The 54,625-nt window shown below is 65.7% G+C and carries 54 protein-coding genes (1 of these 54 cut by a window edge); 22 read left to right on the forward strand and 32 right to left on the reverse strand.

The features are described 5' to 3' along the window. Positions 1-230: 230 nt before the first annotated feature. From FAS41_RS19765 to FAS41_RS19775, 3 genes are all read right to left on the reverse strand, one after another. Entirely contained in the window at positions 231-785 is a 555-nt protein-coding gene (locus FAS41_RS19765) for a cysteine hydrolase family protein (protein WP_138525144.1), read from the reverse strand. Positions 786-959: 174 nt separating this feature from the next. After that, entirely contained in the window at positions 960-3,104 is a 2,145-nt protein-coding gene (locus FAS41_RS19770) for a 3-hydroxyacyl-CoA dehydrogenase NAD-binding domain-containing protein (RefSeq protein WP_138525145.1), read from the reverse strand. Between the two features lie 17 nt (positions 3,105-3,121). Then, complete coding sequence (locus tag FAS41_RS19775) at positions 3,122-4,327, reverse strand: acetyl-CoA C-acetyltransferase (RefSeq protein WP_138525146.1); 1,206 nt, start codon at positions 4,325-4,327, stop codon at positions 3,122-3,124. Between the two features lie 689 nt (positions 4,328-5,016). On the opposite strand from FAS41_RS19775, the gene FAS41_RS19780 reads away from it, so the two are divergent. Further along, positions 5,017-5,820, forward strand: a complete 804-nt coding sequence (locus FAS41_RS19780) for a c-type cytochrome (protein WP_138525147.1) — start codon at positions 5,017-5,019, stop codon at positions 5,818-5,820. Between the two features lie 169 nt (positions 5,821-5,989). Here FAS41_RS19780 and FAS41_RS19785 read toward each other — a convergent pair whose 3' ends face one another. From FAS41_RS19785 to FAS41_RS19800, 4 genes are all read right to left on the reverse strand, one after another. Beyond that, positions 5,990-6,724 carry a proteasome-type protease gene (locus FAS41_RS19785; protein ID WP_138525148.1) on the reverse strand — a complete coding sequence of 245 codons (735 nt, stop codon included), beginning with the start codon at positions 6,722-6,724 and terminating at the stop codon, positions 5,990-5,992. 79 nt (positions 6,725-6,803) lie between these two features. Then, positions 6,804-7,613 (reverse strand): transglutaminase family protein, encoded by an 810-nt coding sequence (locus FAS41_RS19790; RefSeq protein ID WP_138525149.1) that lies wholly within the window; start codon positions 7,611-7,613, stop codon positions 6,804-6,806. After that, entirely contained in the window at positions 7,610-8,557 is a 948-nt protein-coding gene (locus FAS41_RS19795; RefSeq protein ID WP_138525150.1) for an alpha-E domain-containing protein, read from the reverse strand. Before FAS41_RS19795 ends, FAS41_RS19790 begins: the two co-directional genes overlap by 4 nt. A gap of 270 nt (positions 8,558-8,827) precedes the next feature. Further along, on the reverse strand, positions 8,828-10,237 hold the full coding sequence (locus FAS41_RS19800) for a circularly permuted type 2 ATP-grasp protein (protein ID WP_138525151.1): 1,410 nt from the start codon (positions 10,235-10,237) through the stop codon (positions 8,828-8,830). A gap of 351 nt (positions 10,238-10,588) precedes the next feature. Here FAS41_RS19800 and ydcS point away from each other — a divergent pair, with 351 nt between their 5' ends. The 5 genes from ydcS to FAS41_RS19825 all read left to right on the forward strand — a co-directional run bounded on the left by ydcS (position 10,589) and on the right by FAS41_RS19825 (position 16,335). Next, the gene (gene ydcS, locus FAS41_RS19805) at positions 10,589-11,761 is read left to right on the forward strand and encodes a putative ABC transporter substrate-binding protein YdcS (protein WP_138525152.1); all 1,173 of its coding nucleotides are present in this window, start codon (positions 10,589-10,591) and stop codon (positions 11,759-11,761) included. A gap of 265 nt (positions 11,762-12,026) precedes the next feature. After that, on the forward strand, positions 12,027-13,046 hold the full coding sequence (locus FAS41_RS19810) for an ABC transporter ATP-binding protein (protein WP_138525153.1): 1,020 nt from the start codon (positions 12,027-12,029) through the stop codon (positions 13,044-13,046). 47 nt (positions 13,047-13,093) lie between these two features. Further along, the gene (locus FAS41_RS19815; protein WP_246084904.1) at positions 13,094-13,945 is read left to right on the forward strand and encodes an ABC transporter permease; all 852 of its coding nucleotides are present in this window, start codon (positions 13,094-13,096) and stop codon (positions 13,943-13,945) included. Beyond that, positions 13,935-14,756 (forward strand): ABC transporter permease, encoded by an 822-nt coding sequence (locus FAS41_RS19820; protein ID WP_138525155.1) that lies wholly within the window; start codon positions 13,935-13,937, stop codon positions 14,754-14,756. The genes FAS41_RS19815 and FAS41_RS19820 overlap by 11 nt, the downstream gene beginning before the upstream one ends. Positions 14,757-14,910: 154 nt before the next feature. Continuing rightward, positions 14,911-16,335, forward strand: a complete 1,425-nt coding sequence (locus tag FAS41_RS19825; protein WP_138525156.1) for a gamma-aminobutyraldehyde dehydrogenase — start codon at positions 14,911-14,913, stop codon at positions 16,333-16,335. 142 nt (positions 16,336-16,477) lie between these two features. Here FAS41_RS19825 and FAS41_RS19830 read toward each other — a convergent pair whose 3' ends face one another. From FAS41_RS19830 to FAS41_RS19855, 6 genes are all read right to left on the reverse strand, one after another. Then, positions 16,478-17,182: a type 1 glutamine amidotransferase gene (locus FAS41_RS19830; RefSeq protein ID WP_138525157.1), complete on the reverse strand. Its 705-nt coding sequence runs from the start codon at positions 17,180-17,182 to the stop codon at positions 16,478-16,480. 202 nt (positions 17,183-17,384) lie between these two features. Then, the gene (locus FAS41_RS19835) at positions 17,385-17,723 is read right to left on the reverse strand and encodes a ribonuclease E inhibitor RraB (protein WP_045208619.1); all 339 of its coding nucleotides are present in this window, start codon (positions 17,721-17,723) and stop codon (positions 17,385-17,387) included. A gap of 280 nt (positions 17,724-18,003) precedes the next feature. Further along, complete coding sequence (locus FAS41_RS19840; protein ID WP_138525158.1) at positions 18,004-18,687, reverse strand: hypothetical protein; 684 nt, start codon at positions 18,685-18,687, stop codon at positions 18,004-18,006. Between the two features lie 155 nt (positions 18,688-18,842). Next, positions 18,843-19,601, reverse strand: a complete 759-nt coding sequence (locus FAS41_RS19845; RefSeq protein ID WP_138525159.1) for an SDR family oxidoreductase — start codon at positions 19,599-19,601, stop codon at positions 18,843-18,845. Beyond that, on the reverse strand, positions 19,598-20,560 hold the full coding sequence (locus FAS41_RS19850; RefSeq protein WP_138525160.1) for an alpha/beta hydrolase: 963 nt from the start codon (positions 20,558-20,560) through the stop codon (positions 19,598-19,600). Before FAS41_RS19850 ends, FAS41_RS19845 begins: the two co-directional genes overlap by 4 nt. Then, a complete protein-coding gene (locus FAS41_RS19855) occupies positions 20,544-22,019 on the reverse strand; it encodes a flavin-containing monooxygenase (protein ID WP_138525161.1) in 1,476 nt (491 codons plus the stop codon). Before FAS41_RS19855 ends, FAS41_RS19850 begins: the two co-directional genes overlap by 17 nt. 130 nt (positions 22,020-22,149) lie before the next feature. On the opposite strand from FAS41_RS19855, the gene FAS41_RS19860 reads away from it, so the two are divergent. Then, the gene (locus tag FAS41_RS19860) at positions 22,150-23,166 is read left to right on the forward strand and encodes an AraC family transcriptional regulator (protein WP_138525162.1); all 1,017 of its coding nucleotides are present in this window, start codon (positions 22,150-22,152) and stop codon (positions 23,164-23,166) included. A gap of 14 nt (positions 23,167-23,180) precedes the next feature. On the opposite strand, the gene FAS41_RS19865 is transcribed toward FAS41_RS19860, so the two are convergent. From FAS41_RS19865 to speE, 3 genes are all read right to left on the reverse strand, one after another. Then, positions 23,181-23,966 carry a sulfite exporter TauE/SafE family protein gene (locus tag FAS41_RS19865; protein ID WP_081520618.1) on the reverse strand — a complete coding sequence of 262 codons (786 nt, stop codon included), beginning with the start codon at positions 23,964-23,966 and terminating at the stop codon, positions 23,181-23,183. A 268-nt stretch (positions 23,967-24,234) separates the two neighbouring features. Next, positions 24,235-26,313: an LTA synthase family protein gene (locus FAS41_RS19870; protein WP_138525163.1), complete on the reverse strand. Its 2,079-nt coding sequence runs from the start codon at positions 26,311-26,313 to the stop codon at positions 24,235-24,237. Positions 26,314-26,636: 323 nt separating this feature from the next. Continuing rightward, positions 26,637-27,497 carry a polyamine aminopropyltransferase gene (gene speE / locus FAS41_RS19875; RefSeq protein WP_138525164.1) on the reverse strand — a complete coding sequence of 287 codons (861 nt, stop codon included), beginning with the start codon at positions 27,495-27,497 and terminating at the stop codon, positions 26,637-26,639. Between the two features lie 194 nt (positions 27,498-27,691). Between speE and FAS41_RS19880 the strand changes: the two genes are divergently transcribed. After that, positions 27,692-28,597, forward strand: coding sequence for a DNA-3-methyladenine glycosylase family protein (locus FAS41_RS19880; RefSeq protein ID WP_138525165.1), 906 nt, complete (start codon positions 27,692-27,694; stop codon positions 28,595-28,597). A gap of 2 nt (positions 28,598-28,599) precedes the next feature. Further along, positions 28,600-29,076, forward strand: coding sequence for a methylated-DNA--[protein]-cysteine S-methyltransferase (locus tag FAS41_RS19885; RefSeq protein WP_138525166.1), 477 nt, complete (start codon positions 28,600-28,602; stop codon positions 29,074-29,076). An 8-nt stretch (positions 29,077-29,084) separates the two neighbouring features. On the opposite strand, the gene FAS41_RS19890 is transcribed toward FAS41_RS19885, so the two are convergent. Beyond that, positions 29,085-29,618, reverse strand: a complete 534-nt coding sequence (locus FAS41_RS19890) for a methylated-DNA--[protein]-cysteine S-methyltransferase (protein WP_138525167.1) — start codon at positions 29,616-29,618, stop codon at positions 29,085-29,087. Between the two features lie 37 nt (positions 29,619-29,655). Then, a complete protein-coding gene (locus tag FAS41_RS19895; protein ID WP_138525168.1) occupies positions 29,656-29,847 on the reverse strand; it encodes a PLDc N-terminal domain-containing protein in 192 nt (63 codons plus the stop codon). Between the two features lie 68 nt (positions 29,848-29,915). Here FAS41_RS19895 and FAS41_RS19900 point away from each other — a divergent pair, with 68 nt between their 5' ends. Next, entirely contained in the window at positions 29,916-30,809 is an 894-nt protein-coding gene (locus tag FAS41_RS19900; RefSeq protein ID WP_138525169.1) for an endonuclease/exonuclease/phosphatase family protein, read from the forward strand. A gap of 4 nt (positions 30,810-30,813) precedes the next feature. On the opposite strand, the gene mtnC is transcribed toward FAS41_RS19900, so the two are convergent. The 5 genes from mtnC to aroC form a co-directional block, all read right to left on the reverse strand. Then, positions 30,814-31,497 carry an acireductone synthase gene (gene mtnC / locus FAS41_RS19905; RefSeq protein WP_138525170.1) on the reverse strand — a complete coding sequence of 228 codons (684 nt, stop codon included), beginning with the start codon at positions 31,495-31,497 and terminating at the stop codon, positions 30,814-30,816. 172 nt (positions 31,498-31,669) lie between these two features. Then, positions 31,670-32,215, reverse strand: coding sequence for a 1,2-dihydroxy-3-keto-5-methylthiopentene dioxygenase (locus FAS41_RS19910; protein ID WP_138525171.1), 546 nt, complete (start codon positions 32,213-32,215; stop codon positions 31,670-31,672). 47 nt (positions 32,216-32,262) lie between these two features. Continuing rightward, entirely contained in the window at positions 32,263-32,889 is a 627-nt protein-coding gene (locus FAS41_RS19915) for a methylthioribulose 1-phosphate dehydratase (protein WP_138525172.1), read from the reverse strand. Further along, the gene (locus FAS41_RS19920; RefSeq protein ID WP_138525173.1) at positions 32,873-34,033 is read right to left on the reverse strand and encodes an MFS transporter; all 1,161 of its coding nucleotides are present in this window, start codon (positions 34,031-34,033) and stop codon (positions 32,873-32,875) included. Before FAS41_RS19920 ends, FAS41_RS19915 begins: the two co-directional genes overlap by 17 nt. A gap of 55 nt (positions 34,034-34,088) precedes the next feature. Next, a complete protein-coding gene (gene aroC, locus FAS41_RS19925) occupies positions 34,089-35,180 on the reverse strand; it encodes a chorismate synthase (protein ID WP_138525174.1) in 1,092 nt (363 codons plus the stop codon). Positions 35,181-35,303: 123 nt separating this feature from the next. On the opposite strand from aroC, the gene FAS41_RS19930 reads away from it, so the two are divergent. Then, complete coding sequence (locus FAS41_RS19930; protein WP_138525175.1) at positions 35,304-36,344, forward strand: alpha/beta hydrolase; 1,041 nt, start codon at positions 35,304-35,306, stop codon at positions 36,342-36,344. Between the two features lie 49 nt (positions 36,345-36,393). Beyond that, on the forward strand, positions 36,394-37,173 hold the full coding sequence (locus FAS41_RS19935) for a hypothetical protein (protein ID WP_138525176.1): 780 nt from the start codon (positions 36,394-36,396) through the stop codon (positions 37,171-37,173). A 151-nt stretch (positions 37,174-37,324) separates the two neighbouring features. On the opposite strand, the gene prmB is transcribed toward FAS41_RS19935, so the two are convergent. Then, positions 37,325-38,239, reverse strand: coding sequence for a 50S ribosomal protein L3 N(5)-glutamine methyltransferase (gene prmB / locus FAS41_RS19940; RefSeq protein ID WP_138525177.1), 915 nt, complete (start codon positions 38,237-38,239; stop codon positions 37,325-37,327). Positions 38,240-38,420: 181 nt separating this feature from the next. On the opposite strand from prmB, the gene FAS41_RS19945 reads away from it, so the two are divergent. The 4 genes from FAS41_RS19945 to folE all read left to right on the forward strand — a co-directional run bounded on the left by FAS41_RS19945 (position 38,421) and on the right by folE (position 40,824). Next, positions 38,421-39,017 carry a cysteine hydrolase family protein gene (locus FAS41_RS19945; RefSeq protein ID WP_138525178.1) on the forward strand — a complete coding sequence of 199 codons (597 nt, stop codon included), beginning with the start codon at positions 38,421-38,423 and terminating at the stop codon, positions 39,015-39,017. Positions 39,018-39,190: 173 nt separating this feature from the next. Beyond that, positions 39,191-39,511 (forward strand): hypothetical protein, encoded by a 321-nt coding sequence (locus FAS41_RS19950; protein WP_138525179.1) that lies wholly within the window; start codon positions 39,191-39,193, stop codon positions 39,509-39,511. 78 nt (positions 39,512-39,589) lie between these two features. Next, positions 39,590-40,147 (forward strand): Smr/MutS family protein, encoded by a 558-nt coding sequence (locus FAS41_RS19955; RefSeq protein ID WP_138525180.1) that lies wholly within the window; start codon positions 39,590-39,592, stop codon positions 40,145-40,147. A 131-nt stretch (positions 40,148-40,278) separates the two neighbouring features. Then, positions 40,279-40,824 carry a GTP cyclohydrolase I FolE gene (folE, locus tag FAS41_RS19960; RefSeq protein WP_024765420.1) on the forward strand — a complete coding sequence of 182 codons (546 nt, stop codon included), beginning with the start codon at positions 40,279-40,281 and terminating at the stop codon, positions 40,822-40,824. A 64-nt stretch (positions 40,825-40,888) separates the two neighbouring features. Here the strand turns inward: folE and FAS41_RS19965 are convergent, their stop codons facing one another. From FAS41_RS19965 to FAS41_RS19980, 4 genes are all read right to left on the reverse strand, one after another. After that, on the reverse strand, positions 40,889-41,737 hold the full coding sequence (locus FAS41_RS19965; RefSeq protein ID WP_246084901.1) for a cache domain-containing protein: 849 nt from the start codon (positions 41,735-41,737) through the stop codon (positions 40,889-40,891). 97 nt (positions 41,738-41,834) lie between these two features. Continuing rightward, complete coding sequence (locus FAS41_RS19970; RefSeq protein ID WP_138525181.1) at positions 41,835-42,296, reverse strand: bacteriohemerythrin; 462 nt, start codon at positions 42,294-42,296, stop codon at positions 41,835-41,837. A gap of 368 nt (positions 42,297-42,664) precedes the next feature. Next, positions 42,665-43,267, reverse strand: a complete 603-nt coding sequence (locus FAS41_RS19975) for a glutathione S-transferase family protein (RefSeq protein ID WP_138525182.1) — start codon at positions 43,265-43,267, stop codon at positions 42,665-42,667. A gap of 10 nt (positions 43,268-43,277) precedes the next feature. Next, a complete protein-coding gene (locus FAS41_RS19980) occupies positions 43,278-44,435 on the reverse strand; it encodes an aminotransferase-like domain-containing protein (protein ID WP_138525183.1) in 1,158 nt (385 codons plus the stop codon). Between the two features lie 81 nt (positions 44,436-44,516). Between FAS41_RS19980 and FAS41_RS19985 the strand changes: the two genes are divergently transcribed. Beyond that, positions 44,517-44,960, forward strand: coding sequence for a MarR family transcriptional regulator (locus tag FAS41_RS19985; protein WP_138525184.1), 444 nt, complete (start codon positions 44,517-44,519; stop codon positions 44,958-44,960). On the opposite strand, the gene FAS41_RS19990 is transcribed toward FAS41_RS19985, so the two are convergent. Further along, positions 44,957-45,598, reverse strand: coding sequence for a hypothetical protein (locus tag FAS41_RS19990; RefSeq protein WP_138525185.1), 642 nt, complete (start codon positions 45,596-45,598; stop codon positions 44,957-44,959). The genes FAS41_RS19985 and FAS41_RS19990 overlap by 4 nt on opposite strands. Before the next feature lie 166 nt (positions 45,599-45,764). On the opposite strand from FAS41_RS19990, the gene FAS41_RS19995 reads away from it, so the two are divergent. Genes FAS41_RS19995 through FAS41_RS20005 form a run of 3 tightly spaced genes read left to right on the forward strand, consistent with a single transcriptional unit; the run spans position 45,765 to position 48,792 of the window. Continuing rightward, positions 45,765-46,367 (forward strand): LysE family translocator, encoded by a 603-nt coding sequence (locus FAS41_RS19995; RefSeq protein WP_138525186.1) that lies wholly within the window; start codon positions 45,765-45,767, stop codon positions 46,365-46,367. Positions 46,368-46,380: 13 nt separating this feature from the next. After that, positions 46,381-47,580 carry a benzoate/H(+) symporter BenE family transporter gene (locus FAS41_RS20000; protein ID WP_138525187.1) on the forward strand — a complete coding sequence of 400 codons (1,200 nt, stop codon included), beginning with the start codon at positions 46,381-46,383 and terminating at the stop codon, positions 47,578-47,580. 48 nt (positions 47,581-47,628) lie between these two features. Beyond that, the gene (locus FAS41_RS20005) at positions 47,629-48,792 is read left to right on the forward strand and encodes an AAA family ATPase (RefSeq protein WP_138525188.1); all 1,164 of its coding nucleotides are present in this window, start codon (positions 47,629-47,631) and stop codon (positions 48,790-48,792) included. Positions 48,793-48,837: 45 nt separating this feature from the next. Here FAS41_RS20005 and FAS41_RS20010 read toward each other — a convergent pair whose 3' ends face one another. Beyond that, on the reverse strand, positions 48,838-49,728 hold the full coding sequence (locus FAS41_RS20010) for a bile acid:sodium symporter family protein (protein WP_138525189.1): 891 nt from the start codon (positions 49,726-49,728) through the stop codon (positions 48,838-48,840). Positions 49,729-50,088: 360 nt separating this feature from the next. After that, positions 50,089-50,850 (reverse strand): SDR family oxidoreductase, encoded by a 762-nt coding sequence (locus FAS41_RS20015; protein ID WP_138525190.1) that lies wholly within the window; start codon positions 50,848-50,850, stop codon positions 50,089-50,091. 226 nt (positions 50,851-51,076) lie between these two features. On the opposite strand from FAS41_RS20015, the gene FAS41_RS20020 reads away from it, so the two are divergent. Continuing rightward, positions 51,077-52,081 (forward strand): NADP-dependent oxidoreductase, encoded by a 1,005-nt coding sequence (locus tag FAS41_RS20020; protein ID WP_081520648.1) that lies wholly within the window; start codon positions 51,077-51,079, stop codon positions 52,079-52,081. Between the two features lie 212 nt (positions 52,082-52,293). Then, on the forward strand, positions 52,294-54,033 hold the full coding sequence (locus FAS41_RS20025; protein ID WP_138525191.1) for a SulP family inorganic anion transporter: 1,740 nt from the start codon (positions 52,294-52,296) through the stop codon (positions 54,031-54,033). Here FAS41_RS20025 and FAS41_RS31485 read toward each other — a convergent pair. Then, positions 54,001-54,625, reverse strand: partial view of a methyl-accepting chemotaxis protein gene (locus tag FAS41_RS31485; RefSeq protein WP_425049181.1) — the 3' portion only. The gene runs 257 nt beyond the window's last position; only the last 625 of its 882 coding nucleotides appear in the window; its start codon lies beyond the right edge, outside the window; it ends in the stop codon at positions 54,001-54,003. The genes FAS41_RS20025 and FAS41_RS31485 overlap by 33 nt on opposite strands.

Below are 54,625 nucleotides of genomic sequence, written 5' to 3' on the forward strand. Positions count from 1 at the left end.
TCACATTCCCTTGACTATGCTTGAGCTCCGGCGGCCGATGCCGCTGGAACAGGGTCGGTAAGAATGGTTTTCCTGACACTGATGAAACGCGCGTGAAAATTACGCCCTATTTTTTCACCACACAAGATGCCGGAGCCGATTCTTGTGTAGGAATTTCAGGGGAAATACCGGAAAAACCGACTTCCTTCAATTGCACCGATGCACAGGAGTGACGGCCGGTTGGCAAGGATTCAGCCGATGGACAACCTTTGCAGCACCAAGTTCGTGTCCATGACCTGCGCGTACTCGCCCTGCAGGTTGGCCAGGGACATGGCGTGAACCTCTTCGGCGCTGCGTTGCACCCCATTGAAATCGCGCTTGTCGAAGGTGAAACAGGCGTCCGCCACCACCCGTGTAGCGAATCCCAGGTTCCCCGCTGTGCGCGCCGTGGCCTCCACCGAGTTGTTGGTGCTGACGCCGCAGATCACCACCATCTCGATGCCCCGCACGCGCAACCAACGCTCCAGGCCGCTGCTGATGAAAGCGTCCGGGACGTTCTTTTCCACCACGTGCTCGCTATCCAGCGGCGCCAGCTCCGGCTGGAACTCCGCACCTGGCTGACCCGGCCAGAACGGCGACCCCGGACTACGCGAGATATGGCGGATATGCACCAGCGGCCAGCCTTTCCGACGCCAGGCAGCCAGCAGTTCACCGATGCGACGTTCGGCCTGCGGGTTGTTGCGCGGCTCGGGGCTCGTGCGCATACCTTGCTGCTGGTCGATGATCAACAGGGCGGGAGGGGTCATCGAGGCGCTCCTTGCGAGTAGGAAGACGCCATCCTACGGCCTGAACAGGCAAGAAAAAACCGGCCACCACGGCCGGCTTTTCTGTAGGAGCGAGGAGGACGCCCAGTGCTTGCTCGCGAACCCAATCCCGCTGCGAGCCCGTTCGCGAGCAAGCTCGCTCCTATGAAGAGCCCGTCAGAAGCTCTCGTTGCGCGCAGCCTTCTCCAGCAGCAGCGCCGGCGGCAGGAAGCGCTCGCCGTACTGCTCGGCCAGGTACTGGGCGCGGGCGACGAAGTCCTTCAGCCCGTACTGGTTGATGAACTGCAGCGCGCCGCCGCTCCAGGCCGCAAAGCCGATGCCGAAGATCGAGCCGATGTTGGCGTCGGCAGTGGAGGTCAGTACGCCCTCCTCCACGCAACGTACTGTCTCGATAGCCTGCACGAAGAGGATGCGGTCACGCACATCCTCGGCGGAGATCTGCGCGTCAGCCTTCTCGAAGCGCTGCTTCAGCTCCGGCCACAGGTGCTTCTTGCCGTTGGCGGGATAGTCGTAGAAACCCGCGCCGGCGGCTTTGCCCGGACGCTTGTACTCATTGACCATCAGATCCACCACGGCGAAGGCCGGGTGCTTGGGCAATTGCTTGCCCTCGGCTTCCAGGTCCTTGCGAGTCTGCTCGCGAATGTGGGTCATCAGGCTCATGGACACTTCGTCGCTGATCGCCAGCGGACCCACCGGCATGCCGGCCTGGCGCGCCTGGTTCTCGATCATCGCCGCCGACACGCCCTCGCCGAGCATGGCCAGGCCTTCGTTGGTGAAGGTGCCGAACACGCGGGAGGTGAAGAAACCGCGGCTGTCGTGGACCACGATCGGGGTCTTCTTGATCTGCAAGACGTAGTCGAAGGCACGGGCCAGGGTGACGTCGTCGGTCTTCTCGCCACGAATGATTTCTACCAGCGGCATCTTGTCCACCGGGCTGAAGAAATGCAGGCCGATGAATTTCTGCGGCTGCACCACCGCTTCGGCCAGGCCGGTGATCGGCAGGGTCGAGGTATTGGAGGCGATCACCGCGTCCGGCAGCGCGGCGGATTCGGCGGCGGCGCTGACCTTGGCCTTCAGGCCGCGGTCCTCGAACACCGCTTCGATGATCAGGTCGCAACCTTCGAAGTCGGCGTCGCTGGCAGTCGGCTTGATCCGGGCGAGGAAGGCATCGCGCTTCTCGGCGCTCATCTGGCCCCGGCCGACCTTCTTGTCCAGCAGGCCGGCGGAATAGGCCTTGCCCTTCTCCGCCGCTTCGATGGACACGTCCTTGAGCACTACCTCGATACCGGCGGCGGCCGAGACGTAGGCGATGCCCGCGCCCATCATGCCGGCACCGACTACCCCGACCTTCTTCGTCTGCTGCGGCGGGATGCCTTGCGGGCGCGACTTGCCGGCGTTGATCTCGTTGAGCTGGAACCAGAAGGTGCCAATCATGTTCTTCGCCACCTGGCCGGTGGTCAGTTCGGTGAAGTAGCGCGCCTCGATCAGTTGGGCGGTATCGAAGTCCACCTGCGCGCCTTCGACGGCGGCGCACATGATCTTCTCCGGCGCCGGGAAGCAGCCCTTGGTCTTGTCGCGCAGCACCGACGGTGCGATGGCCAGCATCTGCGCCACGGCCGGGCTGGACGGCGTGCCGCCGGGGATCTTGTAGCCGGCGCTGTCCCACGGCTGCTTGGCGGCCGGGTTGGCAGCGATCCACTCGCGGGCCTTGCTCAGCAGTTCTTCGCGGCTGGAAGCCAGCTGGTGAATCAGGCCAGCCTTGAGCGCCTGATCCGGGCGTACTTTCTTGCCTTCGGCCAGGTACGGCAGGGCCTTCTCCAGACCGAGCAGGCGCACCATGCGCACCACGCCGCCGCCGCCGGGCAGCAGGCCCAGGGTGACTTCCGGCAGGCCGAGCTGGACGTGGCTTTCGTCCAGGGCGATGCGGTGGTGGCAGGCCAGGCAGATTTCCCAGCCACCGCCCAACGCCGCGCCATTGATGGCGGCGACCACCGGTTTGCCGAGGGTTTCCAGGCGACGCAGCTGACCTTTCAGGACCAGGATGCCTTCGTAGAAGGCCTGGGCGTCAGCCTTGGTCACCTTGATCAGTTCATTCAGATCGCCGCCGGCGAAGAAGGTCTTCTTCGCGGAAGTGATCACCACGCCGGCGATCGAGTCCTTCTCAGCTTCCAGGCGCGCGACGGTGGCGGCCATGGCCTCGCGATACACACCGTTCATGGTGTTGGCGCTCTGGCCGGGCATGTCCATGGTCAGGACGACGATGTTGTCCTGGCCTTTCTCATAGCGGATGGCGTCGGTCATTTTCTTGTTCTCCGGCCTCAAACCCTTTCGATAATCGTCGCGATACCCATGCCGCCACCCACGCAGAGGGTGGCCAGGCCGAAGCGCAGGTTGCGCCGCTCCAGCTCGTCCAGCAGGGTGCCGAGGATCATGCAGCCGGTGGCGCCCAGCGGGTGGCCCATGGCGATGGATCCACCGTTGACGTTGACCTTGCTCTCCGGCACGCCCATGTCCTTCATGAACTTCATCACCACCGAGGCGAAGGCTTCGTTCACCTCGTAGAGGTCGATGTCCTCGGCCTTCAAACCGGCCTTGGCCAGCGCCTTGCGGGTTGCCGGCGCGGGGCCGGTGAGCATGATGGTCGGGTCGGTACTGGTCACCGCCGTGGCGACGATGCGCCCGCGGGCCTTCAGGCCCAGCTCGCGGCCCTTGGCCTCGGAGCCGATGAGCATGGCGGTGGCGCCGTCGACGATGCCGGAGCTGTTGCCCGGCGTATGCACGTGCTCGATGCGTTCGACAAAGCTGTACTTGCGCAGCGCGCTGGCGTCGAAGCCCATCTGCCCCATCATCTCGAAGCTGGGCTTGAGCGCGCCGAGGCCTTCGAGGGTCGAGTCGGCGCGGATGAACTCGTCATGGTCGAGCAGGACGATGCCGTTCTGGTCGGTGACCGGCACCAGGGACTTAGCGAACAGCCCTTCGGCGCGGGCCTTGGCGGCCTTCTGCTGGGAGCGCAGGGCGAAGGCATCGACGTCAGCACGGCTGAAGCCTTCCAGGGTGGCGATCAGGTCGGCGCCGATGCCCTGGGGCACGAAGCTGGTGTGCAGGTTGGTTTCCGGGTCCAGCGCCCAGGCGCCGCCGTCGGAGCCCATGGGCACGCGGGACATGGATTCCACGCCACCGACCACCACCAGGTCCTCGAAGCCCGAGCGCACCTTCATGGCGCCCAGGTTGACCGCTTCCAGGCCCGAGGCGCAGAAACGGTTGATCTGTACGCCGGCAACCTGCTCATCCCAGTCGGCCACCAGCGCGGCAGTCTTGGCGATGTCCGAGCCCTGGTCGCCCACCGGAGTCACGCAGCCCAGGACGATGTCGTCGACCTGGGCCGTGTCGAGCTGGTTGCGCTGCTGCAGTGCGCGCAGGACTCCGGCCATCAGGTTGACCGGCTTGACGCTGTGCAGCGCGCCGTCCTTCTTGCCCTTGCCGCGGGGAGTACGCACCGCGTCGTAAATGAATGCTTCGGTCATGGCGTTCTCTCTTAGAGTTGTCGTCACGCAGGCGTGGCGTGTCGGCCTACCTTAGCGACGTATCGGCCGGGGGCAATGACCGCAGCGCTCAGCGCAATTGACCGCCACGCTCAGCCACCGACCGGCGGCGACTGGGGCGAAGGCTCTGGCAAGAGGCTATCGGAGCAGGCAGACGAACGGTCGAAAAGCTGAACAGAGCTGTCACGCCGCGGTCATATAGAGGGAATATGCCTGGAACTGCATCACTTGCTGCCAGATGGTCTAAGCCCGCGCGGCACTAGGCTTAGACTCCGATATGCAGTGAATGAAAAGCGTGCAGATGATGCGAAGAGTGCCGCTGCCGGGTTTGCCGGAGCGGTTCGAAAAACCAGAAGCCAAGGTGCAGGCTCCACTACCAACAGGCCGTGAGTGGGCAGTGCCAAGAACAAGAAAGGCGGAAGGACATCATGGACAAACAATCGAGAAAATGGCGTCAGGCAAGCCTGATCGTCTTCGCAACCACTGTCGTACTGATCATCCCCAATCTGAGTCGTCTGGTCGGCTAGGGCCAACACCCGGCTACCCCGCCGCTGCGTACCGCGTGCCGCCATCCGCGAGCCACGGTCAACGCAGCGCGGGAGCCACCTACCTCCTGTAGCCCCCACACCTCTGCTAATGTTCCGCGGCCCTTCTCCGCCACGGATGCGACCATGCGCCCACTGCTGCTGACGCTGCTCCTGCTCTGCCCGACCACTTTCGCCGCCACGCTCACCCTGGAATTGCCCGACGGCAAGCACGACTTCAGCACGGAACAACTGTTGGCCAACCCCAAGGCGCAGGACATCGACGTGCCCGCCGACGTCTCCTACAACCGCACCATGCGTTACCGCGCGGTGCCGCTGGCAGCGTTGCTGCAAAGCGTGAACCCCGGAGATCACCTGCAGGCCGTGGCGCTGGACGGCTTTGCCGCTGAACTGCCGGCTGCACCGCTACTGGAGGAAAAAGGCGCACGCGCCTGGCTGGCCATCGAGGAGCCCGATAAACCCTGGCCGAAGCTGGGCGAAGGCAAGCCGTCCGCCGGGCCGTTCTATCTGGTGTGGACCGACCCGAAGGCCGCCGGCGTCGGCCCGGAGCAATGGCCGTTCCAGGTCGCCATCATTCGCTACCTGAAGCCGCTGGCCGAGCGCTTCCCGGCTTTGCTGCCAGCGAAGAATGCACCTGAGTCGGCGCAGAAGGGGTTTGCCCAGTTCCAGAAGAACTGCCTGGCCTGCCATCGCCTGAATGGCGCCGGGGATTCGCAGTTCGGCCCGGACCTGAACCTGCCGCACAACCCCACCGAATACTTTGCCGCCGGCTATCTCAAACAGTACATCCGCGACCCACAGAGCCTGCGGCACTGGCCGGAGGCGCGGATGAAGGGCTTCCCGGCGGACGTGATCAGCGACCGGGAGCTGGATGAGATCCTGGCCTACCTGAAGCACATGGCGGGGCGGAAGGTGAAGGCCGGGAGCTGAAACCCGACGCTTACGTAGGACGCATAACGCGCCAGCGTTATCCGCCAACCGGGGACAGCGGGGGTTAGGATCGATGCGGTTCGCGAGCAAGCTCGCTCCTACGAAAAGCGAGTTCGGTGCGGCTCTGGTAGGAGCGAGCTTGCTCGCGAACCCGCCCAGCCGCGAAGCCTCAGTGCCAGTAATCCCCCGGCGGGGCTGGCAATTCGCCGAGCAACTGGCGTAACCCGGCGCCCCACTGCCCGCGAATGCCCTCGAAGTACGCATCGCCTTCCTGGATGCGATACCCCGCCGGCACTTCCAGGCTGCCCTCGCGGTAGACCAGCAGGTCCAGCGGCATGCCCACCGAGAGGTTGCTGCGGATGGTCGAATCGAAGCTGATCAGCGCGCAGCGCAGGGCCTGCTCCAGCGGCGTGGCGTAGCTCATGGCGCGGTCGATGATCGGCTTGCCGTACTTGCTCTCGCCGATCTGGAAGTAGGGCGTATCACGGCAGGACTCGATGAAGTTGCCCTGCGGGTAGACGTTGAACAGGCGCGGCACTTCCGTGCCGATCTGCCCACCGACAAGGAACGAGCTGCCCAGGTCGACACCCTGGTTCTGGCCGATGTTCTCGTCGTGATCGACTACCTCGCGCAGGGTCGAGCCTACCAGCCGGGCCGCCTCGAACAGGTTCTCGACATTCCCCAGGTTCGGTCCGTCGCCGCCCATGCGCTGGCGCAGCGTGCTGATCACCGATTGCGAGGTGGCCAGGTTGCCGGCGCTCTGCACCACGATCAGCCGCTCCCCCGGCGTGCCAAAGATATGCAGCTTGCGGAACACGGCGATGTTGTCGACGCCGGCATTGGTGCGCGAATCGGAAACGAAGACCAGGCCTTGGGCGAGGTTCATGGCAACGCAGTAGGTCATGACGATCTCATGGCAGGTTCACGGAGCGGGAAAGCTGGCACCGATCTTAAGCCGGTGCCAGGCCTTTCGCCACGCCTGCTCACTGTTGCATCTGCTGGGCCTGCTGCAGGTGCCCCGGCGCCACCGTCACGCGCGCATGCATCTGCTCGCCCCCGCCACCCCGTCGCATGCCGCGCACCGGGCAGGCGTCGAGGTAGTCCAGGCCGACGGCCAGCTTCAGGTGGCGCTCCGGGCGGTCAAGCACATTGGTCACGTCGAAGCTGTACCAGGCGTCGTCCAGCCAGGCCTCGGCCCAGGCGTGGCTGGCCAGGTGTTCCTCGGCGTCGGTGTAGAGATAGCCGGAGACGTAGCGCGCCGGCACACCCAGGTAACGCAGGCAAGCGAGGAAAGCGTGGGCATGGTCCTGGCAGACGCCCTGCCCGGCCGCGAAGGCTTCGGCGGCGGTACTGTCCACCTGGGTCGAGCCGGGCACGTAAGCGATGCGATCATGCAACGCCTGCATCAGCTGGATCATCGCCTTGCGGTCACGGCGCTCGGCGCACTGGGCGCGGGCGAATTCCTGCAGCGCACCATCGGCCAGCGTCAGGCGGGTGCTGCGCAGGAACGGCAATGGCGACAGGTGATCGTGCTCGCACTCGTTCTCCACGTCGATTTCCACCTGGCCATGGGCGGCGATGACGATGGCCTCGTGGGGCTCGTCCAGGGTCAGTACATGGAGAATGTTGCCATAGGCATCGCGCTGCGGATGAGCCGGGCGCGGCAGGTGCAACTGCCAGTCGAGCACGTGCTGGCGCTCGCTTTCCTGTGGCGTCAGGCGCAGGTACTGGATGCTCGCGCGCACCTGGTCTTCGTAGCGGTAAGTGGTGTCATGGCGGATGGAGAGTTTCATGCGGCCTCCAGATACGAGCTGTGAATGGCGTTGGCGAGCTGGCGAACCAGCCCGATGTGTTCGGTGATCCAGGCGTGCAGGCCGGCATCCAGCACTTCGTCGATGCCGGTGTAGCGCACCCGGGCTTCCAGTTCGGCGGCCATGCGCTGGGCCGGACGGCCGTTGGCGCCGGGCAGGCTGGCGAGGATCTGGCGCAGCTCCTCGGCGCAGGCCAGCAGCGAGCGCGGGACGTCTTCGCGCAGCAGCAGGAGTTCGGCGATGTTGCGGGCGTTGAGGGCGTCGCGGTACAGCTCGGTGTAGCCCTCGAAGGCCGACAAGGCGCGCAGCAGTGCGGTCCACTGGTAGTAGCCGCGCGCGGAACCTTCGGCCGGCCCCTGGTCGCCGCCGAGGATCTGGTTGCGCGCATCGAGCAGGCGCAGGGTGTTGTCGGCACGCTCGATGTAGGTGCCCAGGCGAATGAAGTGGAAGGCGTCGTTGCGCATGCTGGTGCCGAACGTGGCCCCGCGGAACAGGTGCGAACGGTCCTTCACCCATTCGCAGAAGTGGCTGATGCCGTAGCGCAGCAGACCCTGGTGGGCGATGTCGCGCATCTCCAGCCAGGTGGCGTTGATGTTCTCCCACATGTCGGTGGTGATCCGTCCGCGCACCGCATGGGCGCCGGCGCGGGCGGCACCGAAGCAGGAATAGATACTGGTGGGGTTCTGCGCATCCAGCGCGAAGAAGTTCAGCAATCGCTCGGCGTGCAGTTCGCCGTGGCGGGCCAGGTAGGCGTCCAGGTTGCCGGTGATGCGCAGCGGCATGGCCAGTTCCTCCAGGCCATCGCCACGGCCATCCTGCGGCATCAGCGACAGCGAGTAGGACACGTCGAGCATGCGCGCGAGGTTCTCGGCGCGTTCCAGGTAACGCGACATCCAGTACAGGTCGGAAGCGGTACGGCTCAGCATGATGCGGTGCGTCCTTACAGTTAATGGCGAACCACGTTGGTGATGGGGGCCTGCCAGGCTAGACGCGGGACGCCGGTGATGGTCGGCCCCTCACCCAGTCCCGCAACGACGCATGGCAGGCCCACAGCGCCAACCCGCAGGGCTGTGCCCCGAAAGGCGCAAGCTGATGCAACTCGTGTTTCATCGGTATTCACTGAAACCTCCTTCTCTTCCGAACCTTGCGCCTTTCGGGGCGCAGCGGGGTCGTCATTCACTGTGAGGACGCAGCGTCTACTCCACCACCCAGGTGTCCTTGGTACCGCCACCTTGTGACGAATTGACCACCAGCGAGCCTTCGCGCAGCGCCACGCGGGTCAGGCCACCGGGCACCAGGCGCACGTTGTCCGGCGCGGACAGCACGAAGGGCCGCAGGTCGATGTGGCGCGGGGCGATACCGTTCTCGACGAAGGTCGGGCAGGTCGACAGGCTCAGGGTCGGCTGCGCGATGTAGGCCTCCGGGCGGGCCATGAGCCGGGCGCGGAAGGCTTCGATCTCGGCGCTGGTCGACGCCGGTCCCACCAGCATGCCGTAGCCACCGGAGCCCTGGGCTTCCTTCACCACCAGCTCGGGCAGGTGCGCCAGCACGTGGGACAGGTCCTGCGGCCGGCGGCATTGCCAGGTGGGCACGTTGTGCAGGATCGGCTCCTGGTCGAGGTAGAAGCGGATCATCTCCGGTACGTACGGATAGACCGACTTGTCGTCGGCCACGCCGGTACCGATGGCGTTGGCCAGCACCACGTTGCCGGCGCGGTAGGCAGCCAGCAGGCCGGGCACGCCGAGCATGGAGTCGGGGTTGAAGGCCAGCGGGTCGAGGAAGTCGTCGTCGATGCGCCGGTAGATCACGTCCACCTGCTGCGGGCCGGCGGTAGTACGCATGTAGACGCGCTCGTCGCGAACGAACAGGTCGGCGCCTTCCACCAGCTCCACGCCCATCTCGCGAGCGAGGAAGGCGTGCTCGAAGTAAGCGCTGTTGAATCGGCCCGGCGTGAGCACCACCACGCTGGGATTGTCCAGCGGGCTGGAGTTGCGCAGAGTGTCCAGCAGCAGGTTCGGGTAGTGGTCGATGGGCGCGATGCGCTGGGCGGAGAACAGCTCCGGGAACAGGCGCATCATCATCTTGCGGTTCTCCAGCATGTAGGAGACGCCGCTGGGGGTGCGCAGGTTGTCCTCGAGCACGTAGTACGCGCCATTGCCGTCGCGCACCAGGTCGATGCCGGCGATGTGCGCGTAAACGTTGCCGGGCACGTCCAGGCCCTGCATGGCCAGTTGGTACTGGTCGTTGGCCAGCACCTGCTCGGGTGGGATCAGGCCTTCCTTGAGGATGCGCTGGTCATGGTAGAGATCGGCGAGAAACAGGTTGAGCGCCTGCACCCGCTGGATGCAGCCGGCCTCGATGATCTTCCACTCGCTGGCGGGAATGCTGCGCGGGATGGTGTCGAAGGGGATCAGGCGTTCGGTGCCCTGGTCGTCGCCGTACAACGTGAAGGTAATCCCGGCGCGATAGAACAACAGGTCGGCCTCGCGGCGACGCTGCTGCAGCTGTTCGCCGGGCATGTCCGCCAGCCAGCGGGCGAACTCCGTGTAGTGCGGTCGGCAGGCGCCAGCGGCGTCATGCATTTCGTCATAGAACACCCGAGCCATCTTCTACTCCTTGTTGCCGCTCGTCCTCGGCTGAAGGAACCGTCGCAAGGCCCGTGCCAGAGGTCGAATTCCTGTTCGTTCAATGACTTGCGAAGGTTGCCCGGCCGCCCCGCACCAGAGCGGTGCGATTTTGTCGGCCAGCAACCCCGGATCGCCCCGTTTGGAGCCGCGAGCGCCATGTGGCGGGCCTTTGCGGGGTGCCGGGGGCTTTCTTGTCAGCCTCTGGGGCCGGAACTACGCTGCAAGAGCGTGCCCATTTCCCATGGACATGCCGCGATCAACAGAGGTGCCAATTTTCTGCGCGCTGGTATCGCAGTGGCTCCCACAACGTAGAACAACAGGAGTCCGTCCATGTCATCCGTGCCATTCTTTTCAGTGAAAGTCGCGGCGCTGGCCTTCGTCGGCGCCAGCCTGCTCGCCAGCGGTTCGTTGCAGGCCGCCGAAGCGCTCAAACAGCTGGGCAACCCCGAAGGGGCGCTGGATATCATCGCCTGGCCCGGCTACATCGAACGCGGCGAGAGCGACAAGAACTACGACTGGGTCAGCCAGTTCGAGAAAGACTCCGGCTGCAAGGTCAACGTGAAGACGGCCGCCACCTCCGACGAGATGGTCAGCCTGATGGCCAAGGGCGGCTACGACCTGGTTACCGCCTCCGGCGACGCCTCACTGCGGCTGGTCTATGGCAAGCGCGTGCAGCCGATCAATATCGCCCTGGTGCCCAACTGGAAGAACGTCGACAAGCGCCTGCAGGACGCGCCCTGGCACACCGTGGATGGCAAGCACTTCGGCACGCCCTACCAGTGGGGGCCGAACGTGCTGATGTACAACACCAAGGTCTTCCCCAAGGCGCCGGACAGCTGGAGCGTGGTGTTCAGCGAGCAGAAGCTGCCCGACGGCAAGAGCAACAAGGGCCGCGTGCAGGCCTATGACGGCCCGATCTACATCGCCGACGCGGCGCTCTACCTGAAGACCGCCGAGCCCAAGCTGGGCATCCAGGATCCTTACGAACTCAACGAGGAGCAGTACGCCGCCGCCCTCAAGCTGCTGCGCGAACAGCAGAAGCTGATCCACCGCTACTGGCACGACGCGACGGTGCAGATGAGCGACTTCAAGAACGAGGGCGTGGCGGCTTCCGGCTCCTGGCCATACCAGGTGAACGCGCTGCAGGGCGAGAAGCAGCCGATCGCCTCGACCATCCCCGGCGAAGGTGTCACTGGCTGGGCCGATACCACCATGATGCACGTCGACGCCAAGCACCCGGTCTGCGCCTACAAGTGGCTGAACTGGTCGCTGGAGCCCAAGGTACAGGGTGACGTCGCCGCCTGGTTCGGCTCGGTGCCAGCGGTTCCGGACGGCTGCACCGGCAGCCAGCTGCTCGGCGCCCAGGGCTGCGCGAACAACGGCTATGACCAGTTCGACCGCATCGCTTTCTGGAAGACTCCACAGGCCAAGTGCGAGCAAGGCCAGTGCGTGCCGTACAGCCGGTGGACACAGGACTACATCGCGATCATGGGCGGGAGGTGACGCTGTATTGCTCGCCTGAAAGCCCCTCTACCCTGCCCTCTCCCTGAAGGGAGAGGGGGTATCCGATTCAGGCATGCAGCCGTGCAAAAGGCATGCTTGGGCGCAGGTTGAAGCCGTGATTACGCTTGATGCCGATCCAGTCCCCTCTCCCTTCAGGGAGAGGGAACACAGCATCAGCCACACCATGGCCTCCCGCTGACCAAGCGCCCTTCCCCCCATGCGCTACCTTTTCTGATGCAGCCCCGCCAATCAGGTAGCCAGCAGCATGACCACAGCCGTCCAGTTCACTGACGTGAGCCGTCACTACGGTGAGGTGCGTGCCGTCGATTCGGTGTCCATCGAGATCCGCGACGGCGAGTTCTTCTCCATGCTCGGCCCCTCCGGATCGGGCAAGACCACTTGCCTGCGGCTGATCGCCGGCTTCGAGCAGCCCACCTCCGGCTCCATCCGCATCCACGGCGCGGAAGCGGCAGGCCTGCCACCTTACGAGCGCGACGTAAACACGGTGTTCCAGGACTATGCGCTGTTCCCCCACATGAGCGTGCTGGACAACGTTGCCTACGGCCTGAAGGTAAAAGGCGTAGCCAAGGCCGAACGCTACCACCGCGCCGAAGAGGCCCTCGGCATGGTCGCCCTGGCCGGGTACGGCAAGCGCAAGCCGGCGCAGCTCTCCGGCGGCCAGCGCCAGCGTGTTGCCCTGGCCCGTGCCCTGGTCAATCGCCCGCGCGTACTGCTGCTGGACGAGCCTCTCGGCGCTCTGGACCTCAAGTTGCGCGAGCAGATGCAGGTGGAACTGAAGAAGCTGCAGCGCCAGCTCGGCATCACCTTCATCTTCGTCACCCATGACCAGAGCGAAGCGCTGTCCATGTCCGACCGCGTGGCGGTGTTCAACAAGGGCCGCATCGAACAGGTCGACACTCCCGGCAATCTCTACCGCCGCCCCGCCACGCGCTTCGTCGCCGAGTTCGTCGGTACCGCCAACGTGCTGCGCGGGGACCTCGCCCAGCGCCTGCTCGGCGAATCCCGCCCGCACTCGCTGCGCCCCGAGCACGTGCGCTTCGGCCATGCCGGCGAAGGGGAACTGGAAGTCAGCGGCACCCTGTTCGACGTGCAATACATGGGCGCGAGCAGCCGCTACGAGATCGAGTTGGAGAACGGCGTGCGGCTGGTCGCCGCCCTGCCCAACGGCGAACGCGAGGAGCAAAGGCCGCAACCCGGTGACGCGGTAACCGCCTGTTGGGCACGCAGCGCGCTGGTGCCGCTGCTCGAGGAGCCGGCAACGTGAGGGCGATCTCCAGCTTTCTCTACCGGCGCAGCACGCTCTACCTGCTGATGCTGCTGATCCCGCCGTTGCTGTGGTTCGGCGTGATCTACATCGGCTCGCTGTTCGCCTTGCTCTGGCAGAGCTTCTACACCTTCGACGACTTCACCATGGCGGTGACGCCGGACCTGACCCTGGCCAACTACAAGGCCCTGTTCAACCCGGCCAACTACGACATCGTGCTGCGCACTTTCAGCATGGCGATTGCCGTGTCGGTGGCCAGCGCCCTCCTCGCCTTCCCCATCGCCTACTACATGGCGCGCTATGCCGGGCCCAAGGAAAAAGCCTTCTTCTACATCGCGGTAATGCTGCCGATGTGGGCCAGCTATATCGTCAAGGCCTATGCCTGGACGGTGATCCTGGCCAAGGGCGGCATCCTCTACTGGGTGATCGAGCACCTGCACCTGCTCGGCCTGCTGGACCTGCTGCTGGAAGTACCCGGCGTGGGTGGCAACACCCTGTCGACCTCGCACATCGGGCGCTTCTGGGTATTCACCTACATCTGGCTGCCGTTCATGATCCTGCCGATCCAGGCCGCCCTGGAGCGCCTACCGCCGTCACTGCTGCAGGCTTCGGCCGACCTCGGTGCGCACCCGCGGCAGACCTTCTTCCAGGTCATCCTGCCGCTGGCCTTCCCTGGCGTCGTGGCCGGCTCGATCTTCACCTTCAGCCTGACCCTGGGCGACTTCATCATCCCCCAGCTGGTCGGCCCCAGCGGGCTGTTCATCGGCACCATGGTCTATGTGCAGCAGGGCGCGGTGGGCAACATGCCGCTGGCGGCGGCGTTCACCCTGGTGCCCATCGTGCTGATCGCTGTCTACCTGTCCATCGCCAAGCGACTGGGGGCCTTCGATGCGCTCTGACGCCCACTCCACCGATCGCCCCTCCTGGTTCCTGCGCCTGGCCGCCTGGGGCGGGCTGCTGTTCCTGCACTTTCCGATCCTGGTGATCCTGCTCTACGCCTTCAACACCGAGGAGTCGGCGTACAGCTTCCCGCTGCAGGGCTTCACCCTGAAGTGGTTCAGCATCGCCTTCGGGCGCGGTGACGTGCTCGACTCCATCTGGCTGTCGGTGAAGATCGCCTGCGTGGCCACGCTGATCGCCATGGTCCTCGGCACCCTGGCCGCCGGCGCGCTGTACCGTCGCGACTTCTTCGGCAAGGAAAGCATCTCGCTGATGCTGATCCTGCCCATCGCCCTGCCCGGCATCATCACCGGTATCGCCCTGCTCTCGGCGTTCAAGACGCTGGGGATCGAACCGGGCTTGCTGACCATCGTCATCGGCCACGCGACCTTCTGCGTGGTGATCGTCTACAACAACGTGATCGCACGCTTCCGCCGCACGTCGTTCAGCCTGATCGAAGCGAGCATGGACCTGGGCGCCGACGGCTGGCAGACCTTCCGCTACATCATCCTGCCGAACATTGCCACGGCGCTGCTGGCCGGCGGCATGCTGGCCTTCGCCCTGTCGTTCGACGAGATCATCGTCACCACCTTCACCGCCGGCCACGAGCGCACCCTGCCGCTGTGGCTGCTCAACCAGCTGACCCGCCCGCGCGACGTGCCCGTGACCAACGTGGTGGCGATGCTGGTGATGCTCGCCACCATGCTGCCGATCCTCGGCGCGTATTACCTCACGCGCGGCACCAGCGACGTCGCGGGGAGCGGCAAATGATCCCGTGCCAAGCGCCCCCTCCCTAGCCCTACCCCTGAAGGGAGAGGGGACTGGAACGGCGCAGGAGGAAACGACCGTTTTCGCCGGCACGGACAGCTCCCTCTCCCTTCAGGGAGAGGGTTGGAGAGAGGGAAACCCACTACGGAGGAGCCCCATGCAAACCAAACTGCTGATCAACGGCCAGTTCGTCGCCGGCGAAGGCGCGAAGCTGGACGTCCTCAACCCCGCCACGGGCGAAGTGATCGGCCAGGTCGCCGAAGCCAGCGAAGCCCAGGTGGACACGGCCATGCGCGCCGCCGATGCCGCCTTCGACAGCTGGTCGCAGACCGCGCCGAAGGACCGCGCCATGCTCCTGTTGCGTCTGGCCGATCGCATCGAGGAGCATGCCGAGGAACTGGCCAAACTGGAATCGGACAACTGCGGCAAGCCCTACGCGGCCGCGCTGAACGATGAGATCCCGGCTATCGCCGATGTCTTCCGCTTCTTCGCCGGCGCCTGTCGTGTGCTGCCCGGTTCCGCCGCTGGCGAGTACCTGCCCGGTTTCACCTCGATGATTCGCCGCGACCCGGTGGGCGTGGTCGCCTCCATCGCGCCCTGGAATTACCCGCTGATGATGGCGGCATGGAAGCTTGGCCCGGCACTGGCCGCCGGCAACTGCGTGGTGCTCAAGCCCTCGGAACAGACTCCGCTGACCGCCCTGCGGGTGGCCGAATTCATCGCCGAGCTGTTCCCTGCCGGCGTGGTGAACATGGTGTTCGGCCGCGGCCCGAGCGTGGGCGCACCGCTGGTCAGCCATGATCTGGTGCGCATGGTCTCGCTGACCGGCTCGGTGGGCACCGGCAAGGCCATCATCAAGAGCGCCGCCGACAGCGTGAAGCGCCTGCACATGGAGCTGGGCGGCAAGGCCCCGGTGATCGTCTTCGACGATGCCGACCTGCAGGACGTGATCGCCGGCATCCGCACCTTCGGTTTCTACAACGCCGGGCAGGACTGCACCGCGGCCTGCCGCATCTACGCCGGCAAGAAGGTCTACGACAATTTCGTCGCCGACCTCGCCAGTGCGGTATCGAGCCTCAAGACCGGCCTGCAGAACGACCCGAATACCGAACTCGGCCCGCTGATCACTGCGGCCCAGCGCGACCGGGTCTCCGGCTTCATCGAACGGGCCAAGGCCAGCCCGCACATCCAGATCGCTACTGGCGGCAAGATGGTCAGCGGCAAGGGCTTCTTCTACGAACCGACTGTGGTGGCCAACGCCCAGCAGGACGACGAGATCGTCCGCCGCGAAGTGTTCGGCCCGGTGGTCTCGGTGACCCCGTTCAGCGATGCGGACGAGGCGGTGCGCTGGGCGAACGACTCCGATTACGGACTTGCCTCATCGGTGTGGACGAAGGATGTCGGCCGCGCCTCACGGGTGGCCGCGCGCCTGCAATACGGCTGCACCTGGGTGAACACCCACTTCATGTTGTGCAGCGAAATGCCCCACGGCGGCTTCAAGCAGTCCGGCTACGGCAAGGACCTGTCCATGTACGGCCTGGAGGACTACACCGTGGCGCGGCACATCATGTTCAAGCACTGAACCGGCTGAGCATATGAACCGTAGGATGGGAGGAGCGCAGCGATACCCATGCTGATGGGCTCGCAGCATTGATGGGTATCGCTACGCTCCACGCCATCCTACAAGGCGCGCTCGGCACCGCTGGCGGAGTGCAGGGCGCCGATCAGACTAATCCAGCCAGCTTCAGCCAGTGATGGTAGAACCCTTCCGCCACACGGTTCATGGCCGCCACCCGCTGCGGCAGGTTGGCAAGCATCACGTCAGCACTTTCCTGACTCGGCTGGCTCGGATCGAGGTATTCCGGGAAGCCATTGACCCAGCCGCTGACCAGCTCTTCGGTCATTTCCGGATGCCCCTGCAGACCAAGGATGCGCTCGCCAAAGCTGAACGCCTGGTTCTCGCACCAGGGGCTGGAGAGCAGGCGCGTAGCGCCTTCGGGAATGTCGAAGGTATCGCCATGCCACTGGTAGATCGGGAACTCCTCGGGCAGGTGCGCCAGCCACGGGCTCTGCCCTTCCTGGCGGCGCATCGGCTGCCAGCCCAGTTCGGTGTACGGCAGGCGGTGGATATCGGCGCCCAGCGCCTTGGCCAGCAACTGACCACCCAGGCAGTGGCCGACCATCGGCACGTCGCGTTCGATGAAGCGGCGAATCGCGGCGATCTCGGCGCGCAACCATGGCAGGTCGTCGTTCACACTCATGGGGCCACCCATGATGGCGACGGCTTTCGGTCGTTCCAGGTCGTAGCCTTGCAACTCGCCCAGATCGGCGCGAAGCACGTCGAACGGCAGTTGCAGACGATCGAGCACCGCCCCCAGGTGGCCGGGCGGACAGAAATCGACGTGGGTCAGGATCAGGATATCGGTCATGGTTACCTCCGCGCCGCAGTCTGCCGCATCGGTGGCGAGGAGGAAACCGGGCGTGTCCGCAAGGTCGTTCTTGCACTGCTGCCGCCCACGCACGAAGAAAGGCGCGCCGCCACTGCTGGCAACGGCGCGCATTTTCATCTTTGCGGGTAGAGACGCGGGTAGAAGATCGGCCGTCCTGCGACGGCTCAACGACGTGTTGCGATCAACGCAGGGAGGTGACCTCCTGGGTCACACCCCATCCATCGAGTGTACCGCCCAGTGGCACCACGACTTCCTCAAGGTCGTGTTCGAAATCGCCGATGGCGGCATGGGTGGCGAACATCACCTTGCTGATCTGCAGGTTCCAGCCGCCGTCATCGCGCGCTTCGACCTGGGTTCTCAGCGACTCGCCGCGAAACTGCCGGGCAGCTTTGCGGGCGTTCTGTTCATCGGAAAAGATGGCGAAAAAATCGATGGGATGAATACGAGCGAAATCGAAACCACCTTCCTTCATCCGGCGCAACACGTTGACGCTGATATCCTCCGAGAGGGGCTTTTCCATGGTACGCACCTCCTTTCGAGACGTTCAGAGTGTATTCCCCGCCAACGAACACGCCCTGCGCGGGCGTATTCCGGGCACTTCAGTGTGCCGCCGGGAAACGTCAAATGACGCAACGTCCCCCGAAATGGTGGCCAACTCCGCCGAACGCGCCGAGCGGCGCAGCGGAAATCTCCCGGCCACATTTCTCAGCGTAGCGTCTGGCGGCGCGCCCTGCCGCTACTTTGACGCTAACGCCCATTCGGCGGCGACAGGCGGCAGCCGGATGGCGCCGTCCGGGAAGCTATCCACCCAGCGCCAGGCAGATGCCGGTCATCGCCACGCCCAGCGCGGCAAAACCGACGGCGCCCTGCCACGGCCGACCGCCGGCCCAGCGCGCCAGCAGCCAACCCAGCCCGAACATCAGCAGCAGGCCCGTGACCTGTGCCATGCGCAGCGCCAACAGGTCGTCATGAATGACCAGCAGCGGCAGGATGATCGGCAAGGTCGCGACGAAGGTATGGCCGGCCAGGATCAGCCACGCGAGCCAATGCTCGCGACCCAGGCTCGGGGCCTCCCCGGTGCCGAGCAATGATTTCAGGAAGTTGCTGCGCAGACGCTGGACGTCACTGCTCTGCAGGTGATCCACCATCAGGTCCGGGAGGAATTCCCGCAGGCCTTCGCGAAAGCTCCTCTCGTCCTCCGACCCACGCAAGGCGCGCAGGCCTGCGTGCCGATGCTCGCGGTCCACGCGCATGCCGACCAGGGTCATCAGGGCATCGACCATGCCCCACGCCAGGTTGCAGCCCAGCGCCGCCAGCACCAGTTGCTGCCGTCCCGCGCCATCCGCCGCGGTGGGAATGACGGAGATGATGGTCAGCGCCATGATCACCCCGAAGGCGACTTCGCTGAGCCGGTCGAACGGATCGGTCAGGTCGCCCCAGGCCTTGTTCCAGGCGGTTTTCCAGGAAAGTCGCGATCGCTCCACGAATCGGGCTCCTTGGCTGCATTGTCGCCCCGGCCGCAACCCGGCCAGGGCGGATTCTCAGTACGCAGTCTAAAGGGAGCGTCCGCTGGCGGCGTTGACCGCAGCCGTTCTCCGGGGCATTCGCGAAACGGACCGTGAACGCCTGCGCGTTGCGCTCAGCGGCTGAGCCAGGCCATCACCCAGCGGTTGATTGCCGGCGGCGACAACTGGCCGGACCAGTACATGGCGCGGAACATCGCTCCGATGGGCCGATGCACGCCGCCGCTCTGCGCCTGTCGCCACGCGGCCCGGGCAATATCCTCGGCTACCAGGGTGACGCCCAGGCGGCGCAGCACCGGCGGCTCGAAGGTCTGGCTGGCAACCATCGGCGTGCGCACGAACGGCGGCATCAGGTCGGCAACGCGGATGCCCAGCTCGCGCCATTCCAGCTCCAGCGCCTCGGTCAGCCCGCGCACCGCGAACTTCGAGGCCGAGTAACTGGCCATCTGCGGCACGCCATAGAGTCCGGATGCCGAGCCCATGTTCAACACCTGCGCGCCCGGCGTGCGCTTGAGGTACGGCAGCGCGGCGTAGCAGCAATTGAGCACGCCCTGCACGTTGATGGCGATGATGCGATTGTGCTCGGCCAGGCTGATGTCCTCGAAGCGGCCGAAACGCAGGATGCCTGCGCAATTGAACAGCAGGCGCAGATGGCCGTCGTGTGTGTCGGCGAACTCGCGCACCGCCGCCGTCACCGCCTCGGCGTCGGTGACGTCCAGCGCCCGCTGCCAGGCGCCGCCCAGCTCGGCAGACAGTGCCGCCAGCGGCTCAGGATTGAGGTCGATCAGGCCGACGCGCCAGCCGCGCTGATGGAACAGTTTCGCGGTGGCGGCGCCGATGCCCGAGGCGGCCCCGCTGATGAGGATGGTGTTCATCGCTGCACTCCTTGCATGGGGGCGACCTGTAGATGGCTGGCGACAAAATGGGCTACGTCCTGCAAGGCTCGGTCGGCCACGTCCAGCAACCCAGCGTGGGCCTGGAACACATGCCAGCAACCGGGGAAGCGCTGCAGCTCGACCGTCGCGCCGTAACGCCGCGCAGCGGCGACGAAGCGCAGGCTGTCATTGCGCAGCACTTCGTCCTCGCCGACCTGGATCAGCAACGGTGGCAGGCCGGTGAGGTCGGCATACAGCGGCGACAGTTGCGCATCGGCGCGCGGCACGCCCGGCGGGCAGAACATGCCCATGGCGCTGTCTATCCAGGCGCGGGTGATCAGCGGATCGCCCGCCGCCGGTGCGTGCAAATGCTCACCGGTGAGATCGGTGACCGGCGAGAAGGTCACTAAAGCCCCCGGAGTCGGCAGGTTCTGGGCCTTGGCCTGCAACGCCAGCTGCAAGGTCAGGTGACCGCCGGCGGAATCCCCGGCCACCGCGATGGCTGCCGCGGGAATGCCCTTGTCCAGTAACGCGCGGTAGGCCGCCACGGCATCCTCACGCTGGGCGGGGAAGCGATGCTCGGGCGCCAGGCGGTAGTCGAGCACCCAGACCTCGGCCTTGCAGCGCCGCGCCAGGTTGGCGGTGATCGCCCGGTGCGTGGCGGGCGAGCCGATCAGGTAGGCGCCGCCGTGAAGGTAGAGGATCACCCGGCCCTCACCACCACGGTCGGGCCGCCAGACTTCGGCAGGTACGCCGCCCAGGTTCGTTTGCTCGCAATGCACACCCCGAGGCGTCAACGTCGCGGCCGTCAGCCCGCGCAATAGCGCGCGTTGCGCCTTCACCGGCAGTTGCGGCCCCATCAGGCCGCGAAACAGCAGGTTGAGGGTGCCGCGCAGGGTGGCGGTGAGCAGTTTCTGGCGGGTCGACAGCGTTACCACGGGTTCAACGGATGCAGTCATAGTCGGCGAACTCCGGCTGACGGGTCTGTTGGCGGTAGCGGAAGGTGAAGCCCGGCCAGTTCACGGTATTGCGGCCGCTTTCGGTCTTGTACCAGCTGCTGCAACCGCGCTCCCAGATGGTGTGCTGCAGGTCGTGCTGCAACTGGCGGTTGAAGCCCTGCTGCGCCTGTGGCTTGAGGTCCAGGTACTTCAGGCCCTCGCGCTGAATCCGCTGCAGGCAGCCGAGCACGTAGGGGAACTGGCTCTCCAGCATGTAGATGATGGAGTTGTGTCCCAGGTTGGTGTTCGGCCCGTAGAGGATGAAGAAGTTGGGGAAACCGCTGACGCTGATGCCCTTGTAGGCCTCGGCACCGTCGCTCCAGGCCTGGTTCAGCTCACGGCCGCCCAGGCCGGTGATACGCATCGGCGCGAGGAACTCAGTGGCGGCGAATCCGGTGCCGTAGATAAGGGTGTCCACCGGATGCCGCACACCGTCGCGGGTGACGATGGCGTCTTCGGTGACCTCGCGGATGCCGGCATCCACCAGCTTCACGTTGCTGCGCGCCAGCGCCGGGTAATAGTCGTTGCTGATCAGGATGCGCTTGCAGCCCATGGGGTAGTCCGGCTGCAACCGCGCGCGCAGCTGCGGGTCGGTGATGCTCTTGCGCATGTGCAGGTGGAAGCTGATCCGCATGAACTTCATCATCGGCGGAAACACGGTAAAGGCCAGTGCCCGCGCCTCGTGCTGGACGTACTTCAGGCCGCGGTCCAGGCGCTGCAGCCAAGGCAGGCGCGCCTTGATGCGGCGTTCCCAGTCGGCGTAGGGACGGTCCGGCTTGGGGATCACATAGGCAGCACTGCGCTGGAACAGCAGCAGCTCGGCTACCTTCGGGGCGATCTGCGGGACGAACTGGATGGCACTGGCGCCGGTGCCGACGACCGCGACGCGCTTGCCCTCCAGCGGCGCACCGTGGTCCCACTGCGCGGAATGGAAGGCCTTGCCCTGGAAGCGCTCGATACCCGGCAGCTTCGGGATCAGCGGGCGGCTCAACTGGCCGAGGGCACAGACCACCGACTGGGCGCGCAGCTCCTCACCGTCGGCGCAGGTCACTCGCCACTCTCCAGCCGCTTCATCGAAGCTCGCCTCGCGCACTTCGCAGTTGAAGCGGATGCGTTCGCGCAGGCGGTACTTGTCCGCGCAGTGCCGGGCGTAATCGAGGATTTCCGCCTGGGGCGCGAACTTGCGCGACCAGTCGGCCTTGGGTTCGAAGGAAAAGGAATACAGGTGCGAAGGCACGTCGCAGGCGGCGCCCGGATAGACGTTCTCACGCCAGCAGCCACCAACGTCGGCGGCCTTTTCGAGGATCAGGAAGTCGCCGATCCCGGCCTTCTGCAGGCGGATCGCCAACCCCAGGCCGGCAAAGCCGGCACCGATGATCAGCACGCGCGGAGCGGCTGATCGGCGGGAAGGTGTTGTCATTGTTGTGCTCCCGGTTTCGAAGTCCGCACGGCGGCGGATGACAACATCCTAGTGCGACTTCCTGCCACGGGTTATGGCATAGTCGGACATAAAATTGTGACTTTCGGTCACTCCGACTTCCGAGGTTCCGATGCCTGCCACCCCACCCTGGTCGCCCCGGCGCAGCGCCATCAGCGTGCAGCTCATGGCCCAGTTCGGCCTTGACCACGGCATGACCCTGGAACAGTGCCTGGACGGCACCGGGCTGGACATCGGCGTGCTGGCCAACCCCGGCGCCGAGGTGGAAGCCACCCAGGAACTGGAGCTGCTGCGCAATATCAACCGGCACATTGGTCAACGCCCCGGTATCGGCCTCAAGGCCGGCCTGCGCTATCACCTCAACACCTATGGCATCTGGGGCTTCGCCCTGCTCAGCAGCTCGACCTTCCTCAGCGCGGCGCACCTGGGCCTGCGCTACCTCGACCTGACCTATGCCTTCCACCGCATGACGCTGGAGGAACACGACGGCGAGGCGCATCTGCTGCTGGACGATGCGGCCGTGCCGGAAGACCTGCGCGACTTCCTCATCGACCGCGACGGCGGCGGCGTGCTGCGTATCCAACGCGACCTCACCAACCAGCCGCCACCGATCCGCCAGGCACTGTTCCGCCGCGAGGCGCCGGCCGACCTGCAGCCTTACCTCGACGAACTGGGAGTGAAACCGCTGTTCGGTCAGGTGGAAAACCGCATCGTCTTCGACAGCCGTATTCTCGAACTACCGCTGCCCGGCGCCAATCCGGAAGTAGCGCGCCGCTGCGAGGAACAATGCCGCGCCCTGCTCGCCCGGCGCCAGGTGCGCACCGGGCTGTCCGGACAGATCCGCGATCGTCTGCTGGGCACGCCGGGGCGGCTGCCGGACATGGAACAACTGGCGGATGAACTGCACATGACGTCGCGCACGCTGCGCCGCCGGCTGGAAACCGAAGGCAGCAGCTATCGCGCGCTGCTAGACGAGGTGCGCCAGGCGCTGGCCGAGGAGTTGCTGGCCACGGGGGCGATTCGTCTGGAGGAGATTGCCGAGCGGCTCGGCTATGGCGAGGTGTCGAACTTCATTCACGCCTTCCGCCGCTGGAAAGGCGTGACACCGGGGCGTTTCCGCCGCAGCTGAGTGTTCTCGGGAGCTTAGAAGACCAGCTTGTAGCCGATCATCGCCAGCATCACAGCCAGGCACGGCCGCAGGATGCCGTCCGGAATGCGTCCGGCCAGGTGGCTGCCGACGTAGATGCCCGGCAGCGAGCCGATCAGCAGGTAGCCCAGCAGGCCCCAGTCCATGTTGCCCATGCTGGCGTGGCCGAGGCCGGCGACCAGGGTGAGCGGTACGGCGTGGGCGATCTCGGTACCGACCAGACGGCGGGTGGCGAGGAAGGGATAAAGGATGAACAGCGCCACGGTGCCCAGCGCGCCGGCGCCGATGGAGGTCAGCGCGACCATCGCGCCGAGGATGGCGCCGGTGATCACGGTCAGGGTGTTCAGCTTCGAGCCGCTGAAGTGGAAGCTGTCGCCGGCATGGCGCTGGGCGAAGGCCAGCACCTGCTTCTTGAACAGTACCGCCAGCGCAGTGAGCAGCAGCACGACACCCAGGGCGTTCTTGATCACGGCGTTCATGGCCGCGGTATCGGTGTGCAGACTGTGCAGGAACAGCAGCGTCAGCGCCGCCGCCGGGACGCTGCCCAGGGCCAGCCAACCCGTGATGCGCCAGTCGATGTTGTCGTTCTTGCGGTGAACCAGGACGCCGCCGGACTTGGTGATGGCGGCATAGAGCAGGTCGGTACCCACTGCAGCGGCGGGGTTGATACCGAACCAGAGGAGAATCGGCGTCATCAGCGAACCGCCGCCGACACCGGTCATTCCCACGATAAAGCCAACGACAAGACCCGCGATTACGAAACCGATATTGCCAACATCCATCTACGCGTCCTGACTGGCGAAACTGATCACCTCGTGGTGTGGGCGGCAGGATAACGGCTTTTCTTATAATCCATTAGATCGATGTGGTCTTACTTTATAACTGCTTTTTACCGTTAGTTTGGTTGCTTATTTCTCGTCCGAGGTCTCTGGCACGGGCCTTGTAGGAGCTCACTGTGCGCATGATCGCGGGCATGAATCGCCCCTGCTGGGAGCTCCGCTGTGGGAACGAAAAAGGGGCCCGAAGGCCCCTTTTCCACTTAGCGCTCGATCACTTCGCGTCAGGCTTGCCGTCCACCACCCCAGCGGTGTTGTCCAGCAGGCTCTTGGTCGCGGTCTGGATGAAGGACTCCAGGCGTACGCGCAGGCTTTCCTGGTCGGTGGCGCCATCCACACGCTTCACGCCAAAGTCGCTGCCCAGCTTGTAGTCGTAGACGCGGATATCGCCTTCCTTCGGACGGATCAGGATGCGGTTGCCGGAGATCACGGCGACCACCTGCTCGCTACCCGAGGGCTTGATGACGCCGATACCCTTGTCGCCAGCCGGCAGGTTCAGCAGGTCGCGGCCCCAGCACTGGTGACGCACTTCGCCGCCCAGGCGGCCCATGATGGTCGGCACGATGTCGATCTGGGTGCCAACGGTATCGCGGGTCGCGCCGAACTTCTCCTGGATGCCCGGGGCTACCAGCAGCAGCGGTACGTTGAAGCGGAACAGGTCCATCTCGGTCAGTTGCTCGGGGCTGCCGAAACCATGGTCGCCGACGACCACGAACAGGGTGTCCTTGTAGTACGGCGACTTCTTCGCCTTCTCGAAGAACTGCCCCAGCGCCCAGTCGGAATAACGCATGGCCGTCAGGTGCTCGTCGAGGCTGCCGTTACCGGTTACGCGCTCCACCGGCAGGTCCTTCGGCAGTGCGTAGGGCACGTGGTTGGAGAGGGTCTGCAGCAGGGCATAGAACGGCTTGCCAGTGGCTTCGAGCTTGTCCAGCTCCTCGTTGCCGCGGGCGAACATGTCCTGGTCGGACACGCCCCAGGTCGGGTCGGAGAACACCGGGTTGACGAAGTCGTTACGGCCGATGAACGAGGTCATGCCCTGGTTGGCGAAGAAGCCGGACTGGTTGTCCCAGGCGAAGTCGCCGTTGTAGACGTAGACGTCCTCGAACTTGCGCGCCGACAGCAGCTGCGGCAGGCCGGAGAACTTGTGGCCGCCCTCGGGCGTCTGCATCAGGTACTCGAAGCCCGGCAGGTTGGGGAAGCACGCCATGGTGGCGAACATGCCCTGGTGCGTGTGGGTGCCGTTGGAGAAGTACTGGGTGAACAGCAGCCCTTCCTTGCTCAGCTTGTCGAAGTACGGCGTGATGTCGCCCTTGCCGCCCAGCGCACCGACGTAATGGCCGGCGAAGCTTTCCATGAGGATCACCACGACGTTCTTGATCGGCAGCGTGCCATCGGCCGGCGGGGTGTAGTCACGGCGCACGGCGGCGTCATCGGCGTCGACCAGCTTGTCGTCCGGCATCACCAGCATCTGGCGCACCACGTCGCGTGCCTGATCCACCGGCAGGGTGGCTTTCCAGATGTTGTCGCGGTCTTCGGACAGGAAGCGGCTCTCGGCGGCCTTGATCAGGCTCAGGGTGCCGTTCAGGCCCAGTTGGTTGGCGAACATCGAATCCGTGGTGAAGGCATCGCCCCAGCGCAGCGGCGGGCCCTGGCGCAGGGTGCCGCGAGCGGCAACCACGCAGACCACGATCACTACCAGCATCACGGCCACACGGATGTACCAGGCGGCGGCGCGCGGACCGGAAGCATCCGGACGGGTTGCGCGGTCGATGCCACGGAACACCAGGTACAGCAGCCAGGTGGCAAAGGCCCAGGCCAACAGGTAGCGAACCACCGGGTAGCCATACCAGATCATGCTCATGACCGTCTTCGGGTCTTCGGACATGTACTGGAACACCAGGCTGTTCAGGCGCTGGTGGAACTCGCGGTAGAAGTCCATCTCCAGCACGCCGAGGAACAGCGTGATACTCGCGGCGATGGTCAGCCAGGCCTTCCACAGCCAGCGCCAGCCCATGGCGCGCACGCTGGCGATGGCAAACACCAGCGGGGCGACGATGTAGACCACCGCGCGGATGTCGAAGCGCATGCCGGTGATGAAGGCCTCGACGAAGGTGGACGCCGGGGTGCTGCCGATCAGCTCGCGGTTGTAGATCAGCAGCGCCACGCGCAGCAGGGAAAACATCACCATCAGCGCAACGACGCTGAGCGCGGTGAACGCCAGGTGGCTGGACACGGTCGGCCGCGTGAGGCTCGCACCGGTCTGGCGGTTGGTCAGGACTTCTGATTGGCCCATTTCTTGGTTCCGTTGTGAACGTTCAGGGTTCGAAGGAGCATCGCCATGGCCGGGCGGAAGGTCTGCCCGCGCGAGCGCGAAAGGCTGCGGCATTACACCGCAAAAGCAGCGGCGCCGCATTCTATTGTGCGCGCCTTAAGCAGGCATTAAGCCTGGCCGGGGATTCGTTTCCGAATGATGCAAGCGTGAACCGGCGCAGGTGGGACCGCCTGACGGCGGGGATAGTGCCGGACGGCCTGTGAAGAAAATGTCCCGACAGGCGGGAAATCCAGGGGCACTGTGCGCCTGCCCGCCGTGCGATCGGCACGGCGGGCAGCGGTGCATCAGTCGTTGGCCGGCTTGCCGATAGCCTGCAGCACGTACTGCGGCAGGGCGAAAGCGCCCTGGTGGATGGCCGGGTTGTAATAGCGGGTCTGAATTCCGCTGGCGGCGAAGCGCTGGGCCAGGGTCGCGGCATCGACCTTGCGCAGCGCCGGGTTAGTCGAGCCCCAGGCGAAGGTCATCGAGCCGCCGATGTAGGTCGGCACGGCCGCCTGGTAGAAGTGCCAGTCGGCAAACAGGCCGTTCATGCGACCCGCCGTGTTGCGCACAGTATCCAGCTGCATGAACGGCGTGCCGTTCTGGGTCACCAGCACGCCGCCCTCGTTCAGGCAGCGGTGGCAGGCCTGGTAGAAGTTTTCCGAGAACAACACTTCGCCCGGGCCGATCGGATCGGTGGAATCGGAGATGATCACGTCGAACTTCTCCGTGGTGGTGGCGACGAAGCGCATGCCGTCGTCGATCACCAGGTTCAGGCGCGCATCGTCGAAGGCACCCTGGGAATGGTTGGGCAGGAATTCCTTGCACATGTCGACCACGGTGCCGTCGATCTCGACCATGGTGATGTGCTCGACGCTGGCGTGCTTGGCCACCTCGCGCAGCATGCCGCCGTCGCCACCGCCGATGATCAGCACGCGCTTGGCCGCGCCATGGGCGAGGACCGGCACGTGGGTGAGCATCTCGTGGTAGATGAACTCGTCGGCCTCGGTGGTCTGGATCACGCCGTCCAGCGCCATCACGCGACCCATGCGGGCATTCTCGAAGATCACCAGGTGCTGGTGCTCGGTGCGCACCTCGTGGAGCATCCTGTCGACGCTGAAACGCTGGCCATAGCCGTCGTAGAGGGTTTCCTGGTAATCGTGCATGCAGTGGGCTCCCGTCGGGACAAGACACTAGGAGGGGACGGCCGGGCCGCCCCGAAAGAGGCGCGCATTCTACGTGCCGGAAGATGACAGGTCGAACCCTGCCGTCGGTACCCTCTATATAACGAGCCTGGCCGCTCCAGTTTGAAAGTCAGCCGCGGGAGGACAGCCCGGCACGCAACAGGTAAGGTCGCTGCATGAAAAGCACAGCCCCCGCCCCCCGCATCATCCGCCTGCCCTACCACGCCCCCTGGGACTGGCAGCAGTTCCACGACCACTTCGCCCTGCGCAGCCTGAGCGGTGTCGAATGCCTGTCGCCCCGGCGCTACGCCCGCAGCGTAAGGCTGGGCGCGGATAGCGGCTGGTTCAGCGTGGCGCCTCTGGAGGACTCCGCAGAGCTGGCGCTGGAGCTGCACGTACCGTCCCGTCACAGCGACACACTGACGACGCAGGTGCGCAAGATGTTCGACCTGGACAGCAATCCCACCCACATCGCCGCGCACCTGGGCGGTGACGCCGTCCTCGGCCCGCTCTTGCTACAGGCCCCCGGCCTGCGCCTGCCCACGGCGTTCGACCCGTTCGAACAGGCTGTGCGTGCCATCGTCGGCCAGCAGGTCACGGTGAAAGCTGCGGTGACCATCGTCGGGCGGCTGGTGCAGCGCCTGGGTGAAGCGCTGCCCGGCGACATCGCGGGCCAGCCGACCCGTCTGTTTCCCACCCCCGAGGCCCTGGCCGAAGCCGACCTCGCCGGCATCGGCATGCCCGGCAAGCGCGTGGAGACCCTGCAGCGCTTCTCCGCCGCCTGCGCCAGCGGCGCATTGGAGCTGCACGTCGACGACGGCGCCGAGGACCTGGTGAAGCGCCTCTGCGCCCTCCCCGGCATCGGCCCCTGGACCGCCGAATACATTGCCCTGCGCGCCTTCGGTGATCCAGACGCCTTCCCCGCCGCCGACCTGGGCCTGCTCAAGTCGCCGGTCTGGGGCGCCGAGGGCATTACCGCCCGCGAGCTGCAACGCCGCGCCGAAGCCTGGCGGCCCTGGCGCGCCTACGCCGCCGTCTACCTGTGGCACGCCTATTCCCAGGCTGGCCGTACCGGAGGATGACCATGCACTACCGCTACCACGACAGCCCCACCGGCCGCCTGCTGCTGGCCGGCGACGAAGGCGGCCTGCGGATGCTCTACATGGATCTGGAAGTCCGCCACTACCCACAACCAGATTGGCAGGAAGGCAGTCCGCTGCTGGACGACGTGGCGCGCCAGCTGGACGAATACTTCGCCGGCAAGCGCCAGCGCTTCGACGTGAAGCTGAATACCGGCGGCACCGAGTTCCAGCGCCAGGTCTGGCAGGCGCTGCTGGAAATTCCCTACGGCTACACCACCGTCTACGCGGAACTCGCGCGGCGCATCGGCCGGCCCAAGGCGATCCGTGCGGTGGGCGCGGCCAACGGCGCCAACCCGATCAGCATCATCGTCCCCTGCCACCGGGTGATCGGCAGCAACGGCAGCCTCACCGGCTATGCCGGTGGCCTGCCGCGCAAGGAGTTGCTGCTGCGCCTGGAAGGCGCGCTGGAATCGGCCTGACAGCCGAGCTAGAAATCGAAAGCGGTCTGCGCGGCCTGCGGGTCCTCGTAACCTTCCAGCGCCAGCATGCGCATCTTCGAGGTGCTGCCACCGGGCGCGGAGAAACCGCCGGTCTTGCCGCCGCTGGCGAGTACTCGGTGGCAAGGAATGATCAACGGGATCGGGTTGGAGCCCATCGCCTGCCCCACCGCGCGGGACAAGCCGACATCGCCCAGGCGCCGGGCGATCTCGCCGTAGGTCGTGGTTTCGCCGCGGCCCAATTGAAGGATGTCGTCGTAGACGCGACGGTGGAAATCGCTCTGCCCCGACAAGTCCAGCGGCAGCGTCTCGAACGACACCGCCTCGCCCCGCGCATAGCCGAGGATCAACCGGCAGGCTTCGTCGATGAATGCCGGCCACTGGGCGGTTTCACTACCCAGCTTGGCGAAGCGCTCGCGCACGCTGTGTACGGAGTCACCCGGCAGATAGGCACGCGTAATCCCCTGCGGGCTCCAAGCGAGCCCGAACCAGCCGAGGTCTGTTTCGATCAGGCAGTAATGCATCAGCGAAGTGTCTGCCCCTGGCATCGATACCGCAAGCTCAGACCCGCACGTTGCCGCGCGGCCCGGCGATGGCCCAGATGATCAACCCGAGCACCGGCAGGATGACGATCACCAGGATCCAGATGATCTTCATCGGCAGTTCGGCACCGCTTTTGACGACGTTGATGATTGCCCAGATGTCCAGGGCAAAGATGATCAGGCTGATCAGACCACTGAGGGTGGAACCCATGATGAAGTTCTCTTCGCGGCAAGTTAGGTTCTCTCAGAATAGCCAGCGTTGAAGCTTCGGACCTCGCCATGGACGAAAGTCGCCTGCCTCACTCCCTGAATGCCCGCCTGCGCTGCCTCGCATGGCTGGCGCTGCTGGCGGCCGGCCTCGGCGAACTGGGTCGCTGGCACTGGCTCGCGGAACTGTGCAGCCACTTCATTCCCCACTATGCAGCCATCCTGCTGCTGGCCGCCGTGTTCCACCGGCGCGACTGGCAAGACGCCCTGTTCCTGCTCGTCGGGATGGGGCTGGCAGCCTGGAGCCTGGCACCCGCTCCAGACGTTTCCAGCCCGAGCGCCGCCGGCCCGCTGCGCCTGTTGGGCTACAACCTGAGAGTGGACAATACCGCTGCCGATGCAGACGCCCGCTGGCTGGCGACGGTCGATGCAAAAGTGATCTTCGTGACCGAAGCCAGCCACGAATGGGAGACACGATTGCAAGGATTGCCGCCGGGTTGCGCCCGCTATGACGACTCACCCTTCGGCCTGGCGCTATTCAGCCGGGTACCGCTGAAGTCTTGCCGGGTCCTCGGTCTGGGCGGCGCCGCACAGGGCTACCCATACATCCGTGCCGAGCTGGCCGACGGCCGGCTGATCTACGGTGTGCATCCACCGCCGCCGCTGGGAGCGAACCTGGCGTTGGCCAGGGACGAATCGCTACGCCAGCTCGCCGCACGGATCAGGGCGGAGAAAGCACCGGTGCTGGTGCTTGGCGACTTCAACAGCAGCCCGTTCTCACCACGCCTGCGCCACTTCATCGAGGCCGCCGGACTGCGCCGCAGCAGCCCCAATGGCCGACCGACCTGGTTGCCTGGCTTGCTGTCGTTGGACCACGCGCTGGTCAGCGCCAGAGCACCAGTGTCCGGTGTGGGAGCCTACGCCTGGCGCGGCTCGGATCACCGTCCCATCTGGATCGACTGGTAGCGTGTCAGAACCGGGCCGGGTCGATCACCGCAAAGCTGGCCACGGTGTCATGGCCTTCCAGCACACCTCCCTCGCGGGCCAGGCCGATGGTCTGCAGGCCTGCCTGCTGCGCGGCGTCCAGCTCCTGAACCACGTCAGAAAGGAAGAGGATTTCCTCGCCCGGCAGACCGATGGCGGCGGCGATGCGCTGGTAAGACCCGGCCTCCCGCTTGGGCCCGCTGGTGGTGTCGAAGTAACCCGAGAACAGGGGCGACAGATCGCCGGCCTCGGAGCAGCCGAAGATCAGTTTCTGTGCCTGGATCGAGCCGGAGGAATAGACGTACAGCTGGTAGCCCTCGGCGTGCCACTGGCGCAGCGCGTCGACGGCATCCGGGTAGACATGGCCCTTGAGCTGGCCGGCACGGTAGCCCTGCTCCCAGACCATGCCCTGCAACGCTTTGAGCGGCGTGGCCTTGCGGTCCTCGGCGATCCAGCCGAGGAGAATTTCGATGCAGCGTTCGCTGTCAGCATTCGCCTCGCCGCTGTCGGCGCGCACGGCCGCCAGTTGCTCGGCCACGACCAGCTCGGCGGCGTGCTGGCGCACGTAGTCCGGCAGGTGCGCGGCGGCATAGGGGAAGAGCACGTCGAAAACGAAGCTGACCGCGCTGGTGGTGCCTTCGATGTCGGTGAGGATGGCTTTGATGGGCATGGAAACTCCGGCGCAGCGATGGCATTCGTAGGAACGGACTGAAGTCCGCGATAGCCCGGCAGCGGCAGGGCAAAGGCATCGCGGAGAAGCTCCGCTCCTACGAAGAGCACCACGTCTTGCCGTAGGAGCGGACCTTGTCCGCGAATCCCCGGCGATGCCGGGGCATAAGCGGTCAGTCTTCCAGCAGCGGAAACCGCCTGGCGATCTCGTCGCCGGTGAACTTCGCAACCCAGCCCTCAGCGTTGTTGAACAGGCGGATGGCGACGAAGTGCGGGCGCTCGCCCATGTCGAACCAGTGGCGGGTGCCGGCGGGCACCGAGATCAGGTCGTTCTTCTCGCATTGCACGGCGTAGACGTGGTCCTCGATGTGCAGGGTGAACAGGCCCCGGCCGGCGACGAAGAAACGTACTTCGTCCTCGCCATGGCGGTGCTCGTCGAGGAACTTCGCGCGCAGCTCGTCCTTTTGCGGATGGTCGGCGGTGAGGCTGACCACGTCGACGGTGACGTAGCCCTCTTCTTCCTGCAAACGGCGAATCTCGTGCTGGTAGGCGGCGATCACTTCTTCCTGGCTGGCGCCGGGGACGATGGGGGCGTTGGCCGCCCAGCGCTGGAAACGCACGCCCAGCTCGCCGAGGGTGGAAGCGATGTCCTCGGCGTGGGTCAGCAGCTTCAGTGGCTGCTCGGGGTTGGATTCGTGGTAGACGGTCAGGCTGCTCATGGTCGTTGTCCTTCTGGGCTTTTTTCTCAAAAGCGGGCCGGATTCGCTCAGCGCGTGCCGCCGCGAAGGCTCAGTACTTTCAGTTCGCATTCGAAGAGGAACTCGAAGGCTTCGATCTGGCGCAGGGCATCGGCCATGCGTGGGCCCCAAGTGTACAGGCCGTGGCCGCGGATCAGGTAACCGGGGCAGTCCGGATGCGCCTCCAGCCAGGGCTGCACCTTGGCAGCCAGGCGGGCGATGTCCTGATCATTGTCGAAGATTGGCACGGTGACGCGGACTTCATGGGTGGTGACGCCGCTGAAGGCTTTCTGCAGTTCGTAGTCTTGCAGCTCCAGGCGGTCGCCGGCGGTCAGGCGCGACAGCACGGTGGCGTTGACCGAATGGGTGTGCAGCACCGCACCGATCTCCGGGCGCCAGGCGTAGAGCTGGGTGTGCAGCAGGGTTTCCGCCGAAGGCTTCTTGCCCGGCTCCAGGCTATTGCCGGCCAGGTCGGTTTCCAGCACATCGTCCTCGCCGAGCTGCCCCTTGTGCTTGCCCGAAACGGTGAGCAGCGCGCGGTCGGCCGCCAGGCGCGCCGAGTAGTTGCTGCTGGTGGCCGGCGACCAGCCACGGCCATAGAGGAAGCGACCGGCGTCGATGATCTGCCGGGTCAGCTGTTCACGGGTGTCGTTCATGCGGGTCCTCGTTCAGACGGGTCCAGATGATGAAGGCGGCGGCCAGCGCAGCGATGCTGGCGATGGAGAAAGTCCAGACCGGGCCCAGGCTACCCCAGCTGTAGCCGGAGTAAAGCGCGCCCAGCGCACCGCCGGTCCCCGCCAGTGCGGCATAGAGCGCCTGGCCCTGGCCCTGCTGGCGCGCCTGGAAGCTGCGCTGGACGAAATGGATGGCGGCGGCGTGGAAGCTGCCGAAGGTCGCTGCGTGCAGCAACTGGGCGAACAGCAATACCGGCAGGTGCCCGGCCAGTGTGCCCAGCAAAAGCCAGCGCAAGGCCGCCAGCAGGAAGCTCGCCACCAGCACCTGGCGCAGCGAGAAGCGCTTGAGCAGGCGCGGCATGACCAGGAACAGCAGTACCTCGGCCACTACACCCAGCGCCCAGAGCTGGCCGATCAGCCCGCGGGGGTAGCCGAGCGCTTCCAGGTGCAGGGTCAGGAAGGTGTAGTACGGGCCATGGGACAGCTGCATCAGGCACACGCACAGATAGAAGGCGAGCACGCCGGGCTTGAGCAGTTGCTGGAGGAAGCCCCCGGCGTTGGCCTCGTCTTGCCGCGCCGGCGGCTGGGCGTTCGGCACCCACCAGCTGGCGCCGACGATGCCGAGCATGATCGCCAGCAGCGCCAGCGGGTAGGCGTCCAGGCTGGCGAACTCGAACAGCCAGCCCAGGCCGACCACGGTGCAGATGAAGCCGATGGAGCCCCACAGGCGGATACGGCTGTAGCTCTCGGTGCGCCCGCTCAGGTGCGCCAGGGTGATCACTTCGAACTGTGGCAGCACCGCGTGCCAGAAGAACGCGTGTCCGGCCATGATCAACGCCAGCCACGCGTAGCGGTGGCCGAGGAAGATGCCGGAGAAGCACAACGCCGTGCACACCGCGCCAAAGCGCACGATGGCCAGCCGTTGGCCGCTGCGGTCGCCCAGCCAGCCCCACAGGTTCGGCGCCACGCAGCGCATCAGCATGGGGATGGCGACCAGCTCGCCGATCCGCGCGCTGGAAAAGCCCAGGTGATGGAAATACAGCGCGAGGAACGGCGCCGTTCCGCCCAACAGGCAGAAGTAGAAGAAGTAGAAACTGGACAGCCGCCAGTAGGGAACCTGCGTCATCGGCGGCGCGACGAGCCCTTCGCGAGCCGTGAGGCTCGCGGAGGGCCCAGGTCGATCAGAGCTGGCCGAGGACCGGGGTGCCGACCTTCACGTCGGCATTCTGCGCACGGTGGCGCAGCAGATGGTCGAGCAGCACGATGGCCATCATCGCCTCGGCGATGGGGGTCGCGCGGATGCCCACGCAGGGGTCGTGGCGGCCCTTGGTGATCACGTCCACCGGGTCGCCGTTCACGTCGATGGAACGACCGGGGGTGGTGATGCTGGAGGTCGGCTTGAGCGCCAGGTGGGCAATGATCGGCTGGCCGGAGGAGATACCGCCGAGGATGCCGCCAGCGTTGTTCGAGAGGAACCCCTCGGGAGTCAGCTCATCGCGGTGCTCGGTGCCGCGCTGGGCAACGCTGGCGAAGCCGGCGCCGATTTCCACGCCCTTCACCGCGTTGATGCTCATCAGCGCGTGGGCCAGTTCGGCGTCCAGGCGGTCGAAGATCGGCTCGCCCAGGCCCGGCGGCACGCCTTCGGCGACCACGGTGATCTTCGCGCCCACCGAATCCTGGTCACGGCGCAGCTGGTCCATGTAGGCCTCCAGCTCCGGCACCTTGTCCGGGTCGGGGCTGAAGAAGGCGTTGTCTTCGACGCTGTCCCAGGTCTTGAAGGGGATTTCGATCGGGCCGAGCTGGCTCATATAGCCGCGCACGGTGATGCCCATGCCCGCCAGCACCTTCTTGGCGATGGCGCCGGCGGCCACGCGCATGGCGGTCTCGCGCGCCGAGGAACGGCCGCCGCCACGGTAGTCGCGGATGCCGTACTTGTGGTGGTAGGTGTAGTCGGCGTGGGCCGGGCGGAACAGGTCCTTGATCGCCGAGTAGTCCTTGGACTTCTGGTCGGTGTTGCGGATCAGCAGGCCGATGGGAGTACCGGTGGTCTTGCCCTCGAACACACCGGAGAGGATTTCCACCTCGTCGGCTTCCTGGCGCTGGGTGGTGTGGCGGCTGGTACCGGGCTTGCGGCGGTCCAGGTCGCGCTGCAGGTCTTCCAGGGAAATCTCCAGGCCGGGCGGGCAGCCGTCGACGATGGCGACCAGCGCCGGGCCGTGGCTTTCGCCAGCGGTGGTGACGGTGAACAGCTTGCCGTAGGTGTTGCCGGACATGCGAGGCTCCGCGAAAAGGCTGGGATTCGAAAAGGCCGAGCAGTATACCTGCGTCAATCCGCCCTGCGAACCTTCGCCGCCCGCGAGGATCAAAGCGCCATCAGCCCCATCGCGAAGTCCTCGATGCGCCGTCTTGCCCTGTTCTGCCTCTACCTGTTCGCCGGCCTCGCCTCCTCAGTGGCCCTGGCCGCCCCCACCAGCATCCTGCAACGCCCCTATGACCTGGACACAGGCCACGGTGTGCTGCGCGGTACCCTGCTGCTACCCCAGTCGCCTTCGCCCCAGAGCCCGCCGCCCGTGGCCCTGCTGATCGCCGGCTCCGGCCCCACCGACCGCGACGGCAACAATCCCGAGGGCGGGCAGAACGCCTACCTGCGCAAGCTGGCCGAAGCGCTGGCGGAGAACGGCATCGCCAGCGTGCGCTATGACAAGCGCGGTGTAGCCCGCAGCCTGCCGGCGGCGCCGCGCGAGGAAGAGCTCAGCGTCGAGGCCTACGTCAGCGATGTGGTGGCGTGGAGCGACAAGCTGGCCCACGACCCACGCTTCGGCCGGCAGATTCTCATCGGCCACAGCGAAGGCGCGCTGATCGCCAGCCTCGCTGCGCCGCAAACCCACGCCGAGGCACTGGTTTCCCTGGCCGGCAGCGCCCGCCCGATCGGCGACGTGCTGCGCGAACAGCTGCAGGGCCGGCTGGCCCCGCCACTGCTGGCGCAGGCCGACCAGCTGATCGACGGCCTGCAGGCCGGGCAACTGCAACCCAAGGTGCCAGAGCCACTGAAAGTGCTGTTCCGCCCCAGCGTGCAGCCCTACCTGATCTCGCTGTTCCGCCAGGACCCGGCCCGAGCATTCGCCATGCTCAAGCTGCCCACCCTGATCCTGCAGGGCACCAACGACATCCAGGTCGGCGTCGAGGACGCGCAGGCGCTCAAGCGCGCCAAGCCCGACAGCGACTTCCACCTGATTTCGGGGATGAACCACATCCTGCGCATCGTTCCGACCAGCGGTCCGCAGCAACTCGCCTCCTACAACAACCCCAATCTGCCGCTGGCCCGCGAGCTGGTGGAGCGCGTCAGCGCCTTTATCCAGAAGGCCCAGGGCCTGCCGGGCGGCACCTTGGCGGAATCTGGAGCGACCGTCTCAAGAAATGCGCCGGTGCGTCGATAAACCACGGGAGAGCCCTGGCCACGCCCGCCAGGCCCCGAGGTAGATCCCCATGACCGAAGCCGAACAGACCGCCGTCGCCGCCGACGAGGCCGCCGCCCGCCCGCACCCATGGGCCGAGCTTGCGCCGGAACACTATCGCCTGCTGCGCCTGGCGCCGTTGCCCACCGATCGCACCACGGGTGCGCGGCCGTTGCGTTTTGTCCAATTCGGCCGGGTGGAACGCCACAACGCCGAGCAGAGCCTGCTGCGCCTGACGGTTCAGGTGCCCGGCCTGGTGCTGCGCAAGGAAGTGAACCTGCTGGAGGTCTGGGCGGACCACCGCAACAAGGAAGTGCGCTTCGGCGCCGATTCAGGCTTCGCCACCGAACCGCTGAACCGCGGCCTCGGGCGCTTCCTGCTGGCCCAGGGGGTGGCCTGGGCGAAAAAGAAGTGGTCGCACTACCGCGTCGAGGGCGGCGCGCTGGCGATGAAGGACGCGCCCAATGAAGAGGCCCGGCAGCGCCGCGACCACTTCCTGCGCGCCCAGGGCTTCGATGTGATCTACGAGGATTCGCGGCTGCTGAAGGCACGCTACAGCGTCGGTAGGGTCAGCGAACTGTATGACGACTGGCACAAGGACAAGGTGCAGATTCTGCCGCTGCTGGAGGCCGGCTCCATGCTGGAACAGGCCGACCAGAACCTCGCCACCCAGTCCAACGAGATCCGCCGGCTGGAGCAGCGCATCGAAACCTTCCGCCGCGATGACACCAGCCTGCGCTTCACCATCGCCTGCCTGACGGTGTTCGCCGTATTCCAGGCCGGGCTGCTGATCTGGATCGCCACGCACTAGGCGCGGATTGCCGTCGATGGCCCGCGCCGAGTGAGCCCGGAGTTTTTTGTAGGAGCGAGCTTGCTCGCGAACCGGCCAAGCACCGGGGTAACCGGTAAATCCGTTCGCGAGCAAGCTCGCTCCTACAGGTTCACCCCACTTGCGGAGCGGATCAGGCCTTCACCCGTGCCTTGAACAGGTCCTGATGCTCACGGCACTGCTGCGCCGAGAGCAGGAATACGCCATGGCCGCCGTACTCGAAGTCGAGCCAGGTGAAGTCCACTTCCGGGTACAACGCCGTCACATGCACCTGGCTGTTGCCCACTTCCACCACCAGGGTGCCGCGTTCGGTCAGGTGGTCCGCGGCCTCTGCCAGCATCCGCCGCACCAGGTCCAGACCGTCATTGCCACAGGCCAGGCCCAGTTCCGGCTCATGGTGGTATTCGGCGGGCATGTCGGCGAAGTCTTCCGCGTCGACATAGGGCGGGTTCGACACGATCAGGTCGAAGCGCTGGCCCGGCAGGCCTTCGAAGCCATCGCCCTGCACGGTATAGACGCGCTCGCCCAGTTCGTGGCGCTCGATGTTGATGTTGGCCACTTCCAGGGCGTCGAACGACAAATCGCCCAGCACCACTTCGGACTCCGGGAAGGCGCTGGCGCAGGCGATGCCGATGCAGCCCGAGCCGGTGCACAGGTCCAGGATTCGCGCGGGATCGTGCGCCAGCCAGGGCTCGAAGCGGCGTTCGATCAATTCGGCAATCGGGGAACGCGGCACCAGTACGCGCTCGTCCACCACGAAGGGCATGCCGCAGAACCAGGCTTCGCCCAGCAGGTAGGCGGTGGGCACGCGCTCGTCGATGCGCCGACGCAGCAGGTGCATCAGGTATTCGCGCTCCTCGTCCTCGAGGCGGCAGTCCAGGTAGGCATCGGCCATTTCCCAGGGCAGGTGCAGCGCACCCAGCACCAGTTGGCGGGCTTCGTCCCAGGCATTGTCGGTACCGTGGCCAAAGAACAGTTCCTCGGCGTGGAAGCGGCTGACGGCCCAGCGGATATGGTCACGCAGGGTCAGCAAACGGGATTCGGTCACGGCAGCAGTCCTCGCAGCTCGCAAAAAAGGGGCGCATTCTAGCTCAGCAGGGAACCTCTGGGGCGCCTCCGGGCAGTTCCTGAGAAGAATGCCAATACCACTTTGGCGCGAGTTCGCAAAGATTCACAGCGGACGCGTTACGGCCCACAATGAGTGAACATGCATTTACAGGAGTCGTGACATGTCCCATCCGCTCAGCATGCTGCAGATCAGTGGGCGCGGATATCCGCCGGCCACCCTGCGCCAGAGCACTCTGTTGATCATCGATGCCCAGGAGGAGTACCGCAGCGGCGTACTGGCGCTGCCCGACCTGGACGCCGCGGTGGCGCAGATTCGCCTGCTGCTGGAGGCGGCCCGGAACATGGGCACCCCGATCGTCCACGTGCACCATCTGGGCGTGGTCGGCGGCCTGCTCGACCCGCAGGGCCCGCGCGGCCGCTTCCTCCCCGAGCTGGCTCCGTTGCCGGGCGAGGTGGTGGTGGACAAGCGCCTGCCCAACGCCTTCGCCGGCACCGACCTGCATGACCGCCTGCAGGCCAGCGGCCGCCTGGACCTGATCGTCTGCGGGTTCATGACCCACTCCAGCATCAGCACCACCGTCCGCGCCGCCAAGGATTACGGCTACCGCTGCACCCTGGTGGATGCGGCCTGCGCCACCCGCGACATCCCCACTCCCGAAGGTGGCGTGCTCGCGGCCCGCGACCTGCACCGAGCGGAAATCGCCGCCCTGGGCGACAACTTCGCCGCCGTGGTCGCACAGGCCCAGGCGCTGGTGTGAAGCCATTCGTCCCGACGGGCGGCAACGACAAGCGCCCGGGGTTAGGCTCAGCTTAGGCGCGAAAGCCCGCGAACCCGCTCACCCAGTGGGTTCGCCGCGCTTCCCGACCCTGGGGTTGGAACCCCACCCCTCCCCACCGGTCATAGCCTCGTTCAACAGATGAGGAAGTCGGGATGAAGATGACCGAGAAATTCGATCCACCCAGCCTGCGCCCGAAACGTCCGGGCCGCTGGCGCTGGCGCTTCGCCGCCGCGATCGCCGCAGTGATCGCCACCTTCGGCATCCTGTCCGCCATGGCTGGCGTTGCCGCCCTGCTCCGTCGCCAACCCGCCGTGGGCGTACTGCACATCGAACCGGGCGCCGGCGCCGTGCTACTGGTGATCGGCCTGCTCTGCCTCTGGCTGGGCGTCACCTTCTGGCGCGCCGCCCGCCGCCGCGCCCGCGGCCGCGAAGGCCTGAGCCTGTCGCCTCGACTGATGAAGCGCCGCGACTGATCTCCCACGGGCAATGTGACGAATTTCCGCAGGGCAGGCACGATCCGTTAGACTGCGCGGCTCTTCGAGGAGGTGCGCATGCAAGACGACGATTTTTCCCAGTTCGCCCGCGAGATGCGCGGCGTCAAGCGCATCACCGTGGACCAGGCCGACACCGGCAAACCCAAGGCCGACCGCAAACAGCTCAAGGAGCTGCGGCAGAACGCGACCGTGCGTACCGAGAACATCCGGGTGGACGGCCTGTCCGACCAGTTCGTCATCGACGTCGGCCCCGAAGACGAACTCTACTGGGCCCGCGACGGCGTCCAGGAAGGCCAGATCCGCAAGCTCAAGGCCGGCCAGATCGCCTTCGAAGGCAGCCTCGACCTGCACGGCATGAAAATCGAGACCGCCCGCGAAACCCTCTGGGACTTCATTGCCGAAGCCACCAAGTTCGAGATCCGCTGCGTCCGCGTCACCCACGGCAAGGCCGCGCGCATCGACGGCCGCAGCCCGATGGTGAAGAGCCACGTGAACACCTGGCTGCGCCAGCACCCGCAAGTGCTTGGCTTCACCTCCTGCCTGCCGCGCCACGGCGGCACCGGCGCCATCTACGTGATGCTGCGGCGCACCATGCTCGAAGGCCGCGACGAGTAAAACCCTGGCCGCGCGCCTGGCGACAAACCACCCGCCATAACGCGCCAACCGGCGCGCGGGCCTTGCCAGCCAAGGCGGAGCGCCCTACCCTGCGCCACGGTTTCTATTTTTGTCATTGCCACAGGTAGATCATGTCCCTGGAACAAAACTACTCCGCGATCCTCAGCCAACTCGGTGAGGACGTCACCCGCGAAGGTCTGGTCGACACGCCCAAGCGTGCCGCCAAGGCCATGCAGTACCTTTGCCGCGGCTACCAGCAGACGCTGGAGGAGATCGTCAACGGCGCCCTGTTCAGCTCCGACAACAGCGAAATGGTGCTGGTCAAGGACATCGAGCTCTACTCGCTGTGCGAACACCACCTGCTGCCGTTCATTGGCAAGGCGCACGTCGCCTATATCCCCAATGGCAAAGTCCTGGGCCTGTCCAAGGTCGCGCGCATCGTCGACATGTACGCCCGCCGCCTGCAGATCCAGGAGAACATGTCCCGGCAGATCGCCGAGGCCGTGCAGCAGGTCACCGGCGCGCTGGGCGTGGCCGTGGTGATCGAGGCCAAGCACATGTGCATGATGATGCGCGGCGTGGAGAAGCAGAACTCCTCGATGGTCACCTCGGTGATGCTCGGCGAGTTCCGCGAGAACGCCGCCACCCGCAGCGAGTTCCTCAGCCTGATCCGCTGATCGCGAACCGCCGCCATGAAAAAACCGGCCCCAGGGCCGGTTTTTTGTGCCTGCAGGAAAGGGATCAGCGAGTGTAGTAACCCACCGCGACCAGATAGTGGCCAGCCTTGCGCAGGAAGGCGTGCTTGTTCTCCACCTTGCTGGTCACCGGGTTGCGCCACTGGTACTCGAACTCGGCTTCGCCCTTGGCCTTCACCAGTTCCAGCATGGCGTGGCCGATGGGGTTACCGCCCGGGTCCTTGAGCGAGTCGAAATCGGTGCCGACCATCCGTGTGTTGAAGCCATGGGCGACGAACTTCGAGGTATCCAGGTCGACCACGAAGACGTAGAGGTCATCCTCGATGAAGGCCTTGTCCCGTGCGGTGATCTGCTTGAAGGTGCCTTCCGGGTCGACCTCCACGGCCTTCACCGCCTTGTCCAGCATGGCGGCGGCCTGTTGCGCCGAGGCACGCGGAATGTAGTAGCCCACCGCGAGGAAGCGCTCGCCGACGCGCTGGTAATAGACGTGCTTGCGCTCCACCTGCCCGTCCGCCCAGTTCTTCCAGCGGTAGTCGGCCTGCTGAACCTTGCCCGTCTCCGGCGACTTCAGCGTCTTGGCGAACTGCTGCTGCAGCGCGGGATCAAGCGTAGAGGAAACATCCCGGCCGATCAGCACCACCGACGGCCCGCCGCTGGCAAGCATGGTGCCGTGGCTGTCCACCACGAAGACGTAGAGGTCGCCATCGACGAACTCGCCCTGGCGACTGAACGCGGCGAAGGCCTTGTCGCCCTCCTGCTTGTATGCGGCCACCGCCTTGGACAGCAGTGCCTTGGCGCGCTGGTCGTCCGACTGCGAGGTGGCCGACTGAGCGGCGAACAATGGGAAGGACGACAGGAAAGAAAGCAGCAGCAGTGACTTCAACAGCGTCTTCATGCGCGAATACCCCCGTGGCATTGCTTGTAGTTGTGCACAGAGCATAGTTAGCCGTGGGGGAATCGCGTCGGCATTCACCGGCAAAGTGTTGCGAAATTCAGCCGAAGAATCGCTTCATCGAGCGCGACAGCCAGCCGCCGTGGCTCTGGTCGCGGGTCAACTCGTGCATGGTCGCCTTCACCGCTTCCACGTAGTTCGCGTCGTCGTTGCGGATATGGTTGAACAGCCAGCGACCGAGCAGCCCCTTGAGCTCTTCGGCAACGTCCTCGCCGGCATCAAAGCGCTGACGGTAGTCGGAAACGCGCTTGATGAAGAGTTCGTGGACCTTCTTGTGCGCGCGGGTGAACTGGTAGCCGGAGTCCTCCAGCAGGGTCTCCTCGAAGGCGAAGTGCGAGATGGTGTAGTCGACCAGTTCCTCGATCACGCCGCCGAGCATGGCTCGGTCGTGATGGGCCTGGGCCTCGTGCAGCTGGTTGATCATTTCGACGATGCGCTTGTGCTGTGCGTCGATTACTCCGATCCCGGTATCGAGATCCGCCTGCCAGACCAGATAGGCCATCTTTCCCCTCCCCATGCCGGGCGACGACACTGCCTGCCGCTCGCGCCCGGCCACATCGGTACTTCCCGCATGGCAGCACGTCCAGATTAGGGAGGGCGACAAAACGCCGCCATGATGCCGGTCAACCCCAAAGCACCGGAATCAGCGGTTTAGAGCGGTTCTTTCGGATTCATCTGATGGCAAATTACTGGCCTTCAGCTCCGATATACGATTTCGCCTGTAGGAGCGAGCTTGCTCGCGAACCTCCCAGCGCCGGAGGGGCCGGAAAATCTGTTCGCGAGCAAGCTCGCTCCTACCAAGAGCAACTGGCGCACAATGAAAAACGCCGCTTCCAGGGAAGCGGCGTTTTCACTGAGCGAGCGCGAAGGTCAGTCTTCCATCCCCACATGCCGAGGGTGATCCGCCACCCGCGCCAGCCAGGCGTTGATCGCCGGGAAGGTCGACAGGTCGAAGCCGCCCTGGTGAGCGACATGGGTGTAGGCGTACAGGGTGATATCGGCGATAGAGTACGAGTCGCCCACCAGATAAGGCGTCTGCTCCAGCTGCTTCTCCATCACCTTCAGCGCCTTGTACCCGCCCTTTTGGCAGCGCGCATATTCCTCGCGGCGCTCCTCGGGCAGGCCGAGATAGAACTCGATGAAGCGCGCCACCGCCACGTAGGGCTCATGGCTGTACTGCTCGAAGAACTGCCATTGCAGCACCTGGGTGCGCAGGCGCGGCTCGCTGGGCAGCAGATCGCTGCCATCGGCGAGGAAGTTGAGGATGGCGTTGGATTCCCACAGGCAGGTGCCGTCCTCGAGCTTCAGTACGGGCACCTTGCCGTTGGGGTTCATCGCCAGGAACTCGGCAGTCTGTGTCTCACCCTTGAGGATGTCGATCTCGTGCCACTGGTAAGGCAGGCCGAGCAGATGCAGGGCCAGCTTGACCTTGTAGCAATTGCCGGACAGTTGATCGCCGTAGACGGTGTACATGCTCATCTCCTCACTGGGCCTGGGCTTCACGGATCACCGCCGCCAGGCGACGGAGCCCCTCGCCGGCGCGTTCGGGCGCCACGTGGCTGAAGTTAAGCCGCAAATAGCCGGGATTGGCATCCGGCTCGGTGAAGAAAGGCTCACCGGGCATGAAGGCCACGTTCTGCGCCAGCGCCGCATCCAGCAACGTGCGGGTGTCCAGCGGCTGCTTGAGCCTGAGCCAGAAGAACAGCCCACCTTGCGGCACGTTCCACTCGGCCAGCTCGGCGAAATGCTCTTCCAGCTGCTTCTGCATGGCGTCGCGGCGGATGCGATAGAAATCGCGCAGTTCGGCCAGATGGCCACGGTAGGCCTCGGTGCCGAACCACTGCAACGCCTGCCACTGACCGACGCGGTTGGTGTGCAGGTCGGCGGACTGCTTCAGGCGCAGCAGGTGCGGGAACAGGTCGGGCGTGGCGATCAGGAAGCCCACCCGCAGGCCCGGCAGCAGCGTCTTGGAGACAGTGCCGGTATAGATCCAGCTGGATTGTTTCAGGCGGCTGACCAACGGAGTCGCGGCGCCCTGATCGAACACCAGCTCGCGGTAGGGTTCATCCTCGATCAGGGTCACGCCGAACTCGTCGAGCACTGCGGCCACTTCATCGCGACGCTGTTCGCTGTAGCGCACACCGGACGGATTCTGGAAAGTCGGGATCAGGTAGGCAAAGGCTGGTTTGCTGGTTTCGAGACGCTGGCGCAGCGCGACAACGTCCGGACCTTCGGCGCCCAGCGGCACGGTCAGGCAGTTCGCGCCGAACAGCTGGAAGGCCTGCAGCGCAGCGAGGTAAGTCGGCGCTTCGAGCAGCACCTCGGTGCCCGGGTCGATGAACAGCTTGCTCGCCAGGTCCAGCGTCTGCTGCGAGCCGCTGACGATCAGCACCTGGCTCGCCTTACAGGGCACGCCCAGCGCACGCGCCTCGGCAGCGATGGCCTCACGCAGCGCCGGCTCCCCTTCACTCATGCCGTACTGACCCATGCTCGCCGGCATGTCATCCCAGTTCACCTTTGGCAGCATCGGCTCGGCGGGCAGGCCGCCGGCGAAGGACATCACCTCCGGGCGCTGCGCCGCGGCGAGGATTTCACGGATCAGAGAGCTTTTCAGTCGGGCGATGCGTTCGGAGAAGGCCATGGGGTCACCGGTAGCGGGAGCACGGAAGAATGAGTCAAACTGGTTGACCGAAGCTACGACGCCCGAGACGGATACGTCAATATGCCTGACCTAATAAAAAATGCGCTGCAACTCCAGGCCATGGAAGCCTTCTTCCACAGCTACCGGGCCTTCACCGCGAAACCCGACGAGATGCTGGCGCGCCGCGGCCTGAGCCGGGTTCACCACCGCATCCTGTTCTTTATCGCGCGCAATCCGGGGCTGAGCGTCAGCCAGCTGCTGTCCGCCCTCGGCGTGACCAAGCAGGCACTGAACGTGCCGCTGCGCCAATTGCTGGAGCGCGACCTGATCCGCAGTGAAGCCTGCGACAACGACAAGCGCCGGCGCCTGCTGGAGCTGACGACCGAGGGCGGCAAGCTGGAAAAGGCCCTGCGCCAGGAACAGGGGCGCCTGCTGCAACGGGCCTTCGACGAGGCCGGAGAGGACGCCGTTCGCGGCTGGCTGGCGGTCAACCAGGCCATCGCCTGGTCACAGGACGAAGACTAGCCGGCGGCGGCTTCCAGCTCGCGGGCGGCGCGCAGGAACATCAGCGCCAGCGGCAGCAGGCTGGCCATGGCCAGCGCAGTACCGGGCAGGAACAGCAGGACGCTGAGCAGGCACACGCCAGAGGTGACCTCCAGCCAGCCCATGATTTTCACCGACGGGTACGGCAACTCGATCTTCAGCAGGCGGATGCCGTACCACAGGGTGACGATGCCGGTGGGTACGAAAAGCCCCATGAAGCCCATCAGCGCACCGTTGAATTCGCCGCTGAGCTGGTCGTCGAAAACCAGACTGTAGGTCTGCATCACCAGCGCGATGGCGATCGACAGCCCAACCGGCCAGCCCAGTCCGCGGGCACTGAAGCGATCCTCGAGAAAATGTCGGGTGCGCCACAGCAGGAAGCAGCCGAGCACCGTACTGAGCACGCCGACCCAGAGTTCATAGCGCTGCCAGGTGCTCGACTCCTGCAGCGCGGCTGCGAAAGACAGGACGAACAGCACCAGATTGCACAGTAACAGCGCCAGACTCAGGCCAGCGAGCAGGCGCAGGCGGCCGGAACTCCAGCGCCCGGCGAGGAATGCCCCCGGAGCGCTCTGATCCACCAGCTCGACCTTGGGGGCGGCGTAGGGATTCTGTTCCATGCTGGCGATCTTCCATCAGTCGTACGGCTTTCCCGCACCATACCGACGCACTTTCGCGCACGCCACTGCTGCTAGCACTGTACGGGCCACTCGGCCGCTGGCTGTTATGGGACAGCCCGGAGCCTGCGGGATTAGTCTGGCCCGACAACTAGACCGGTATACCGCCATGCCCCTCGAACTCCTCGGCGCCTTCGTGCTGTTCGCCTTCGTCACCTCCATCACCCCCGGCCCCAACAACATGATGCTGCTGGCCTCGGGCGTGAACTTCGGCATCCGCCGCACCATTCCGCACATGCTCGGTATCAGCATCGGCTTCCTGCTGCTGGTGGTCGCCGTGGGCCTGGGCCTGCACCAGCTGTTCGAGCGTTTCCCGGCGACCTACGCGGCGCTGCGCTATGCCGGTGGCGCCTACCTGCTCTATCTGGCGTGGAAGATTGCCCGCTCCGGCGCGCCTGAGGCGAAAGGCGAGAACGCCGCCAGCCCCATGACCTTCCTCCAGGCTGCCGCTTTCCAGTGGGTCAACCCCAAGGCCTGGGTGATGGCCGTGGGCGCCATCGCCACCTACCTGCCGGCCAACAGCTGGATCGGCAACGTGGTGCTGATCGCCACCCTGTTCGCCGTGGTCAACCTGCCCAGCGTGGGCGTCTGGACGGTGCTCGGCAGTCTGCTGCGGCGCTGGCTGGAAGATCCGCTACGGTTGCGCCTGTTCAACTTCGGCATGGCGGCACTGCTGGTCGCTTCGCTCTACCCTCTGCTTACCCGCACCTGACGGAAATTCGTGCATGACTGACACCACACCCGCCTCTGCGCCCCTGCGCCCGCTGGCCGACTCTTCCCCCGCCGCCATCGTCGCCGGGTTCGTCGCCATGCTCACCGGCTACACCAGCTCGCTGGTGCTGATGTTCCAGGCCGGCCAGGCGGCAGGGCTGACCACCGCGCAGATATCCTCGTGGATCTGGGCGCTGTCCATCGGCATGGCCCTGACTACCATCGGCCTGACCCTGCGCTACCGCACCCCCATCGTCATCGCCTGGTCCACCCCCGGCGCCGCGCTGCTGATCAGCAGCCTGCCCGGCGTGCCTTATGGCGAGGCCATCGGCGCGTTCATCGTCTGCGCCGCGCTGATCACGATCTGCGGCATCACCGGCAGCTTCGACCGCCTGATGCGCCAGGTGCCCGGCTCGCTGGCCTCGGCCTTGCTGGCCGGCGTGCTGTTCCGCATCTGCATCGAGATCTGCAACGCCGCGCAGCAGCAGACGGCACTGGTGGTGGCAATGTTTGTCAGTTACCTCGTTGCCAAGCGCCTGTCGCCGCGCTATGCGGTGTTCGCTGCGTTGCTGGTGGGCATTGCCTTGGCCGGCTTCCTCGGCCTGCTGAACTTCAGCCACTTCCAGCTGGAGATCGCCCGCCCGGTGTGGACCACGCCGAGCTTCTCCCTGGCCGCCACCATCAGCATCGCCATCCCGCTGTTCATCGTCGCCATGGCCTCGCAGAACATGCCCGGCCTCGCCGTGCTGCGTGCCGATGGCTACCAGGTACCCGCCTCGCCACTGATCTCCACCACTGGCATCGCCTCGCTGCTGCTGGCGCCTTTCGGCTCCCACGGCATCAACCTGGCGGCCATCAGCGCAGCCATCTGCACTGGCCCGGAAGCCCACGAGAACCCGCACAAGCGCTACACCGCCGCGCTCTGGTGCGGGCTGTTCTACGGCATCGCCGGTATCTTCGGCGCCACCCTGGCCGCGCTGTTCGCGGCGCTCCCCAAGGCGCTGGTGCTGTCCATCGCCGCACTGGCCCTGCTCGGCTCGATCACCAATGGCCTGACCAACGCCATGGCCGACGCCCGCCAGCGCGAAGCGGCGATGGTGACCTTCCTGGTGACCGCCTCGGGCTTCACCCTGTTCTCCGTGGGCTCGGCCTTCTGGGGACTGGTGGCCGGCCTGCTGACCCAACTGGTGCTGAACTGGCGCCGCGCGCCGTAAGACCCTTCTGCTAGCATGCGGGCGTTTCCCGCCCACGGATCGCCCCGCATGCTGCACACCCTGGCCGTCGCCAACTACCGCTCGATCAATTCACTGGTGCTGCCACTGGGCCGGCTGAACCTGATCACCGGCGCCAACGGCAGCGGCAAGTCCAACCTCTACCGCGCCCTGCGCCTGCTCGCCGAAACCGCCCAAGGCGGCGTGGTCAACGCACTGGCGCGCGAGGGCGGGCTGGAGTCCACCTTCTGGGCCGGGCCGGAAAGCCATTCGCGGCGTATGCGGACGGGCGAAGTCGAGGTCCAGGGCGGCCCGCGCAACGAAGTGAAACGCCTACGCCTGGGTTTTGCCGGTGAAGATTTCGGCTACGCCATCGCCCTCGGCCTGCCGCCACCGCCAGTGGTCAGCGCCTTCGGCCTGGACCCGGAGATCAAGCACGAAAGCATCTGGGCCGGCCCCTGGTATCGCCCCGCCTCGCAATTGGTGGAGCGCAACGGCCCGATGCTGCGCGCCCGCGAAGGCCGCAGCTGGCAGGTTCTGGAGCAGCACATCCCGACCTTCGACAGCCTGTTCACTCAGATCGGCAGTGGCTCCGACTGCCCCGAAGCCCTGTTGCTGCGCGAGCAGATTCGCGGCTGGCGCTTCTACGACCACTTCCGCACCGACGCCGACGCGCCTGCGCGTCAGCCGCAACTGGGGACTCGCACCCCGGTGCTGCACCATGACGGCCGCGACCTCGCCGCCGCGTTGCAAACCATCCGTGAAATCGGCGACGCCGGCGCACTGGAAAATGCCATCAGCGATGCCTTCCCCGGCGCCGAACTGCAGATCGACTGCCAGCCCGGCGGGCGATTCGCCGTGGCGCTGAAGCAGCACGGCCTGCTACGCCCGCTGAGTGCCTCGGAGCTGTCCGACGGCACCTTGCGCTACCTGCTGCTGGTCGCCGCCCTGCTCACCCCGCGCCCACCGTCACTGATGGTGCTCAACGAACCGGAAACCAGCCTGCACCCGGACCTGCTGCCGGCGCTGGGACGCCTGATCATCGCCGCCTCGAAGCACACCCAGGTCTGGGTCGTGTCCCACGCCAGCCGGCTGATCGCCACGCTGGAGGAACACCCCGAGTGCAATTGCCTGCACCTGGACAAGGAACTGGGCCAGACGCGCATCCGCGACCAGGGCATGTTCGACGCGCCCGCGTGGCATTGGGCGGATTGATCGCCAGCGGTCAGACCTTCATCTGACCGGCGTCGCGAACCAATATCAGGCGTGTGCCTGCTCCGGCGCGGTCTTGGCTACGCCACGGCTGACCCACCAGCCGAACAGCCCGGCGGTGAAGAACATCAATACGCCGTAGATCGCTGCGGGAATCGCCATGGTGCTGTTATTCAGCAGCATGGGACTAAGCGCCAGAGCAATCGCCAGGGTGCCATTGTGGATGCCGATCTCCATGCCGATGGCGATGGATTGCGGTTTGGACAGCTTGAGCAGGCGCGGCACACAGTAGCCCACGGCGAGGCTCAGCAGGTTGAAGCTCAGCGCCGCCGCACCGACGATAGGCGCGTAGGTGAGGAAGGTCTGCCAGTCCTTGGTCACGGCCACGCCAATGATCACCGCCAGCAACAGCGCGGAAAGGATCTTCACCGGTTTCTGCAGCGCCGCCGCCACGCCCGGCAGCAGCCGGCGCACGATCATGCCGATGGCCACGGGGCCCAGCACGATGACGAACACCTGCAGCACCTTGCCGAACTGCAGCGGAATGGTCTGGCCGTCGTTCATGAAGTACAGCAGCGACAGGTTGACGATCAGCGGCATGGTAAGGATGGCGATCACCGAGTTCACCGCGGTCAGCGTGATGTTCAGCGCCACGTCGCCGTGGGCCAGGTGGCTGTAGAGGTTCGCCGTGGTGCCGCCAGGGGACGCGGCGAGCAGCATCATGCCCACGGCCAGCGCAGCTTCAAGGGCGAAGCCGACGGTGATGAGGAAGCAGGCCAGGGGCAGCAGGATGATCTGGCACACCAGCCCGATGAGCACGGGTTTGGGATAGCGCACTACGCGGGCGAAATCAGCGACCGTCAGGGACAGGCCGAGGCCCAGCATGATGATGCCCAGGGCGATGGGCATGAAGAGCGTCAGCAAGGGATCGTTGGTCATTGTCATTATTCTCCAACTGGAATGGGCCGATTGTTTCGGCCTCTTGGGCGCTTGTAACTGGCCTTGCAGGCCAAAACCACTTCATCGTGTAACAGAATGCGAAGGTTTGTAGCGAACAGGGCGGGATCGTGAGGCGAGCGGGCATTTCGTAGGAGCGAGCTTGCTCGCGAACCGCCCAGCGAGGAATCGGCCGGGAACCCCGTTCGCGAGCAAGAACTGGGCGTCTCCCTCGCTCCTACAGGTGTTCCATTGCAATCGCAGCGTGGGGCTTAGTCTGTAGGGCGCATAACCTGGAACAGGTTATCCGCCGGCCAAACCGGCGGCGGATAACACTGGTGCGTTATGCGCCCTACGAAAGCGTCAGATCGCCGTGGCGCCACCATCCACCGGCAGTGCGATACCGGTGGTGAAGCCGGCGTGGTCGCTGCACAGGTAGAGCACGGCGGAGGCGATTTCCTCGACACGGCCAACGCGGCCCACCGGGTGCATGGCGGCGGCGAATTCGGCCTTCTTCGGGTCGGCCTCGTAGGCGCGGCGGAACATGTCGGTGTCGATCACCGCCGGGCACACCGCGTTGACGCGGATTTTCTTCTTCGCGTACTCGATGGCGGCGGACTTGGTCAGGCCGATCACCGCGTGCTTGGAGGCGGCGTAGATGCTCATTTTCGGCGCGGCGCCCAGGCCGGCGACCGAGGCGGTGTTGACGATGGCGCCGCCGCCCTGCTCCAGCATCACCGGAATCTGGTGCTTCATGCACAGCCAGACGCCCTTCACGTTGACGCCCATGATGGCGTCGAACTCGCTCTCCTCGCCGTCGGCCAGCTTGCCTTTCTCGATCTCGATACCGGCGTTGTTGAAGGCGTAGTCCAGGCGACCGTAGGCGGCCACGGTGCCTTGCACCAGCGCCTTGACCTCGGCGTCGCGGGTCACGTCACAGCGGATGAAGGTCGCCTCGCCACCCGCCGCGCGGATCAGCTCGACGGTGCCTTCGCCGCCCTTGGCGTCGACGTCGGAAACCACGACCTTCACGCCCTGCTGGGCGAAGGCCTGGGCGGTGGCGCGGCCGATGCCGTTGGCGGCGCCGGTGACCAGGGCGACCTGGCCGGAAAGCAGCTGACTCATGAGCGATCCTCGAAGCGATGGGGAGATAACCGTCGCAGTCTAGCCAGCGCGTTGCGGGCGCGAAGCACTATCAGGCGGGGCGACGTCACTGCATCCATGCTGATGATGATTCAGTCGAGGCCGGATCACTGGAACCGATAGACGAACATTCCTCCGGCGGACGGAACTTGCCCCGAGGCGGCAGGCGGACTATCACCTAGGCTTTCCCCTGACTGAGTCCACTGCCATGTCTGCCCAGATCAACCGTCAATTCCAGCTCGCCCAGCGCCCGGTCGGCGCTGCCACCCGCGACACCTTCGCCTACGTGGAAACCCCGGTCGGCGAGCCCGGCCCTGGTCAGATCCTGGTGAAGAACCAGTACCTGTCGCTGGACCCGGCCATGCGCGGCTGGATGAACGACGCCAAGTCCTACATTGCCCCGGTGGCCATCGGCGACGTGATGCGAGCTCTGGGCGTGGGCAAGGTAATCGCCTCGCAGCACCCGGATTTCAAGGTCGGCGATGAAGTGAATGGCGCGCTGGGCGTGCAGGATTACTTCCTCGGCGAGCCCAAGGGCTTCTACAAGGTCGACAGCCAGCGCGCGCCGTTGCCGCTGTACCTCTCGGCGCTGGGCATGACCGGCATGACCGCCTACTTCGGCTTCCTCGATGTCGGCCTGCCCCAGGCTGGTGACACCGTGGTCGTCTCCGGCGCCGCCGGCGCGGTGGGCAGCGTGGTCGGGCAGATCGCGAAGATCAAAGGCTGCCGTGTGGTCGGCATCGCCGGTGGCGCCGACAAGTGCCGCTACCTGGTGGACGAACTGGGCTTCGACGGCGCGATCGACTACAAGGCCGAAGACGTCAACGCCGGTCTCAAACGCGAATGCCCCAAGGGCGTGAACGTGTTCTTCGACAACGTCGGCGGCGACATCCTCGACGCCGTCCTGGCCCGCCTGGCACCCAAGGCGCGGGTGGTGATCTGCGGTGCAATCAGCCAGTACAACAACAAGGAGGCGGTGCGCGGCCCGGCCAACTACCTGTCGCTGCTGGTCAACCGCGCACGCATGGAAGGCATGGTGGTGATGGACTACGCCCACCGCTTCCAGGAAGGTTTCAAGGACATGGCGACCTGGATCGCCGAAGGCAAGCTGAAGTCGAAGGAAGATATCGTCGAAGGTTTGGAAACCTTCCCCGAGACCCTGGCCAAGCTGTTCAGCGGCGAGAACTTCGGCAAGCTGGTGCTGAAGGTCTGACGACCCGCGCAATGCTCTTGTAGGAGCGAGCTTGCTCGCGAACGCTCTTCCCGGTGATTGCAATGCTGGGCAGTTCGCGAGCAAGCTCGCTCCTACAGGTCGGGTCAGGCCGGCTGCGTTGCTTGCATGCTCTAACTCGATGATTTCCGACAAGCCCTGAACCGCCTTTCCAGCTAGGATTTCCCTTGGTCGACTCCAAGGAAGATCCCCCGATGTCCCTCGCCCGTTGGCTGCCCGGTCTGGACAGCCTGCTGCACTACCGTTTCGACTGGCTGCCGCGCGACGTACAGGCCGGCCTGTCGGTGGCTGCGGTGCAGATTCCCACCGCCATCGCCTATTCGCAGATCATCGGCTTTCCGCCGCAGGTCGGGCTCTATGCCTGCATCCTGCCGATGCTGATCTACGCCGTCGTCGGCAGCTCGCGGCAGCTGATGGTCGGGCCGGACGCCGCCACCGCCGCGATGGTCGCTGCGGCCATCACGCCACTGGCGGCCGGCAACCCGGAACGGCTGCTGCAGCTGTCGATGATCGTCGCCGTGCTGGTGGGTGCCATGTCCATCGCTGCCGGTTTCGCCCGCGCCGGCTTCGTTGCCAGTTTCCTCTCGCGGCCCACGCTGGTGGGCTATCTGAACGGCATCGGCCTGAGCCTGATCGCCGGCCAGCTGGGCAAGATTCTCGGCTACCACAGCGAAACCAGCGGGTTTGTCCGCGGCCTGATCGCCCTGGTGCGCAACCTCGTCGATACCCACCTGCCGACGCTGGCACTGGGTGTCGGCACGCTGGCACTGATGATCCTGCTGCCACGCCGCTACCCGAAGATTCCCGGTGCCCTGGTCGGCGTGCTGTTCGCCTCGGTGATCGCCGCACTGTTCGGCCTGGACCAGTACGGCATCAAGCTGCTTGGCGAAGTACCGCAGGGCCTGCCCCACCTGAGCTGGCCGAAAACCAGCGTCGAGGAACTGGGCAGCCTGTTCCGCGATGCCATGGGTATCACCATCGTCAGCTTCTGCAGTGCCATGCTCACCGCGCGCAGCTTCGCCGCCCGCCACGGTTATGCCATCGACGCCAACCACGAATTCATGGCGCTGGGCATGGCCAACATCGGCGCGGGGATTTCCCAGGGCTTCGTCATCAGCGGCGCGGATTCGCGCACCGCGGTGAACGACATGGTCGGCGGCAAGAGCCAGCTGGTCGGCGTGGTCGCTGCGCTGGTGATCGGCCTGGTGTTGCTGCTGTTCAGCAAGCCGCTGGGCTGGGTGCCGATGCCGGCGCTGGGCGCGGTGCTGCTGATGGCTGGCTGGGGGCTGATCGACTTCCGCGCCCTGCGCGGCTTCTGGGCGCTGAGCCGGTTCGAGTTCGGCCTGTGCGTGCTGACCACCGCCGGCGTGCTCAGCGTCGGCGTGCTGCCGGGCATCTTCGTCGCCATCATGCTCGCCCTGCTGCGCCTGCTCTACCTCACCTACCGCCCACATGATGCGGTGATGGGCTGGGTGTACGGCATCGACGGCCAGGTGGAAGTCGAGCAGTTCCCCAACGCGCGCACCTTGCCGGGGCTGGTGATCTACCGCTTCGACGCGCCGATCCTGTTCTTCAACGCCGACTACTTCAAGCAGCGCATCCTCGAAGTGGTGACACAGACGCCGAACGCTCGCGCCGTGCTGCTCAATGCCGAAGGCATCCTCAACCTGGACATCAGCGGCCTGACCACGCTGCGGGAAGTGCAGCAGACCCTGGAGGCCCAGGGCGTACACCTGTCCCTGGCGCGAGTGACGGGCGAGACGCTGGCCCTGCTCAAGCGCTCGCAACTGCTGGGCGAGGTAAAGCCCCCCCTGGTGTTCAGTTCGGTGCGCGCGGGCGTCAACGCCTACCGGCGCTGGCACCTGCAACGCAAGCGCGAGCAGGCGACGAACGCCCAGGCCTCACAGGCGGAACTGCCCGACCAACCCCTGTAGCTCGCGGCTGAGCTGTGCTAGCTCGACACTGGAAGACGCGGTGGACTCCATGGCCTGCGCCGACTCGTCGGCGATGCCACGGATGCTGCTGACACTGCGGCTGATTTCCTCCGCAACCGCGCTCTGCTGCTCGGAGGCGGCGGCGATCTGCTGGTTCATCTGGTGGATGACCGCTACCGCCGAAGCAATGGTGCCCAGCGCCGCTTCGGTCTGCACCGCATCGCCCACGGTCATCTCCACCAGGGCGTGGCTGCGCTGCATGCGTTGAACAGAAGTCGTCGCACCGTTCTGCAGGGCGGCGATCAGCGTCTCGATCTCCGCAGTGGACTGCTGGGTGCGCCGCGCCAACGCCCGCACCTCGTCGGCCACCACGGCGAAGCCCCTGCCCTGCTCGCCGGCCCGCGCCGCTTCGATGGCAGCGTTGAGCGCCAGCAGGTTGGTCTGCTCGGCGACGTTCTTGATCACCACCAGCACACTGCCGATGCTCTGGCTCTCGCGGCCGAGCTGCTCGATGCTTTCGGTGGCCGCGCGTACGGCGGCTGCCAATTGCTCGATGCGGCCAAGCGTCTGGCGCACCACATCCTGCCCGCTG

The organism is Pseudomonas nicosulfuronedens (assembly GCF_005877905.1).
In the GTDB taxonomy this organism is placed as follows: Bacteria; Pseudomonadota; Gammaproteobacteria; order Pseudomonadales; family Pseudomonadaceae; genus Pseudomonas; species Pseudomonas nicosulfuronedens.

Bases quoted from the DNA above. Each gene is read 5' to 3' on its own strand.
- FAS41_RS19990 (WP_138525185.1), bottom strand. From the start codon at position 45,598: ATGGAACAGAATCCCTACGCCGCCCCCAAGGTCGAGCTGGTGGATCAG.
- FAS41_RS19790 (WP_138525149.1), bottom strand. From the start codon at position 7,613: ATGAAACTCTCCATCCGCCATGACACCACTTACCGCTACGAAGACCAG.
- FAS41_RS19995 (WP_138525186.1), top strand. From the start codon at position 45,765: ATGCCCCTCGAACTCCTCGGCGCCTTCGTGCTGTTCGCCTTCGTCACC.
- FAS41_RS19955 (WP_138525180.1), top strand. From the start codon at position 39,590: ATGCAAGACGACGATTTTTCCCAGTTCGCCCGCGAGATGCGCGGCGTC.
- FAS41_RS19785 (WP_138525148.1), bottom strand. From the start codon at position 6,724: ATGACCTACTGCGTTGCCATGAACCTCGCCCAAGGCCTGGTCTTCGTT.
- folE (WP_024765420.1), top strand. From the start codon at position 40,279: ATGTCCCTGGAACAAAACTACTCCGCGATCCTCAGCCAACTCGGTGAG.
- FAS41_RS19845 (WP_138525159.1), bottom strand. From the start codon at position 19,601: ATGAACACCATCCTCATCAGCGGGGCCGCCTCGGGCATCGGCGCCGCC.
- FAS41_RS19810 (WP_138525153.1), top strand. From the start codon at position 12,027: ATGACCACAGCCGTCCAGTTCACTGACGTGAGCCGTCACTACGGTGAG.
- FAS41_RS19900 (WP_138525169.1), top strand. From the start codon at position 29,916: ATGGACGAAAGTCGCCTGCCTCACTCCCTGAATGCCCGCCTGCGCTGC.
- FAS41_RS19890 (WP_138525167.1), bottom strand. From the start codon at position 29,618: ATGCATTACTGCCTGATCGAAACAGACCTCGGCTGGTTCGGGCTCGCT.
- FAS41_RS19855 (WP_138525161.1), bottom strand. From the start codon at position 22,019: ATGACAACACCTTCCCGCCGATCAGCCGCTCCGCGCGTGCTGATCATC.
- FAS41_RS19880 (WP_138525165.1), top strand. From the start codon at position 27,692: ATGAAAAGCACAGCCCCCGCCCCCCGCATCATCCGCCTGCCCTACCAC.
- FAS41_RS19765 (WP_138525144.1), bottom strand. From the start codon at position 785: ATGACCCCTCCCGCCCTGTTGATCATCGACCAGCAGCAAGGTATGCGC.
- FAS41_RS19825 (WP_138525156.1), top strand. From the start codon at position 14,911: ATGCAAACCAAACTGCTGATCAACGGCCAGTTCGTCGCCGGCGAAGGC.
- FAS41_RS19885 (WP_138525166.1), top strand. From the start codon at position 28,600: ATGCACTACCGCTACCACGACAGCCCCACCGGCCGCCTGCTGCTGGCC.
- FAS41_RS19795 (WP_138525150.1), bottom strand. From the start codon at position 8,557: ATGCTGAGCCGTACCGCTTCCGACCTGTACTGGATGTCGCGTTACCTG.
- FAS41_RS19950 (WP_138525179.1), top strand. From the start codon at position 39,191: ATGAAGATGACCGAGAAATTCGATCCACCCAGCCTGCGCCCGAAACGT.
- FAS41_RS19945 (WP_138525178.1), top strand. From the start codon at position 38,421: ATGTCCCATCCGCTCAGCATGCTGCAGATCAGTGGGCGCGGATATCCG.
- FAS41_RS19850 (WP_138525160.1), bottom strand. From the start codon at position 20,560: ATGACTGCATCCGTTGAACCCGTGGTAACGCTGTCGACCCGCCAGAAA.
- FAS41_RS19780 (WP_138525147.1), top strand. From the start codon at position 5,017: ATGCGCCCACTGCTGCTGACGCTGCTCCTGCTCTGCCCGACCACTTTC.
- FAS41_RS19835 (WP_045208619.1), bottom strand. From the start codon at position 17,723: ATGGAAAAGCCCCTCTCGGAGGATATCAGCGTCAACGTGTTGCGCCGG.
- mtnC (WP_138525170.1), bottom strand. From the start codon at position 31,497: ATGCCCATCAAAGCCATCCTCACCGACATCGAAGGCACCACCAGCGCG.
- FAS41_RS19860 (WP_138525162.1), top strand. From the start codon at position 22,150: ATGCCTGCCACCCCACCCTGGTCGCCCCGGCGCAGCGCCATCAGCGTG.
- FAS41_RS20020 (WP_081520648.1), top strand. From the start codon at position 51,077: ATGTCTGCCCAGATCAACCGTCAATTCCAGCTCGCCCAGCGCCCGGTC.
- FAS41_RS20010 (WP_138525189.1), bottom strand. From the start codon at position 49,728: ATGACCAACGATCCCTTGCTGACGCTCTTCATGCCCATCGCCCTGGGC.
- FAS41_RS19895 (WP_138525168.1), bottom strand. From the start codon at position 29,847: ATGGGTTCCACCCTCAGTGGTCTGATCAGCCTGATCATCTTTGCCCTG.
- speE (WP_138525164.1), bottom strand. From the start codon at position 27,497: ATGCACGATTACCAGGAAACCCTCTACGACGGCTATGGCCAGCGTTTC.
- FAS41_RS20005 (WP_138525188.1), top strand. From the start codon at position 47,629: ATGCTGCACACCCTGGCCGTCGCCAACTACCGCTCGATCAATTCACTG.
- FAS41_RS19815 (WP_246084904.1), top strand. From the start codon at position 13,094: ATGCTGCTGATCCCGCCGTTGCTGTGGTTCGGCGTGATCTACATCGGC.
- FAS41_RS20015 (WP_138525190.1), bottom strand. From the start codon at position 50,850: ATGAGTCAGCTGCTTTCCGGCCAGGTCGCCCTGGTCACCGGCGCCGCC.
- FAS41_RS19980 (WP_138525183.1), bottom strand. From the start codon at position 44,435: ATGGCCTTCTCCGAACGCATCGCCCGACTGAAAAGCTCTCTGATCCGT.
- aroC (WP_138525174.1), bottom strand. From the start codon at position 35,180: ATGTCCGGCAACACCTACGGCAAGCTGTTCACCGTCACCACCGCTGGC.
- FAS41_RS19870 (WP_138525163.1), bottom strand. From the start codon at position 26,313: ATGGGCCAATCAGAAGTCCTGACCAACCGCCAGACCGGTGCGAGCCTC.
- ydcS (WP_138525152.1), top strand. From the start codon at position 10,589: ATGTCATCCGTGCCATTCTTTTCAGTGAAAGTCGCGGCGCTGGCCTTC.
- FAS41_RS19770 (WP_138525145.1), bottom strand. From the start codon at position 3,104: ATGACCGACGCCATCCGCTATGAGAAAGGCCAGGACAACATCGTCGTC.
- FAS41_RS19830 (WP_138525157.1), bottom strand. From the start codon at position 17,182: ATGACCGATATCCTGATCCTGACCCACGTCGATTTCTGTCCGCCCGGC.
- FAS41_RS19910 (WP_138525171.1), bottom strand. From the start codon at position 32,215: ATGAGCAGCCTGACCGTCTACCACGAATCCAACCCCGAGCAGCCACTG.
- FAS41_RS19915 (WP_138525172.1), bottom strand. From the start codon at position 32,889: ATGAACGACACCCGTGAACAGCTGACCCGGCAGATCATCGACGCCGGT.
- FAS41_RS19800 (WP_138525151.1), bottom strand. From the start codon at position 10,237: ATGGCTCGGGTGTTCTATGACGAAATGCATGACGCCGCTGGCGCCTGC.
- FAS41_RS19975 (WP_138525182.1), bottom strand. From the start codon at position 43,267: ATGTACACCGTCTACGGCGATCAACTGTCCGGCAATTGCTACAAGGTC.
- FAS41_RS20000 (WP_138525187.1), top strand. From the start codon at position 46,381: ATGACTGACACCACACCCGCCTCTGCGCCCCTGCGCCCGCTGGCCGAC.
- FAS41_RS19985 (WP_138525184.1), top strand. From the start codon at position 44,517: ATGCCTGACCTAATAAAAAATGCGCTGCAACTCCAGGCCATGGAAGCC.
- FAS41_RS19865 (WP_081520618.1), bottom strand. From the start codon at position 23,966: ATGGATGTTGGCAATATCGGTTTCGTAATCGCGGGTCTTGTCGTTGGC.
- FAS41_RS19970 (WP_138525181.1), bottom strand. From the start codon at position 42,296: ATGGCCTATCTGGTCTGGCAGGCGGATCTCGATACCGGGATCGGAGTA.
- FAS41_RS19935 (WP_138525176.1), top strand. From the start codon at position 36,394: ATGACCGAAGCCGAACAGACCGCCGTCGCCGCCGACGAGGCCGCCGCC.
- FAS41_RS19920 (WP_138525173.1), bottom strand. From the start codon at position 34,033: ATGACGCAGGTTCCCTACTGGCGGCTGTCCAGTTTCTACTTCTTCTAC.
- FAS41_RS19775 (WP_138525146.1), bottom strand. From the start codon at position 4,327: ATGACCGAAGCATTCATTTACGACGCGGTGCGTACTCCCCGCGGCAAG.
- FAS41_RS19965 (WP_246084901.1), bottom strand. From the start codon at position 41,737: ATGAAGACGCTGTTGAAGTCACTGCTGCTGCTTTCTTTCCTGTCGTCC.
- FAS41_RS19930 (WP_138525175.1), top strand. From the start codon at position 35,304: ATGCGCCGTCTTGCCCTGTTCTGCCTCTACCTGTTCGCCGGCCTCGCC.
- FAS41_RS20025 (WP_138525191.1), top strand. From the start codon at position 52,294: ATGTCCCTCGCCCGTTGGCTGCCCGGTCTGGACAGCCTGCTGCACTAC.
- FAS41_RS19820 (WP_138525155.1), top strand. From the start codon at position 13,935: ATGCGCTCTGACGCCCACTCCACCGATCGCCCCTCCTGGTTCCTGCGC.